Below are 55015 nucleotides of genomic sequence, written 5' to 3'. Positions count from 1 at the left end.
CCGCCATTCGATGACCGCTTCCTGCCCCAGCTCGTCCTCCCAGCTGATCTGCAGGCTGAGCGGCGGATTCAGCTGCAGGACTGTGCCGCTGGTGGTGCCACCGCCCAGATCCAACTCATAGGTATGGCCCAGCTGCCAGTCGGCATCGAGCGTGCCGAGCCATTTGGCGACGTTGACCTTTTCCGCCAGCAGGCTCCAGATGTAGCTGCGCGGGTAATCGAACTGTCGGTCGAAGGCCAGGACGTAATCCCCGTCAACCCGCTCGATCCGGCCCTCCGGCACCAGCTTTTCCTCGTCCTGGCTCAGCGTCGACATGCTCGCTCCCTCGGCTCAGTGGCTCTCGACCCGTCGCTTCACAAACTACCGCAGCACCATTTGCTACCGGCCGGTAACTTACCCGTTCCGGGGTGCGGCCGGCTCAGGGGCGGTCGCCGGAGACGTAGCCACGTGCGCCGTCCAGCGCTGCCTCAAGCGCCGCAATCTGGGCGGCCACGGCGGCCGGGGCGGTGCCGCCCTGCGAACTGCGGCTGGCCAGCGAACCTTCAACCGTGAGCACTTCACGCACCTGCGGAGTCAGCTGCGGGGAAATGGCCGCGAATTCCTCGTCCGTCAGGTCCCAGAGTTCAACTCCGCGGCTTTCGGCCTGTTTCACGGCGGCACCGGACAGCTCGTGCGCTTCCCGGAACGGAATGCCTTGCCGGACCAGCCATTCGGCGATGTCGGTGGCCAGCGCGAACCCTTGCGGGGCCAACGCTTCCAGCCGCTCGGTATTGAAGACAAGGGTTTCGATCATGCCGGCAACGGCGGGCAGCAGCAGCTCCAGGGTGTCTGCCGCGTCAAAGACCGGTTCCTTGTCTTCCTGCAGGTCGCGGTTGTAGGCCAGCGGCAGGCCCTTGAGCGTGGCCAAGAGCCCCGTCAGGTCGCCGATCAGCCGGCCGGCCTTGCCGCGGGCCAATTCCGCAACGTCCGGGTTCTTCTTCTGCGGCATGATCGAGGAGCCCGTGGAATAGGCATCGTCCAGCGTCACGAAGGAGAATTCCTTGGTGGCCCACAGGATGACTTCTTCCGATATCCGGGACAGGTCCACGCCGATCATGGCCGCGACCCAGCTGAATTCGGCAAAGACGTCCCGCGCCGCAGTTCCGTCGATCGAGTTCCAGACCGCGGAGTCGAAACCGAGGTCCGCCGCGACGGCGTTGGGGTCCAGGCCGAGCGAGGAACCGGCCAGGGCCCCGGAGCCGTAGGGAGAGACCGCGGCCCGCTTGTCCCAGTCCGCCAGCCGCTGGACGTCCCGCAGCAGCGCCCAGGCGTGGGCCAGCAGGTGATGGGACAGCAGCACCGGCTGCGCGTGCTGAAGGTGGGTGCGGCCCGGCATGGCAACCTCCGGATACCGGCGCGCCTGGGCGAGCAGCGCATCGATGGTTGCCAGCACTCCCCCCGCGATGATCCGTGCGTGGTCGCGCAGGTACATCCTGCCCAAGGTCGCGATCTGGTCGTTGCGGGACCGCCCGGCCCGGAGTTTTCCGCCCAGCTGGGCGCCGGCCCGTTCGATCAGCCCGCGCTCCAGGGAACCGTGCACGTCCTCGTCCGACTCGGCCGCCGCATACGCGCCCGACCGCACGTCGTCGTCGAGCCGGTCCAGGGCGGCGAGCATGCCTTGCAGTTCGGCGTCGTCGAGCAGTCCGGCCTTGTGCAGCACCTTGGCGTGGGCGCGGGAACCTGCGATGTCGTACTGTGCCAAGCGCCAGTCGAAATGCGTGGACTTGCTCAGCGCGGCCAGGGCATCGGCCGGCCCACCGGCGAAGCGGCCGCCCCAGAGGGCGCCTTCGTTGGTGTGCCCGGTGGGGCTCTTCGGTTCCTGCGTCACGTTGTATCTTCCCTTTCCGCCAGGTTGCCCTGGTGACGGTTCCGCATCCTGCCGTGCCGGCCGGCGGAGATGGCTCGTTGCGCCGGCTTCCGCGCCGGCGCCCGCAGCTGCTGTTGCTGCGACTAGGTTATGGGGTTCAGGCGTTGCGCGAGGATTCGTCGGCGAACTGCAGGAACCGTGCGGCGAGCGCAGCTCCGCCGGCCGGATCCCGAGTCACCAGCAGAACGGTGTCGTCGCCCGCAATCGTGCCTAAGACCGACGGCATGACCGAGTGGTCGATGGCCAGCGCCAGGAAGTTGGCCGCCCCCGGCGGTGTCCGCAGGACCACCAGGTTTGCGGAGGCCTCGGCGGTCACCAGCAGGTCGGCACAGAGCCTGGCCAGCCGGGCGTCCAGGATTTCCTGGGTGACACCGCTCTGCGGCGTGCGTTCCCCGCCCTCGCCGGGCACCGCATAGATCAGCCCGCCGTCCTGGCCGCGCACCCGTACCGCCCCCAGTTCCACCAGGTCCCGCGAGAGCGTGGCCTGGGTTACCTGGACTCCCTCGTCCGCCAGCCGGGCGGCCAGTTCCGCCTGGGAGCGCACCGACTCGCCGGTGAGGATCGCGGTGATCTTGGCCTGGCGGGCGGTCTTGGTGGCCGGCATCGTGTTCACCGCCGTCAGCTCCCGGCCAAGGGAGCCAGCGACGACCGGTCCATCAGCCATGCCATCAGCGCCTTCTGGGCGTGCAGCCGGTTCTCCGCCTCGTCCCACACCACCGACTGGGGGCCGTCGATGACCTCGGCGGCGATCTCGTAGCCGCGATAGGCGGGCAGGCAGTGCAGCACGACGGCGTCGTCGGCTGCCAGCTTCAGGGCCGCCTGGTCCACGGCGTAGTCCTTGAACAGTTCCAGCCGCTCCGCCTTCTCCTCTTCCTGCCCCATCGAGACCCACGTGTCCGTGGCGACGACGTCGGCCTCCGCCAGCGCCTTGGCGGGATCCGTGGTGACCAGAACCGATCCGCCGGTTTCGGCGGCGCGTGCTTCGGCTTCGGCCACGACCGAAGCCGCCGGCAGGTGCCCGGCCGGTCCGGCGATCCGCACGTGCATCCCCGCCGTCGCTCCCGCGAGCAGGTACGAGTTGGCCATGTTGTTGGCCGCATCGCCCAGGTAGGTCATGGTTAGGCCGGCCAGCCTGCCTTTGTGTTCCTGCACCGTCAGCAGGTCGGCCAGCAACTGGCAGGGGTGATAGTCGTCGGAGAGCGAGTTAATGACCGGCACCCGGGACAGCGCCGCCATCTCCTCCAGCCCGGCGTGGGCGTAGGTCCGCCAGACGACCGTGGTGACCATCCGTTCCAATACCTTGATGGTGTCGGAGACGGACTCTTTGTGTCCCAGCTGCGACTCGCCGGGATTGATGACCAGCGGCACCCCGCCCAGGTCCGCGATCCCGGCGGCGAAGGACACCCGGGTGCGGGTGGAGGTCTTGTCAAAGATCACGGCCACGGTCTTGCGTCCCGCCCCGTCTCCGGCGTACGGCTGGTAGCGGTAGGGAGACCGCTTCATGTCAGCGGCCAACTGCAGCACTTCCGCCTGTTCGGCCGGGCTGAGGTCGGTGTCCTTCAGGAAGTGGCGGGTCATGATGCGTCCTTGCTGGTAGCGGCGGCCACGGCAGCCGCGGTGGTCAGGATGTCCGGCAGCGCGGCGGTGAACCGGGCGGCCTCTTCGGCGGTCAGGATCAGCGGCGGGGCCAGCCGCAGCGTGCGCGGGCCCGGGTTGTTGATGATGAAGCCGGCTTCCAGGGCGGCAGCCACCGCGGCAGCGGCGATGTCGGCATCCAGGTCGATCCCGATCAGCAAGCCCTCGCCGCGGACCTCGGCGACGTGTTCCAGGTTAGCCAGGTCCGCGCGCATCCGCTCCCCCAGCCCGGACGCGTGGACCAGCAGCCCGCGCGACTCGATGGCCTGCAGCGTCGCCAGGCCCGCCGCCGTCGCCACCGGGTTGCCGCCGAACGTCGTTCCGTGCTGGCCCGCCGTCAGGAGTTCGGAAGCAGTTGCGCCGAAGGTGATCAACGCGCCGACCGGCAGCCCGCTGCCCAGGCCCTTGGCCAGGGTGATGGCGTCCGGGACGATCCGCTCGCCGCCGGCCACGCCGCCCTGGAACGCGAACCACTTGCCGGTGCGGCCGACGCCGGTCTGCACCTCGTCCAAAATCAGCAGCGCGCCCGCGGCCTCGGTGGCTTCGCGGGCCGCCTTAAGGTAGCCCGCGGGCAGCGGCCGGACGCCCACCTCCCCCTGGATTGGTTCCAGCACGACGGCGGCCACGGACTCGTCGACGGCGGCGCGGAGGGCCTCCTCGTCACCGAAGGGAAGGTGGATTACGCCGCCGGGCAGCGGTTCGAACGGTTCACGGTAGGACTCCTTGGCCGTCAGGGCCAAAGCCCCCATGGTCCGGCCGTGGAAAGCGCCCTCCAGGGCCAGGATCTTGGTCCGGGTGGGGCTCGAGTTTCGCCGGGCCAGCTTGAACGCCGCCTCGTTGGCTTCGGTGCCGGAGTTGGCGAAGAACACCTTGGAACCTGCCGGAGCGGCGGCGAGCTGCAGCAACCGCTCCGCCAGCGCGATCTGTGCCGGGCTGGTGAAGAAGTTCGAGACGTGCCCGAGGGTGGACAACTGGGTAGCCACGACCCCGGTCAGGAACTCGTCCGCGTGGCCGAGCGCGTTCACCGCGATCCCGCCGAGCAGGTCCAGGTATTCCCTGCCGTCCGCGTCCCACACGATGCAGCCCTTGCCGCGCACCAGGACGCGCTGCGGGGTTCCGAAGACCCCCATCAGCGACCCGCGATACTTCTCCAGCAACTGCCGGTTGCCCAGGCCTTCCAGTGCTTCCAGCCCGGCGAGGCCGGCGGCCGGGGAAACGGTATCCGGGGTGTTCATGCTGCTTCTCCGTCCGGGACGACCTGGGTGCCGATGCCGGCCGCGGTAAAGATTTCCAGCAGGATCGAGTGCGCCATCCTGCCATCGACGACGGCGGCGCGCTCGACTCCCCCGTCGACCGCCTTCAGGCAGGCTTCCATCTTGGGAATCATGCCGGACTGCAGCCGCGGCAGCAGCTCGCGCAGCTCCCCCGCCGTCAGCGACGAGATCAAGGAGGACTTGTCCGGCCAGTTGGCGTACAGCCCCTCCACGTCGGTGAGGATGACCAGCCGCGAGGCGTGCAGGGCGTCCGCGACCGCGGCGGCCGCGGTATCGGCGTTGACGTTGAGCACCTGGTTGGTGCCTTCGCCGTCGCCGCCGATTTCCGGCGCCACGGTGGAGATCACCGGGATGCGCCCGGCGTCGAGCAAATCCAGGATGGCGGACGGGTTGACGCCCACGACTTCGCCGACCAGGCCCAGGTCGATGTCTTCGCCGTCCACCACGGTGCCGGTGCGCACCGCCTGCAGCAGCCCGCCGTCTTCACCGGAGAGGCCCACGGCGTACGGCCCGTGCGAATTGATCAGGCCCACCAGTTCCCGGCCGACTTGCCCGGTGAGCACCATGCGCACCACGTCCATGGCTTCGGGGGTGGTGACCCGCAGCCCGCCCTTGAACTCGGACTCGATGCCCAGCCGGGAGAGCATGGCGTTGATCTGCGGTCCGCCGCCGTGGACGACCACCGGCTTGATGCCGGCGTGGTGGAGGAAGACGATGTCTTCGGCGAACGCCTGCCGCAGTTCGTCATTGACCATGGCGTTGCCGCCGTACTTGATCACCATGGTGGTGCCGGCGAACCGCTGGATCCAGGGCAGGGCCTCGATCAGCGTGGCGGCCTTGTCCTGGGCCATCAGCATCGTGTTCATCTCGGTCCTCAGCTGGAGTAGGCGGAGTTCTCATGCACGTATTCGTGCGTGAGGTCGTTGGTCCAGATGGTCGCGGTCTCGCCGCCGGCATTCAGGTCGATCACCACGGCCACGTCGCGGCCGTTCAGGTCCACCAGGTCGCGCGGTTCGCCCACGCCGCCGTTTCGGCAGACCTGCACGCCGTTCATGCTGACGTTGAGCTGGTCCGGCTCGAAGGCGGCGTCGGTCGTGCCCACCGCTGACAGCACCCGGCCCCAGTTCGGATCCTTGCCGAATATGGCGGTCTTGAACAAATTGGAGCGGGCCACTGCGCGGCTGACGGTTTCCGCATCCCGCTCGGAAGCGGCGTTGATCGTCGTGACCGCGATGTCGTGGCTGGCGCCCTCGGCATCGGTAATCAGTTGCCGGGCCAGGTCCGCGCAGACGCCGGTCAGGGCGGCGGTGAAGTCGTCCAGCGCGGGAATGACCCCGGAGGCGCCCGAAGCCAGCAGCACCACGGTGTCGTTGGTGGACATGCAGCCGTCGGAATCCGTCCGGTCGAAGGTCAACCGCGTGGCCTCGCGCAGCGCCACCTGCAGCGCCTGCGGTGCGAGTTCGGCATCCGTGGTGATGACCACCAGCATGGTAGCCAGGCCCGGGGCCAGCATGCCGGCGCCCTTGGCCATGCCGCCGATGCTGTACCCGCCGCCGGTGAACAGGGCCTGCTTGGAAACGGAATCGGTGGTCATGATGGCTTCGGCCGCGTCGGCGCCGCCCTCGTCGGACAACGCCGCTGCAGCAGCTTCGACGCCCGGCAGCAGCTTGTCCATCGGCAGCTGCTCGCCGATCAGCCCGGTGGAGCACACCACCACGTCGCCCGAGGAAATACCGAGCAGGGCTGCGGTTTTCTCGGCGGTGGCGTGGGTGTTCTGGAAGCCCTCGGCCCCGGTGCAGGCGTTGGCACCGCCGGAATTCAGCACCACCGCGTCCGCCCGGCCGTCGCCGATCACCTGCCGTGACCAGTGCACGGGAGCGGCAGCCACGCGGTTCGAGGTGAAGACTGCCGCCGCGGCCCGCTGTGGTCCGTCGTTGACCACCAGCGCGACGTCGGGCTTGCCAGAGGCTTTCAGGCCGGCGGTGGCGGCGGCGGCGCGAAATCCCTGTGGTGCGGTAACGCTCACGGTGCTATCCCCTGCTGGGTCAGGCCGGCGGTCTCGTCGAGGCCGAGGGCGATGTTCATGGACTGGATGGCGCCGCCGCCCGTTCCCTTGGTGAGGTTGTCGATGGCGCAGGTGACGACGGCGCGGCCCGCGTGCTCGTCGAAGGCCAGCTGCAGGACGGCGTGGTTGCTGCCCTGCACCGACTTGGTATTCGGCCACTGGCCCTCGGGCAGCAGGTGCACGAACGGTTCGTCCGCGTAGGCGGCCGCCCAGGCGCGGCGCAGCGACTCGGCGTCCGTACCGGGCTTGGTGCGCGCGGTGGCGGTGGTCAGGATGCCGCGGCTCATCGGCGCGAGGGTGGGGGTAAACGAGATCGTGACCGCCTCGCCGGCGGCCGCCGACAGCCCCTGCTCGATTTCCGGGGTGTGCCGGTGGCCGCCACCGACCCCGTAGGGGCTCATGCCGCCCATGACTTCCGAACCGATCAGGTGTACCTTGGCGGACTTGCCGGCCCCCGAGGTGCCGGACGCGGCGACAATGACCACGTCTTCGGGCTCCAGCAGCCCGGCCTCGAAGCCCGGGGCCAGCGCCAGCAGCGAACTGGTGGGATAGCAGCCCGGGACGGCGATCCTGCGGGCGCCGCGCAGCTTGTCCCGGTGCCCGGGAAGTTCGGGAAGGCCGTAGGGCCAGCTGCCGGCGTGGGCGGTGCCGTAGAACTTCTCCCAGGACAGCGGGTCCACCAGCCGGTGGTCCGCGCCCGCATCCACCACCAGCGTGTCTGCCGGCAGCGCGGCGGCGATCTCCGCGCTGGCGCCATGCGGCAGCGCCAGGAACACCACGTCGTGCCCGGCCAGGTTCTCGACGGTTGTGTCGACCAGGACTTTGTCCGCCAGCGCATGCAGGTGCGGCTGCAGTTCCCCCAACCGCGAACCGGCATTGCTGTGTGCGGTGACGGCTCCGACCGAGACCTCGGGGTGGTTCGCCAGCAGGCGGAGGACCTCGCCGCCCGCGTAACCGCTGGCGCCGGAGACTGCAACCTTAATTGTCATGGCATCCAGCATACAGCAAGACTATGCATCGGAGAGGATATTTATGCATCCTCCTGCGTGCCCTGCCGGCGGATGAGGCGGGCCGGGCGGACCGACGTTAGCGCCTACGATGGGTTCTGAGCCGGCAGGCCCTCAGCGGCCCGGATTCCGCCGCCGGCACCGATTGTCCCGAGTACCTTAAGGAGACCCTACATGGCCAAGGCGATCGTGGCCGCCGCACCCGGCGGTCCGGAAGTACTGCAACTGCGCGAGGTCGACACCCCCCAGCCCGGCCCGGGCCAGCTGCTGGTCAAAGTTGCCGCGGCAGGTGTGAACTTCGTCGAGACCTATGAGCGCAGCGGCGTCTACAACGTCCCGTTTCCGTACACGCCCGGCTCCGAGGCCGCCGGCACGGTCGAAGCCGTCGGCGCCGGCGTCGACGGCTTCGCCCCCGGCGACCGCGTCGCCTTCGCCGAGGGAGACCGCACGTACGCGGAGTACACCGTGGTCTCCGCCGAGGCGGCGCTCCCGGTGCCGGACGGCGTGGCCGACGATGTGGCGGCCGCCATCCCGCTGCAGGGCATGACGGCGCATTACCTCATCAACTCCAGCTTCAGGGTCCAGCCGGGCCAGACGGTACTCACCCATGCGGGTGCCGGCGGCGTAGGCCTGATCCTGACGCAGCTGCTCAAAGCCAAGGGCGCCCGCGTGATCACCACGGTGTCCACCGACGACAAGGAAGACCTGGCCCGCAGCGCCGGGGCGGATGAGGTCCTCCGCTACGACGATTTCGCCCGGCAGGTGCACCAACTGACCGCCGGGACGGGGGTGGACGTGGTCTACGACGGCGTCGGCAAGGACACCTTCGACGGTTCGCTGGCCAGCCTGCGTACCCGCGGCATGCTCGTGCTCTTCGGCGGCGCGTCGGGCCAGGTGCCGCCGTTCGACCTGCAGCGGCTCAACCACGCCGGATCGCTGTTCGTCACCCGCCCCAAGCTGGCCGACCATCTGCTGACGCCGCAGGAACGGCGCTGGCGTTCCAGCGAACTGTTCGACGCCGTCCTGTCCGGCCGCCTGGACATCCGGATCGGCCGAACATATTCCCTCGCCGAAGCAGCGCAGGCACACGAGGACCTGCAGGCCCGCCGCACCACCGGCAAGCTGCTGCTGGCCCCGTAGCCCGCCCGGGTTGCCGTCGACGCCCTCCCTGCCTGCCGGCGCCGGCGTCCCGGCGCCGGCGGAGGAGGAAATTTCGGCGGACGGGGAGGGCGGGCGGAGCGCCAACCCTCCCTCCCCGTTCAGCCCTGGACGGCCGCAGTTTCCCGGTAGGTGATCTTCGGGTCGGCCGACCCGCCAACCGCCAGCGCCGCGGCGAGGCCGGGCGGCACTTCCCCGCCGGCATCCGCCAGCGTGAGGTCCAGCAGTTGCAGCCCGGGACGGTCTCCTGCTTCCCCTGGCCAACCGGACAGCTGGGGTTCACCGTCCGCACCGGCGACGCCGATCGTATCCGGCGGCAGCCGCAGGCCATGACCGGTCGACTTCAGCACGGCCTCTTTCCTGGTCCACAGCCGGGCCCGCAGCAGGCGCGGGTCGGCTGCCTGTTCCACCAGGGTCCGCTCCGCTTCCGTGAGCATGACGGCGTCGATATTGTCCTCCGGCCGGAAAGCGTCCGCCCAGGCGTCTTCGATGTCGACTCCGAGCAGCACGGGCCGGAAGGACAGTGCGGCCAGCAGCCAGCGGCCCGAGCGGGCGTAGCTCAGGCGGGCGGGCGCCGGAGCGCCGTCCAGCAGCAGGTGCGGCTGGCCATGCCGGCCATCGTTGCCCCGCGTGCATTGGCGGCAGTCGAAGGCGAGCCGCATCCGGTCGGGGTCGACGTTCAGTTCCCGCGCCGCCAGCAGGCGGACTGCTTCGCGGGTGTGCGCGCGGACGCTGGGACGCCGGTCCGGCCCGCTGGCGGCCGGGAACCCGTTTTGCAGCTGCACCAACTGCAGTATCACCTGGGCCTTCATGCGTTCCTTTTCCCTTTCCCCCACGACGGCGGGGCCCACCTGCTTCGGTGGGCCCCGCCGTCGTCATTCATGGCAGTAACCGGTTACCGCTGAACGGCACCGCAGCGGGCTGCGGCCAGCTCCACGGCCTGTGCCCGTGCCGCGGAGGCCTCGTCGGCGGTCAGCGTGCGGTCATTCGCCCGGAACCTGAGCCCGAAGGCCAGCGATTTCTTCCCGTGCTCGATCCCGGGGCCCGAATAGACATCGAACAGGGCCACATCTTCCAGCAGTTCGCCCGCGCCTTCACGCAGCGCCTCGCGGACTGCTTCGGCCGGAACCGACGAATCGACGACCAGCGCCACGTCCTGGGTGGACACCGGGTAGGTGGACAGGTGCTTGGCCACGATCACATCAGCGGCGGCCTCAAAGAGTGCCTCGCCGTTCAGTTCCATGGCGGCAGTCCGCGCCGGCAGGTCCCCGTCCTGGAGCAGCTTCGGATGCAGCTCGCCGGCGTAGCCGACGACCTCGCCGGTGCGCAGCGACAACTGCGCGGTGCGGCCGGGGTGGAAGGCCTGGTGCTGCCCCTGGGCGACGACCAGTTCTATGCCGAGGACGTCGCCGACGGTCAGTGCGGCGTCCAGCGCGTCCGACCATTCCCAGGTGCGGGGTGTGAACCCCGCGCCCGGTGCCGCCTCGTGCCCGATCAGGACCGCGGCCACGTGCCAGGGCTGGTCCGGGATCCCGGCCTGCAGTTCCTCGAGCACCTCGTCGGAGGGCCTGGCGCCCAGCGGGGGCAGGACCGGAGACCCGGTCTTGTCGCCGGGCAGGAACACCAGGCCGCCTTCGTACAACGCCAGGTCGCGGAAGCCGCGGGAATGGTTGCGGCGTGCGGTCTCCAGCAGGCCCGGCAGCAGGCTGGTGCGCAGGTACCCGAATTCGGCGGAGATCGGGTTCGCCAGCTTAACGGCGGCAACCCCGGAGCCGGCCTCGGGAGTTCCGAACGTTTCGTTCTGCCCGGTGGAAACGAAGGGGTAGCTGAGCACCTCTGTCAGGCCGGCGTCGGCCAGGGACTGCAGCACGCGGCGCCGCTGCTGCTGGCCACGGGACAGGCCGCGCCCCGGTGGAGCCACCGGCAGGGTGGCCGGGATCCGGTCATAGCCCACCAGCCGGGCGATTTCCTCGACCAGGTCCTCCTTGATGGCCAGGTCGGGTCGCCAGCTGGGCGCCGTGACGCGCAGGCCGCCGTCGTACCGTTCGATGCAGGCGCCGATGCCGGTCAGGGCGGATTCGATCTGCCCTGCCGTGTACTCGAAGCCGATGAGTCGGGAGGCGAAACCGTCGGGCAGGTCGATCTCGACGGGTGCCGGACGTGCCCCGACATCCGTGGCGGCGGTGTCGGCCGTGCCGCCGGCGAGTTCGACCAGCAGGTCCACGGCGCGCTGCGCCGCCTCGTCCGCAATTTCCCAGTCCACTCCGCGCTCATTGCGCTTGGACGCCTCGGACGGCAGCTTGTGGCGGCGCCGGGTGCGGCCCATGGAGACGTCGTCGAAATGGGCGGACTCAATCAGCACATTGGCGGTTCCGTCCCCGACCTCGGTTTCGGCGCCGCCCATGACGCCGGCCAGGCCGATGGCGCCGCGGTCATCCGTGATCAGCAGGTCCTCGGTGGAGAGCCGGCGCTCCTTGCCGTCCAGGGTCACCAGGGTCTCGCCCGGATTGGCCCGGCGGACCACGATCGGGCCCTGAAGCTTGTCCGCGTCGTAGAAGTGCAGCGGCTGGCCCAGTTCCAGCATCACGTAGTTGGAGATGTCGACCACCAGCGAGATGGAGCGCATGCCGGCCAGGCGCAGCCGGGAGGCCATCCACTGCGGCGTGGGCCGCGACGGGTCGACGCCGCGGACCGTGCGCGCCACGAAGCGGTCGCAGCCGGGCTTGCCATAGACCGGGGACCGGTCTTCGAGCCGGACGGGGTGGCCCTCGCCGGTCGCCTCGGGAACATCGATGCGGCTGGCCGGGTCGACGAATTCGGTGCCGGTTGCCAGCGCGTATTCACGGGCCACGCCCCGAATGGAGAAGCAGTAACCGCGATCCGGCGTCACGTTGATCTCGGCCGCCTCGTCGGTCAGGCCGAGCAGTTCCATCGCGTCGGTGCCGATGTCCGGGTCGAGGCCGAGCCGGGACAGCACGATGATGCCGTCGTGGTCCTCGCCGATGCCGAGCTCTCGGGCGGAGGCGATCATGCCGGCGGAAGTGTGCCCGTAGGTTTTGCGCGGGGTGATCCGGAAATCCCCCGGCAGCACCGCGCCGGGCAACGTCACCACGACTTTGTCGCCCACCTCGAAGTTGTGGGCTCCGCAGACGATGCCCTGCACGCCGGACGGGTCGATGCCGTCGCCGGTGAGCGGCTGGCCGGCGCCTTCCGGCGCCACGCGGACCTGGCACCAGTTGATGGTCTTGCCGTTTGACTGCGGCTCGTTGACCACGTCGAGGACCTGTCCCACCACGATCGGCCCGGAGATCGAATCGGACGGACGGTGGACGTCCTCTTCTTCGAGCCCGACCTTGACGAGGTCGGCCATGACGTCCTCGGCGGTGGCGTCTGCGGGAACCTGCGCGTACTCGCGCAGCCAGGAAAGGGGAATACGCATAGTTCTAGATCTCCATCCCGAAGTGCTGGCTGAAGCGGATGTCGCCTTCAATCATGTCGTGCATGTCCGGGACGTCGTTGCGGAACATGAGGGTGCGTTCGATCCCCATGCCGAAGGCGAAACCGGAGTAGACCTCCGGATCGATGCCGGCAGCGCGCAGCACATTGGGGTTGACCATGCCGCAGCCGCCCCACTCGATCCAGCGGGGGCCGCCCTTGGCGCCCGGATGCCAGATGTCCATCTCGGCGGAGGGCTCGGTGAATGGGAAGTAGGCCGGGCGCAGGCGGATCTTGGCCTCGGCGCCGAACATCTGCCGCGAGAAGTGCTCCAACGTGCCGCGCAGGTCGGCCATCGTGAGCCCCTTGTCCACGGCCAGGCCTTCAAACTGGTGGAATACAGGCGTATGGGTCGCGTCCAGTTCATCGGTGCGGAATGTCCGGCCCGGGCACAGCACGTACACGGGCAGGTCCCGTTCCAGCATGGAGCGGACCTGCACCGGCGAGGTGTGGGTCCGCAGCACCAGATGGGCCTCGGGCGGTTCCACGAAGAAGGTGTCTTGCATCTCCCGTGCGGGGTGGTCCGGCTTGAAGTTCAAGGCGTCAAAGTTGAACCACTCGGATTCCACCTCCGGCCCCTCGGCGATCTCCCAGCCCATGCCGACGAAGATGTCGCTGACCCGTTCCTGCAGTGTGGAGAGCGGGTGCCGGGCACCGGCGCGGCGGCGGCGCGGAGCCGCTGTAACGTCCACGGCCTCCTCGACGAGGATCTGTGCCTCCCGCTCGGCCTCCAGTTCGGCGGTGCGGGCGGCCAGCGCCTGGTTGATGCGTCCGCGGGCCGGACCCACGATCTTGCCGGCGGCCGCCTTGTCCTCTTTGGCGAGCTTGCCGATTTCGCGGTTGGCCAGGCTGAGCGGGGATTTCTCGCCGGCGTGGGCGAGCCGGGCGGTCTTGAGCCCGTCCAGGTCGGAGGCAGCCTTAAAAGCCATCACCGCCTGCTCGACGGCGGCGGCCACCGCGGCTTCGTCGAGGGGGCTCGGCACGGGTGGCTCCTGGGCTGGGGGTGTCACGTCAGACATGTGCTGTGGGGACCTCGGAATAGGTTAAAGGGTTTCCGCCCGCATACGGGCAACCAGTCCAGTCTAGTTCACGGGCTGGCACCGCCCCGAAACGCTTACGATGGGCCCATGACGCCGTCCGAGAAGCTGCGTGCCGCCTGGAACCTGCTCAACGGCTCCACCCTGTTGGGGCTGACCCTCGCCGCCGCGGTCCGCTGCAGCCTGCATCCCGGACCCCATGGCCTGATCCTGGCCCACGGCTATCGGCCCGGGCTGCCGAAGGCCGCTGCCTTTACCGTGGGCAACGTGGTGCTGTTCCGCGACGCTGCGGTCGGACTGGCCGGCAATCCGGTGCTGCTGGGCCACGAATCCCGCCACAGCAGCCAATATGCCTGGTGCCTGGGCCTGCCGTTCCTGCCGCTGTACGGCTTCGCTGCCGCGTGGTCGTGGTGGCGGACCGGCGACCCGGCGTCCCGGAACGTCTTCGAGCGGCTGGCCGGGCTGCAGTCGGGCGGCTACGCGGAGCGGCCGGTGCGGCGGGGGCCTGGACGGCGCGGGCCTGGGCCGCGCGGCTCGCGTCCCGTGCGGGCGGCCGGCTAGCTTTCCCGCGGAACTCCCCTCCGGCCCTCGGCCCGTGCGGGCGGCCGGCTAGCTTTCCCGCGGAACTCCCCTCCGGCCCTGTCGCGCAGTTCGAAGATGTGTTCTACTTAAAGCATGAGGTGGTCCTCCCAGCAAGCGGAACCAGGCGCACTGCTCCCGTTGTCCGGACTCGTCCGGAGCGTCCAGACCCCCGGTTTCGCCGGCATCACATTCCATGAGGTCATGGCCAAGTCGGCGCTGAACCGCGTGGGCGCCGGCTCGCGGATGCCGTTCGAATGGACCATCAACCCCTACCGTGGCTGCAGCCATGCGTGCGTGTATTGCTTCGCCCGCAAGACGCACAGCTACCTCGATTTGGACACCGGGCTGGATTTTGACAGCCAGTTGGTGGTCAAGGTGAACGTGGGCGAGGTGCTCCGACGCGAGCTTGCCAAGCCGTCGTGGAAGCGCGAACACGTGGCCATGGGCACCAACACTGATCCTTACCAGCGGGCCGAGGGCCGCTACAAGCTGATGCCGGAGATCATCAAGGCCCTGGCCGGGTCAGGAACCCCGTTTTCGATCCTGACCAAGGGCACCTTGCTGGCCCGTGACGTGCCGCTGCTGCGTGCGGCGGCCGGGGACGTCGAGGTCGGCATGGGGATTTCGCTCGCCATGACCGACGCCGGACTGGCGCGCCGGGTGGAGCCGGGAACACCGACCCCGCGGGCCCGGCTCGAGCTGATCGCCAGGCTCAGCGACGCCGGCCTGCCGTGTTCGGTGATGGCCATGCCGATCCTGCCCTGGCTGACGGACTCGGAGGAGGCGCTCGACGGGCTCTGCGCGGCCGTTGCGGCAGCCGGTGCCACCAGCATGACGGCGGGCGCGCTGCACCTTCGTCCCGGCGCCAGGGAATGGTATCTGCAATGGCTGGCCACGGAATACCCGCAACTTTTGGGCAAGTACCGCCGCCTCTACGACGGCGGCACGTATGCCGCCAAGGACTATCGGGTTTGGCTGGCGGACCGGGTCCGGGCAGCCAAGCGCCGGCACGGATTGGAAAACGCTGCCCGGCTGCGCAACGTGCCCATGCGGCCACCGGCGGAAAGTCCGGCAGCACCGTCCGGCAAGCCGGCCGCAGCGGGACAGGCGACGTTGTTCTAACTTCCCGGCAAGGCCGCGGCCCCGACGACGGGGTCCGGCCGGAGCCGTTACGCGGGACGGCCGGCGGTGTGGCCCGCAGCGGCGAGCACGGCCTCGAGGATCGGAAAATCTGCGGGGATCCACGGCAGGGCCGCAGCTTCTGCCGCCTCCAGCCGGACCCAGCGCAATTCGTCGTGGTCTTGCAGCGGCTTCGGCTGCCCGTCGGTGATGTAGGCACACCATACGCGCATGGCCGCCGCCTCATTCAGCGGCCACCCCTGCGGGAACGGACCGGAGACTTCGACTCCCATCTCTATTCCGACCCCCAGTTCTTCGCGGATTTCGCGGCGCAAGGCGTCTTCGCAGCTCTCCCCCGGCTCCACTTTGCCGCCGGGGAACTCCCACAGGCCGGCCAGCGCCTCTGGCGCGGTGCGCCGGGCGGCCAGCAATCTGCTCGGCGCGTCGCGGGCGTCGAGGATGGCTGCCCCTACAATCTGTTTCAGGCTCGTTTGCACGCGGATCAGTCTACGGTGCATGTCTTGCCTGGCTCCCCGCACGGACTATGCCGCAGACCACAGGTCACACGGGTCCGGAATGGGATGCCGCGCCGTCGCGTTGCCGTACAGTGACAGCCGGTGCCCGCAGCTGCCGCCCGTGCCGTAGGCCATGGCATGCAGGCGTGCGCCGGCGCCCAGTTGTCCGTCCGACCGAAAGCCGATCATGAATTCCCCGACACTCGTCACCGCACGGAGGCAGACCGAAAACCGCCGGACAGCGTGGGCCATCGTCGCCTTGGCCATGGGCGGCTTCGGCATCGGCACCACGGAATTTGCCATCATGGGCCTGCTGCAGAATGTGGCGGCCGGCCTGGACGTCTCCATCCCGGAGAGCGGGCACTTGATTTCCGCCTATGCCCTGGGCGTGGTGGTCGGCGCGCCGCTGCTCGCAGCCCTCGGAGCCAAGCTTCCGCACAAGCACATGGTCCTGGGGCTGATGGTCCTGTTCACGCTCGGGAACCTCTCGTCCGTGTTCGCGCCCGACTACGCCACCATGCTGGCCACCCGGTTCATTTCCGGCCTTCCGCACGGCGCCTATTTCGGCGTGGCCGCCGTTCTGGCCGCCTCGCTGGTTTCGCCGACCCGCCGCGCGCAGGCGGTGGCCATGGTCATGCTCGGGCTCTCCGTGGCCAACGTCGTCGGCGTACCGTTGGTGACCTGGCTGGGCCAGCAGTACGGCTGGCGGCTGATGTTCGTGGCCGTGGGCATCGTCGGCGCGGTGACGATACTGATGCTCCAGCGGCTGGTCCCCTTCAGCCCGGCGCATGCGGAGGCCGGCATCCGCCGGGAACTCGGCGCCCTGAAGCGGATCCAGGTCTGGTTGGCGCTGTTGATCGGCGTGGTTGGCTTCGGCGGATTCTTCGCGGTGTATTCCTACATCAGCCCCACCATGACCGAGGTGACAGGCCTGGCCCCGGCCGCCCTGCCGCTGATTGTCGGCCTCTACGGCCTGGGCATGGTCGTCGGCACCTTCATCGGCGGCAGGTTGGCGGACCGCTCCGTGATGGGGACCATCTACCAGGTGATGACGGCGATCATCGTGATCCTGGTGTTCTTCTGGGCGGCCTCATCCATTGCCGCCCTGGCAATTCCCCTCGTGTTCCTCCTCGGGGCCGCAGGATCGAGCCTGATCCCGGCCCTGCAGACGCGCCTGATGGACGCCTCCCCCAACGCCCAGACCCTGGCCGCGTCGCTGAACCATTCGGCGTTGAACATGGCCAATGCCCTCGGTGCCTTCCTGGGCGGCCTCGTGATCTCCTGGGGCTGGGGATATGCCGCGCCGGCGCTGGTAGGTGCCGGGCTGGCATCCTTGGGGCTGGTCATCGCCGCTCTCAGCGGGGCGCTTGAGAAACGGCGCAGCCTCGCCTGAGGCGCAATATGCGGCTGCCGGGCCGGTCAGCAGCTACCCTGCAGGCCCGCGTCGACGCTGGGATCTGGCGGAGGCGTACAGGCAGACGGTGGCAGCCGTGCCGACGTTCAAGCTTTCGGCCTGGCCGTAGACCGGCACTGCCACCCGATGGTCCGCGGCAGCCAGCTCTTCCGACGACAACCCTTGGGCTTCGTTCCCAAAGAGCCAAGCGGTAGGCGCCGCCAGATCCGGAAGGCCGGCCGCACCCTCGTCCCCGGCTGCGGGACCTTCTCCCATCCGGGCCAGCGCACTGCGGTCCTGCAGGTCGTCCAGATCGACGGTGCCGTAGCCGTCAGCTGCCAGTATGGTCGCGCCGGCGGCGCGCACGGCGGCCGCCACGTCACCGAAATCGTGACCGTTCACCACAGGCAGGTGGAAGATCGATCCGGCCGTGGAACGCACGGCCTTGGGGTTGTAGATATCCACGCTGGAGTTGGTCAGGATCACGGCATCGGCGCCGGCTGAATCGGCCGCCCGCAGGATGGTGCCGGCGTTGCCCGGGTCCTGCACCCGGACCATGACCGCCAGCAGCAGGGGTTTGCTTTGCAGGACCTCGTTCAGCGGCCGGTCCAGGTAGTGGCAGACGGCCACGATCCCCTGCGGGTTTACGGTGTCTGCCATTGCGGCCAGAACCGCATCGGTGGCCAGCCGCAGCGGCACGCCGTCGGCAAGGTCGGCCAGTTCAGGCGAGCGGTCCAGGCAGGCTTCGGTGGCGAAGACCTCGGCCACGGTGCCGCTGTTGCCGGCGGCAAGATGCGCGCGGTGGGCCGACAGGGCCTCGCGGACAGCCTGCGGGCCTTCGGCCAAGAATTGGCGGCGCTTTAAACGCACCGAGCGCCCGGCAAGCTTTGCCACATCCCTGACCCGATCAGCTCGGGGGTTGGACATGACGGCTTGCGGGCGCCCGGTAGTGCTCATACAGCGACTATAACGTCGCCACATAAGCGTTGATGCATCCGGTGCTTATTCGGCAACCTTCTGGCGGGCCTCGCCGCCGGCGGGCTCGAAGCCGGCAGCCTTGGCGGCCTCCACGGACTCGAACCAGTACACGGGAGTGGTGTTCTCGTACCAGGTGGAGCCCGGGACGTGGTACTTCTTGGACTGGTTGCCCTTGATGGTGTAGCCGGCGGGAGCGTCCTCGCCGTCAACGGCCTTCACGGCGCCGGCAACTTCGCCGGCTTCAGCGGCAGGCGCGGCAGCCTTTGCGGCCGGGGCGGCCTTGGCTGCGGCGGCAGGCTTGGCGGCAGCGGTCTGACGCTCTGCGGGAGCCGAAGTGTCGGCCGGCAGGGCGTCCTTGGCTACCTGCACCAGCGCGGCGAAGGCGCCGGCGTCGGACACGGCCAGCTCGGCCAGCATGCGGCGGTCGACCTGGACCTCGGCGGCCTTCAGGCCCTGGATGAGGCGGTTGTAGGTCAGGCCGTTGGCGCGAGACGCAGCGTTGATGCGCTGGATCCACAGGCGGCGGAAATCACCCTTGCGCTTGCGGCGGTCGCCGTAGCTGTACACGAACGAGTGCAGCAGCTGTTCCTTGGCCTTGCGGTACAGGCGGGACCGCTGTCCGCGGTATCCGGCAGCCCGGTCCAGGATGACCCGGCGCTTCTTGTGGGCGTTGACCGCCCGCTTCACACGTGCCACGTGCGTACTCCTTTTGATGATTGGTGCCCGGTGTTCGGCCGCCGCAATCGGCGGCCGGGGGCAAAACTAGCTGGATGGCCCTTGCGGCGTCACCGCGCGGACCGGAGGGGAGAAAATCAGATGCCGAGCATCTTCTTGATGTTGCGCACGTCGGCCGGAGCAACGATCTTGTCACCGGCAAGGCGTCGGGTCAGCGTGGAAGGCTTGTGCTCCAGGTAGTGGCGGCGGTTGGCCTGCTGGCGCTTGAGCTTGCCGCTGCCGGTGAGCTTGAAGCGCTTCTTGGCGCCACTGTGGGTCTTCTGCTTCGGCATGGCTGCCGTTCTCCTTACGTCTCCTCGGGTCGCTGCCGACCGTCGGCTCGTGCGGTGCCGCAAAACGGGCACCGGCGGTTTACTTGTTTACCGGCGCCGGGCACAGAACCGTGCCCGGCGGTTGCCGGATGCTCTCTGTACGGTCTTAGTTCTTGGAACCGGACCGGCCAGCAGGTTTGGGTGCTGCAGGCCGCGCTGCAGGCTTGGGCCGGGCGGCGGGCTTGGGTGCTGCGGGCTTGGCCTCCGTGGCAGGTGCCGCGGGCTTCGCCGGAACCGCCGGCTTGGCCTCGGCCGCCGGCTTCGCAGCGGCCGGCTTTGCAACTGCCGGCTTTGCAGCGGCAGGCTTGGCCTGCGCGGCCGGCTTAACCTCGGCTTCCGGCTCGGCAGCAGGCTTGGCCTCGGCCTCAACCTCGGGCTCCGCCTCAACCTCGGGCTCCGCCTCGGCCGCAACCGCAGCCTCGGCTTCCGGCTGCTCCGCGGGCTCGGTCTCCACCTCGGGCTCAACCTCAGCCGCGGCATCGGCCTGGGCAGGTGCTTCGGCGGTTTCCTCCGGCTGGCTTGCCATAGCGGCCAGGCCTTCCGGCATCAAGTCGCCCAGGCTCTGAGTTAGCGGATCCTGGTCGGCCGAGGTATCCACCTTCTCCTTCTTGGCCTCGTTTGTTGCCTTGGCGTCAGCCTTCTGGGCGGCCCGCCGGGCCTCTGCCTTGGCTTCGGCCTTGTTCTTGGTCGGGCCGATCACCATGACCATGTTGCGGCCGTCAATGCGCGGAGTCGATTCGATCACGCCGACCTCGGCTACGTCCTCGGCAAACTTCTGCAGAAGGCGGATGCCCATTTCCGGGCGTTGCTGTTCACGGCCGCGGAACTGGATCATGGCCTTGACCTTGTCGCCGGCCGCGAGGAAGCGCAGCGCGTGGCCGCGCTTGGTCTCGTAGTCGTGCTTGTCGATCTTCAGGCGGAACCGGATTTCCTTGAGCACAGTGTTCGTCTGGTTCTTGCGCGCCTCGCGGGCCTTGACCGCAGCCTCATACTTGTACTTGCCAAAATCCATAAGCTTGCACACCGGAGGCTTAGCCTGCGGTGCGACCTCAACCAGGTCAAGATCCGATTCCGTGGCCAGGCGCAGGGCATCCTCAATACGGACGATCCCAACCTGTTCGCCGTTCGGTCCGACTAACCGCACCTCGGGAACGCGGATACGATCATTGATTCTTGGCTCGCTAATGTGTGGCTCCTGTCACTAAAATCGGCTGCCGCCTGCAATGAAAGAAGGCCTCCCATTGCAAACGCAATCGAAGGCCTCAAAGTGGCGGCAGGCGGAAACAGCAGAAGTTCCACCGGCTGGTCCGGGCGCCTCGCGTGAAGGTTTCCGGCTACAGCCTGCCGACCTGGACCCGGCAGCTCTGGCTAGCCATACCGACGGGTGGGAGAGGACTCCGCTTGCAGATCGGATCCTGCTCCGCACGTGCTGTGAGGCACATAAGTAACGGGATCCAATTGGTCTGTGACAAGCTTACCAGTATGAGCAGCTCAGATAACAATCCGCAGACCGACGGCCACCGCCACAGCTTCGCACCCGACGCCGGTTCTGCCTCCAGCCAGGAACAGGAAGTCCTGGGCCAGATGCGCGACATCGCCGAAGTACCGGCCGTGGAAGTCATCACTACCGCCGCCGTCCATCTGATGAGCGCCGCCGCCGTTAAATGCGGCCTGGCCGCCGGAGAAGACGCCGAAGAGCTCAAGGACCTGGACGAAGCCCGCAAGCTGATCACCGCCCTGGCCGGGTTCGTCACCGCTGCGGCGCCGGAAATCGGCAGCCAGCATGCCGGACCGTTGCGCGATGGCCTGCGCTCCCTGCAGCTGGCCTTCCGCGAAGCCTCGGTCATCCAGGACGATCCGGGCAAGGGCCCGGGCGAGAAGTTCACGGGTCCGGTCAACTGACCGGCCCGAACTTCCAGAACTGACAAAAGGACGACGCCGGTGCCACGCACCGGCGTCGTCCTTTTGTCTTTGCGCTTCTGGTTACGCCGTTCGCCGGCGGGACTCAGCGGGTGAACTTCAACTCCAGCGAATCCACCCGTTCGGCAAACTCCTGCCGGGACTGGAGCCGCTGTTGGATCCGTCCGGCCAGGGCACCCAACTCCTCGCGCCCCAGCCCGTCCTGCACCTGCAGGACCAGGCGCAGCTCCGGGCCGGGGCCGCCGCCGGCCACCACGGCTCCATCTGCCGCCCGGACGGCGATCCCGGTCCCGGGCTCCACGAACGAGGCCATGACCGCCTCCTCGCCGCCCGTGGCCTCGGCCACCCACTCCAACAGCGCCGGATCACGGTAGGAGGGCACCCACTCGTGCTGTTTGGCCAACGCCCACACTGCCGGCCGCCGGACCACGAACGTCAGGGCGGCGCCCGGATCCAAAACCATCAGTTCGGCGTCTTCGGACACGGCCGCCAGGGCCGCCCGCGGCGCCTCCACGGCGACCGGCCGGGCCTGGGGATGCCAGGCTTCCAGGGCGGCCGTGTTGCTGAACACCGGCAGCGCCCGGCGCCCATCCGGCGCCTGCAACGTCACCACGGCCATGTCGGCCTGTTTATCCGCTGTCAGGCCGTGGCTGCCCTCGGCCTCTTCTCCCAGCGTCGCCACGATGGGCACGAAGACGCGGGCGTTGGCCAGGGCAGCCACTACTTCCGCTTCGCCGCCGGTTCCGGCAGCCAGCCACTGCAGCGCCGCCTCGTAGCCGGGATCCGCGCTGCCGTCATCGTGGTCGAACTGGTGAAGCGGATTTCCTTCACCGCTCAGGTCCCGTCCGGCCCAGCTTTGCCCGGCCGAGTCCCCCGCCCCGCCGGCTCCCGCCAGCGCAGCGGCAATATGGGCGGGCAGCTGCTTCTTGCCCATGCTGGTCTCTCAGCGCCGTCCGGCGACATCGAGGGCTTCGGGCAGCGTGAACTTGCCCGCGTACAGTGCCTTGCCCACGATCGCTCCCTCGACGCCGGCCGGGACCAGGCCGCGCAGTGTCCGCAGGTCATCCAGGCTGGAGATGCCGCCGGAGGCAACCACCGGCTTGTCGGTCCGCTCGCACATCTGCCGGAGCAGGTCCACGTTGGGCCCGCGCAGCGTCCCGTCCTTGGTCACATCGGTGACCACGTACCTCGAGCAGCCGGCGTCTTCGAGGCGGGCCAGCACCTCCCAGAGGTCGCCGCCGTCCTGCGTCCAGCCGCGGGCCGCGAGCGTGGTGCCACGGACATCCAGGCCGACGGCGATGGCGTCACCGTGCCGGGCAATGGCGCGTGCTGTCCATTCCGGGTTTTCCAGGGCGGCGGTGCCCAGATTGACACGTGCAGCCCCGAACTCAAGCGCGCGCTCCAAGGACGCGTCGTCGCGGATGCCGCCGGACAGCTCCACCTTGATCTTCAGTTCGTCGGAGACGCGGCGCAGCACTTCCGTATTGTTGCCCCGGCCGAACGCCGCGTCGAGGTCCACCAGGTGCACCCATTCCGCCCCGTCGGTCTGCCACGCCAGCGCAGCCTCCAGCGGATCCCCATAGCCGGTCTCGCTGCCGGCTTCGCCTTGGACCAGCCGGACGGCCTGGCCGTCGGCAACGTCGACTGCGGGCAAAAGTTCAAGGATGGTGGTTTCGTTCGTCATGGTTCTTCCGCTTTCTGCGCGCCGTCAGCGGGCGCGGGATGGGTGTGGTTACTCGGCCGGGCCGAGGGTGAGCAAGTAGGCAGCCAGCAGCGACAGGCCGGCCAGGATCCAGAAGACGATCACCAACCACTTGGGCAGCCGCTGCTGCCGGAACGAGATGGCGCCGCCGGCCAGCAGCCCGGCCAGGCCCATCAGGAGGATGCTGCCCATGACTACCTCAGCGTCTTCAGCCAGTTGCGCAGCAGCTCCGCGCCGGCGTCTCCGGATTTTTCCGGATGGAACTGGGTAGCACTCAGCGGACCGTTTTCAACGGCCGCTATGAACGGGGCGCCGTGCGTGGACCAGGTCACCAGCGGGGGTGTCATCGCGGGTTGGGTGACATCGAAGTTCCAGTGCTGCACACCGTAGGAGTGTACAAAGTAGAAGCGCTCGTCTTCGATCCCGGCAAACAGCCGGCTGCCCTCCGCGGCGTCCACGGTGTTCCACCCCATGTGGGGCACGACCTCAGCGGGCAGCGCTTCCACGGTTCCCGGCCATTCCCCAATGCCCTGCGACCGCACGCCATGTTCCACGCCTTCTTCGAACATGACCTGCAGGCCGACGCAGATGCCCAGCACGGGCCGGCCGCCGGCCACCCGCCGCCCAATCCAGCGAAGCGCGTCCACGGACTTGAGCCCCTTCATGACCGTTGCGAAGGCCCCGACGCCGGGAACCAGCAGGCCGTCGGCGTCGAGGACGTCGTCGGAGGCATGGCTCAGCGTGACGTCGGCACCCACATGCTCCAGCGCCCGGACTGCCGAGCGGACGTTCCCGGAGCCGTAGTCCAGTACGGTGACCTTAGGCGCAGCCGTCACAGGGCTCCCTTCGTCGAGGGAATGCCCTCGACACGTGGATCGGCTTCGACGGCGGCGCGAAGCGCCCGGGCGAAGGCCTTGAACTGGGCCTCGACGATGTGGTGGGGGTCCCTGCCGCCCAGCACGCGCATGTGCAGGCAGATCTGGGCGTGCAGCGTGATCGATTCGAAGACGTGGCGGGTCAGCGATCCGGTGAAGTGTCCGCCGATCAGGTGGTACTCCTGGCCTGCCGGTTCCCCCGTGTGCACCAGGTAGGGCCTGCCGGAGATGTCCACGACGGCGTGGGCCAGCGCCTCGTCCAGGGGCACCGTGGCTTCGCCGAAACGGCGGATCCCGGCTTTGCTCCCCAGCGCTTCCTTCAGGGCGTCGCCGATGGTGATGGCGACATCTTCGACGGTGTGGTGCGCGTCGATGTGCGTGTCCCCGCTGGCCTTCACGGTCAGGTCGACGAGCGAGTGCTTCGCCAGGGCGGTGAGCATGTGGTCGTAGAACGGCACGGTGGTGCTGATCTCGGAACGGCCGGTGCCGTCGAGGTCCAGTTCAACCAGCACGGACGACTCGCTGGTGATGCGTTCGAGGCGTGCGGTACGTCCGGTGGTGGTTTCCACGGTCATGGGAGTCCTTTGACGAATTGGTCGACCGGCACGAGCCGGTTCGCTCTTACTAGTTTAGGAGACGGGGCTCGCCACGAGGGCCTTGATGCCGTCGAGGAAGGCTGTGGTCTCGGCCTCAGTGCCGGCGGTTACCCGCAGATGGCCCGGGATCCCGACGTCGCGGATCAGCACGCCGGCTTCCAGCAGCCCCTGCCACACCGAGCGGGGGTCCTCCAGCCCACCGAAAAACACGAAGTTTGAGTCGGACGGCGCCGGGTCAAGTCCCAGTGCGGCCAGCCCGTCGACAATGCGGTCCCGCTGCGCCTTGATGTCTTCGACGTTGGCCAGCAGCGCATCAGCATGTTCCAACGCGGCCAGGGCCGTTGCCTGAGTGACCGCGGAGAGGTGATAGGGCAAGCGGACCAGGCGCAGCGCATCGGTAATCTGCGGTGCGGCGGCGAGGTACCCGACCCTGGCGCCTGCCAGCGCGAAGGCCTTGCTCATGGTCCGGGAAACAATGAGTCGCTCCCGCCCCGGCAACAGCGTCAGCGCGCTCGGCGTTCCTTCGTGGGCGAACTCGGCGTAGGCCTCGTCCACGATCACGATGGCCTTGGAGGCCTCCCCCGCTGCATACGCCGCCTCCACGACTTCAAGGCCCAGGGCGGTGCCCGTCGGGTTGTTCGGGGAGCAAAGAACGACCACATTTGCCGCGGAGTCGGCCACGGCAGCGGCGGCGGCGTCCGGGGACAACGTGAAGTCCGCCCCCCGCGGAACAGCCACATAATCCGTGTCCGTTCCGCTGGCCAGCAGCGGGTACATGGAATAGGTGGGCGGGAAGCTCAACAGGGTGCGGCCGGGGCCGCCGAAGGCCTGGAGGATTTGCTGCAGGACTTCGTTCGATCCGTTGGCGGCCCAGATGTTCTCTGCGGTGAGGCCGTGCCCCAAGTAGCTGGCCAGCGCCGTCCTCAGCTTCGTGAACTCGCGGTCCGGATACCGGTTCAGGCCCGCGGCCGCCTCACTGACGGCCGAGACGATGGCCTGGCGGACAGCATCGGGGAGGCCATGGGTGTTTTCGTTGACGTTCAGGAGGACGGGAACCTCCAGCTGGGGCGCACCATAGGGCTCCAAGCCCCGGAGATTTTCCCGCAACGGCAGGCGGTTCAGGCGTTCTAACTGCTCACTCACCGGTCCAGTTTAAGCTTCGGCCCGCCCGGGGCAGGAATCGGGCGGGCCGAAGCAGCTCATATTACGGCTGGTCTCAGGGCGCCGACGGGACCAGCAGCTGCTGTCCGGAGTGGACGATGTCCCCCTGCAGGCCGTTCAATTGCGCGATCTCGAAAATGACATCGTGAGGGTTGCGGTCCGGGGCGGACTGCACTGCTATGTCCCACAGTGTCTGGCCGCTGCCGACCGTGACAGTTGCTGCCGGCCCCGGTCCCAGCCCCCCGGCGGCGGCCATTGCCGGAGCCGTGAAGAAACCGATCAGGGTCAGGGCTGCGGCCGCGGCGAGCATCAGCGGCAGGCCGATCAGCAACAAACGGCCCCGGCGGGTCAGCCGCAGGCCTGTGCTGGTGCGAACGCCGGCGGGCTGCGGTGCGAGCTGGGCGGACATGGTGCCACCTTTCCGATATTCGATCTATTTCGGCTGGTTTCGATCGTTGTGCGACCGTATTCGAACGTATCTTCGAATGCGTCTCTTACAGTTTTAGCACTGGTGATCGAACATTGTCGAGACTCAGTCGAACAAATGTTTGAAATTCGCTACCGCCTCGCCTAGCGTTGTAAGCGTCGAGCGGCAGTAAGAGCAGTGCATCAGCCGCCACCGACAAAACAGTTGAGACAACAGCCCATGTGCGGTTCCGCTACGGCGCCGGCGCAGGGACCACTACGGGGAGACCGGGGCCGGACATGTCGGAAGAGACCACCACCACTGCCGGAGCGAAGCGACGCGGCCGGCCCGTCAAAGTGGGACGCAGCCTGACGCCGCGGCAGAAGAAGATCCTGGAAACGATCCAGCGCTCCGTCATGTCCCACGGATACCCTCCGTCCATGCGCGAGATCGGTGACACCGTCGGTCTGGCAAGCCTGTCCAGCGTCACGCACCAGTTGGCCCAGCTCGAGAAGATGGGCTACATCAGGCGCGACCCCAAGCGTCCCCGTGCCATGGAAATCCTGACCCCGCTGAAACTCGAGCACGGGGGTGTGGAAATCGTCGGAGTCGATGAACCGCAACAGCTGCGCAGCTCCAGCGGCGTCGCAGTATCCGAGCTGACCACGTCATCCGACACGGCGATGGTGCCGCTGGTGGGACGGATCGCAGCGGGCGGGCCTATCCTGGCGGACCAGGCGGTCGAGGACGTCATGCCCCTGCCGCGGCAACTGGTGGGACACGGCGAGTTGTTCATGCTCAGGGTCTCGGGCGATTCCATGATCGATGCGGCCATCTGTGACGGCGACTGGGTCGTGGTGCGCCAGCAGCACACGGCCGAGAACGGCGACATCGTGGCGGCACTGCTCGACGACGAAGCAACGGTCAAGACCTTCCGGCAGCGCGACGGCCACACCTGGCTGCTGCCGCAGAATACCCAGTACGAACCCATTCTGGGCGACCACGCAACCATCATGGGCAAGGTTGTCTCGGTGATGCGGGCCCTCTGACGCGCCCTCGTCTCCCGGTCCCCCGCTGCCGCCACCCCGGGATCCCTGCGCGCACGGGCGGTTCCCGGCCGGGTGGGCCCCGCTCGCTCCGGGATGGGCCTGTCCCCACAGCACGTTCAGGCTGCGGCCGACGCCAGCCTTTCCAAGATCTGGCGGGCCGTGGCGCCGTCCTTGGTACTCCAGAAGGGCGGCAGGGCGCTGCGGAGGAAGTTCCCGTAGCGCGCTGTCGCCAGCCGGGAGTCCAAGACGGCCACCACCCCGCGGTCGTTGGAGGCGCGGATCAGCCTGCCGGCTCCCTGGGCCAGCCGCACGGCCGCGTGGGTCGCCGAGACGGTCATGAAACCGTTTCCGCCGGCCTGCGCCACGGACCGGGTCCGGGCAGTCGTGAGCGGGTCGTCCGGCCGGGGGAACGGGATCCGGTCGATGACCACGAGCCGGCACGCTGTGCCGGGTACGTCGACGCCCTGCCAGAGCGTCATCGTGCCGAACAGGCAGGTGTCGGGTTCTTCGGCGAATTGGCGGACCAGCGCGCCCATCGACGATTCGCCCTGGCACAGGATGGGCAGGTCGGTGCGCACGCGCATTTCGGCCGCGGCTTCTTCTGCCGCACGCCGCGAGGAGAACAGGCCCAGGGCGCCGCCGCGCGAGGCCAGCAGCAGCTCCTCGAGTTCATCGAGCTGTTCCGGGCTGGTGCCCCGGCCCGGCTTCGGTAGATGCGACGCCACGTAGAGCACGCCCTGCCTGGGGTAATCGAAGGGGCTGCCCACGTCCACGCTGGAATAGGCGGGCGCGCCGGCTCCGAGCAGTCCGAGCGACCCGGCGACGGCGTCGAAGGTTCCCCCGACCGACAACGTCGCCGATGTCAGCACAACGGTATGTTCGTCGAACAGGCCCTCACGCAGCCGGGACGCCACCGAGAGCGGTGCTATGTTCAGCGTTGCCGGCTGGTCGTCATTGGCGGCGTAGTCGCCGGTCTCGCCATAGGTGCTGGGACGGGTCGCCCAGATGACCTCCCGGGAGTCCGGTGCGGACAGCAGCCGTTCAGCCAGCTCCAGCACGGCCGAAAGCCGTGAGCGCGCCATCTGCCGTCCGCCGTCCGCTGCCCCCGCACCCTCGGGCTTGGAGTCGGAGAGCGCCGCGCGGGCCGCTTCCCGTACCTGCGCGAGCACCAGCTCATGCTCCTCGCGGAGGCCAACCGCCAACAAGCCGGTCGGCACCGACTGCAGGACGTCCTCTAGGGCGTCGGCGGCGGAGTTCAAAGGCTCCACGCTGATCCCCGTGTGTTTGCGCGCCGTCGAGGCGGCGGTACGCACCATGGCGGCGGAGAGTTGCCCCGCGACGGCGCTGGTGACCCGGTCCTGCAGCTCATGGGCCTCGTCGATGACCACCACGTCATAGTCCGGGAGTACCGCGACGCCCTCGAAGGCGTTGATGGCCAGCATGGCGTGGTTCGTGATCACGATGTCAGCCTCTGCCGCGCGGCCCCGGGCCAGTTCGCTGAAGCACTCGGCGGCCAGGGGACACTTCTGGGCGCCCAAGCATTCCATCGAGCCGACGGAGACCTGCCGCCAGGCCCGGTCGCTGACACCGGGCACCAGTTCATCCCGGTCCCCGGTTTCGGTCTCCTGTGCCCACTCGCGCAGGCGCACGACTTCCTTGCCCAGCGCGCCCGAGGCGCCGGAAGCGGACCCTGCGCCGGCCGGAGCAGGATGCGGAACCGCGTCCTCGCCGAGGCTGAACAGTGCCGCCGGCGCGTCCTCGTCCGGAAAGCCGCCCGCGAGCTTGTGCAGGCAGAGGTAATTGTTCCTGCCCTTGAGCAAAGCGACGTCCAGCGGCCTGGGAAGCTCGTCGGCGACGGCCTCCAACAGCCGGGGCAGATCCCGCTTGACGATCTGCGATTGCAGCGCCAACGTTGCGGTGGAGACGATGGCCGGCTTCTCCCCCTCCAGCGCCTGGACCATGAGCGGCACCAGGTAGGCCAGCGACTTGCCGGTGCCTGTGCCCGCCTGCACCAGCAGGTGTTGCCGGCGCTCGAAGGCCTCGGCTACTTTCGCCGCCATCTCGTGCTGGCCGGCACGGTGCTGCCCGCCCATCTCCTGAACGGCGACATCAAGCAGCCGCAACGCCTCACCGGCGGGAACCTGGAGGTCAGTCATGCCGGAGGAACTGTTCCAGCTCCGATGCCAGGCCCTCGCGCACCATCACGTCGAGCCGCGTGCCGTCCCCGCCATGCTCCATGGAGAGGATCTCGGCGTCTTCGTTGTGCAGGCGGCTAATCACTTCGCCACGGTCGTAGGGCACCAGCAGTTGCAGCTTCACACTGGGCCGCGGGATCGTCTCGCTGACGAGCCGAAGCATCTCATCGATGCCCTGCCCCGTCCGCGCCGAGACCACGACGTGCCGCGGTTCGCGCTGGCGCAGTCGCTCGACCACGAAGGGATCGGCGGCATCGGCCTTGTTCAAGACGACGATTTCCGGAATGTGCCGTGCTTCGATTTCGGTCAGCACCTCGCGCACTGCGGCGATCTGGCCCTCCGGGTCGGGATGCGAGACGTCGACGACGTGCAGGATGACGTCGGCGTCGGCAACTTCCTCCAGGGTGGAGCGGAAGGCTTCCACCAGCTGCGTCGGCAACGACCGGACGAACCCTACCGTGTCGGCGAGCGTATAACCGATGCCGTCCGGTGTTTCCGCCCGGCGGACGGTCGGATCCAGGGTGGCGAAGAGCGCGTTCTCGACCAGCACGCCCGCATCCGTCAGGCGGTTGAGCAGCGACGACTTGCCGGCATTGGTGTAGCCGGCGATTGCCACCGACGGCACGGCATTGCGGCGGCGGTTGGCGCGCTTGGTTTCCCGTGCGGGCTTCATGGCGGTGATCTCCCGGCGCAACTTCGCCATCCGGGTGCGGATGCGCCGGCGGTCCAGCTCGATCTTCGTCTCACCGGGCCCGCGGGAACCGATGCCGCCGCCGGCCGCCCCCACGCGGCCGCCGGCCTGCCGGGACATGGACTCGCCCCAGCCTCGGAGCCTGGGCAGCAGATACTCAAGCTGGGCCAGCTCTACCTGGGCCTTGCCTTCGCGGCTCTTGGCATGCTGCGCGAAAATGTCCAGGATGAGCGCGGTGCGGTCAATGACCTTGACCTTCACGATGTCTTCCAAACCGCGGCGCTGCGACGGCGACAACTCGCCGTCGACAATGACCGTGTCGGCGCCGGTGGACATCACAATGTCGCGCAGTTCCTGGGCCTTGCCGGAGCCCAGGAAAGTCCCCGGATCCGGCTTTAACCGGCGCTGGACAATACCGTCCAGCACCTCGGAACCGGCTGTCTCCGCCAGCGCTGCCAGTTCGCGCAAGGAATTGTCCGCGTCGTCGGCCGTGCCTTCGGTCCAGAGACCGGCGAGGACGACCCGCTCCAGGCGCAGCTGCCGGTACTCAACCTCGGTGACGTCTTCAAGCTCGGTGGACAGGCCGGCCACGCGCCGCAGGGCGCGGCGTTCCGCGAGATCCTGCTGGTCGCCGTCGAATTCGGAATGCTCGGCATCAAGTTCGGAGAGTGCCTGGGCTCTGCCGCCGACGCCCTGTTTGCCTCGCGCCGCGGTGTCGCGGGCCAGGATACGGTCGATGACCGCCTGGATCTCATCAGGCGTCATTTCCGGTTCCGGTGTCGGCTGGGGGTGGTTGGTGGTCATGCTCTCCTTCGAAATGTCCGTGGTCTTATCGTAGTCCTCCGGGATGCGACCGGCAGAGCCCGAAGATGCAGTTTGTGGATGATTCGCCAAAAGTCCTCCTGGCATGGGCCCGGGCGCTGCCGGGCGGGAAATGCGGGCTGCCGGCGCCGGCCGGGCGGCAGGGCAAACAGCAGGTGCCGGGGACCGCCGCAGCCCTTGCGGCGGCTGCGGCACCGGATCAGAAGGGACTCGAGAGAGCCTTCGGGAACGGTGATTGCCCGGCGGCCGGGGAGGTCAAGGCCTCAACCATCGGCACGCGCTGTCCGGGTGCTAACGGGGACAGCAGGTTACGGCGCAATCACAGGTTTTTCATGCCTCCCACGGTATCAGAGCCGACGTTGCTTAGGTGGGCCTAGATACCGATTCCGCGGTCGGCGCACTAATCTGGCCGATTATGGGAACAGAGCACTACTTCAGCGCGCAACCAGGCAATCCCGAGGTTCGCCGCACCCTCGCCGTCGAGCTGGATGGCCGCATGCGGCAGCTGCAAACAGCTGGAGGCATCTTCAGTCCGGACGGCCTCGACAAGGGCACGGCCGTGCTTCTGGATGAGGTCCCCCCGCCTGCTCCGGAAGGCAACCTGCTCGACGTCGGCTGCGGGTGGGGACCGCTCGCGCTCACCATGGGGCTGAAGTCCCCCGATGCCAAGGTGCTGGCCGTGGATGTGAATGAACGCAGCATCGCGCTGACCAACGACAACGCCGCGTCCCTGGGGCTGGCCAATGTCCGTGCCTGCCGCCCGGAAGACGTTGACCCGGCCCTGCAGTTCCACACCATCTGGTCCAATCCTCCGATTCGGATCGGCAAGAGCGAGCTTCACGAACTGTTGTTGATGTGGCTGCCCCGCCTCGCACCGGGGGGCACCGCCTGGCTGGTCGTCCAGAAGAACCTCGGGTCGGACTCGCTGCAGCGCTGGCTCGCGGCCGAACTGCCGTCGGACTACACCGTCAGCCGTGAAAGCACCGCTAAGACGTTCCGGGTGCTCTGCGTACGGCGGGCCGGCTGAGCGGCTTCGGTCAGGCCACCACGCCTCGGGACACGAGCACGGCGGGGCCGCTCAGCTCCACATGTTCCCGCCCGTCGGCTGCGGGGATGAACCGGACCCGGACAACGCCGCCCGGAACTCCGACCTGCCAGTCGTCGGGCGCGCCAGCACCCGCCCAGTAGCGGATGGCGGCGGCGGCAGCACAGGCGCCGGTCCCGCAGGACTGGGTCTCCCCCACCCCGCGCTCGTGCACGCGCATGCTGATGTGCCCGGCGCCGTCGGCGACGAGGGGTTCCGCCGGCACGACAAACTCAACGTTCGTTCCGTTCTCCGGAACCGGATCCACCGCCGGCGCGTGGAACAACTCGGTGGCGGCCAGTTCTTCGAGCCCGGCGAGGGCGACCACGGTGTGCGGGTTTCCCAGACTCACCGACAGTGCCGGCCGCGGCACCTGGAGACCGCCTGCGCTGACCGTCGAATCCATCGCCCTGGCGGCAGCCTCCGCCGGATAGATGAACTCCCACGGCCCCATGTCCACGGCGTAGCCGTTGGCTGACCGGCTGACGGTTTTGGTTCCCGCCCGGGTCCCGATGGTCAGCGATTCCCCCGCCCCCAGCTGGACGAGTCCTTCGGCCAGCAGGAAGTGCACGAAGACGCGGACCCCGTTGCCGCACATTTCCGAGGTCGAGCCGTCGGCATTGTAGTAGTCCATGAACCACTCGGCCTCCGGCGCGCTCTCCAGCAGCTCACGGCCCTCGGGCAGGTGCCGGGACCGGACCGCACGGATGAGCCCGTCGGCGCCGATGCCCAGGTGGCGGTCGCAGAGGCCGGCGACCGCCTCGGCCCCGAGGTGCTTGGCCCCGTCGGGATCGGCAATGAGCACAAAGTCGTTGCCGGTGCCGTGTCCCTTGGTAAAGGGCAGCCCGGCGAGGGCCGACAGATGATCAGGCATGGGGTTGTTCACGGCTCAAGCTTAGCGATGTGCGCTGCCGCCTTGTCCGCCGCCAGCGGATCCTCCCAGTCCAGCCAGTGGATCCTTGGATCGGCGCGGAACCACGTCAGCTGGCGCCGGGCGAACTTGCGGGTGGCGGCGATGGTGTCCTCGGCGGCCTCGTCCCGGGTCCATTCACCGTCCAGCACCTTCAGGAACTGGGCGTAGCCGAGCGCGCGCGAGGCAGTCCGGCCCTGACGCAGGCCCTGCCGGTCCAGTGCTGCGACTTCCTCCAGCAGCCCGCGTTCCATCATCGAATGGACGCGGTCGGCCAGGCGGTGTTTGAGCCGCTCGCGGTCCACCCGGAGGCCGATCTGCGCGGTCGGGCGGACATACTCCCGCTCGGGCATGTAGGAGCTGAACGGACGCCCGGTCAATTGCCGCACTTCCAGCGCCCGGATGACCCGGCGGGCGTCGGCTAGCCGCCCGGCGGACACCGGGTCGACCTGCCGCAGCCGCTCCCGCATCGCTGCGAGGCCGAGCCTTTCCAGCTCCTCTTCCAGGCCGCGGCGCAGGACCGGATCGGTACCCGGAAACTCGATCACATCGAGGGCGGCCCGTACGTACAGTCCGGAACCACCGACGAGGATGGCCCGGTGCCCCCGTCCGTGCACGCCGTCGATCGCTTCCCTGGCCTGTTGTTGGTAGGCGGAGACACTCGCCTCTTCCGTCACGTCGAGGATGTCCAGCAGGTGGTGCTCGATTCCCTGCCGCTCGGCCGGATCCATTTTGGCCGTGCCGATATCCATGCCGCGGTAAAACTGCATGGCGTCGGCGTTGATCACCTCCCCGCCCAGCCGCCGGGCCAGCGCGACGGCGAGATCCGATTTTCCGGAGCCGGTGGGACCGACGACGGCGATGACCGGCGGGCCGGCCGGCGCTGGTGGGTGGACCGGCATCGCCGTCAGGCGGTTCGGCCGGGCAGCGCGGGCATGCCCAGCGACACCTGGGAGGGCTTGCCCGGGGCGGCCGGTACCGCACAGGAATCCGCCTGGGAGCGGTCCCACGCATCACCGGCGCGCGAGCGGCGCAGCTGGTAGTCCGCTTCGGAGGCCGGGTCGGCGATCAGGTGGAACGGTGCCGCCTCGGTGACGGTCACCGTGACCAGATCGCCCGGCCGCGGCGCCGGCGCACCCGCGGGCACGGAAAAGTGCACCAGCCGCTGGTCCCGGGCCCGCCCGGAGAGCCGGTGGGTTGCCTCCGCCTTGCGTCCCTGCTGCGCGGTCACCATGACCTCGAGCCTGCTGCCCAGTTGTTTGGCGTTCTCTTCGGCAGCAATCCGGTCCTGCAGGGCAATCAGGCGCTCGTAGCGTTCCTGCACCACGGCCTTGGGCAGCTGGTCCGGCAGTTCCGCGGCCGGCGTGCCGGGCCGCTTGGAGTACTGGAAGGTGAAGGCACTGGCGAAGCGGGCCCGCTCCACCACGTCCAACGTGGCTTGGAAGTCCTCCTCCGTCTCCCCCGGAAATCCGACGATGATGTCGGTGGAGATGGCGGCGTGCGGAATCCGTTCCCGGACCTTTTCGAGGATGCCGAGGAACTTGGTGGACCGGTAGGACCGGCGCATGTCCTTCAGGACCTTGTCCGACCCGGACTGCAGCGGCATGTGCAGCTGCGGCATGACGTTGGGTGTTTCGGCCATGGCGTCGATGACGTCGTCGGTAAACGCCGCCGGGTGCGGGCTGGTGAACCGGACGCGCTCGAGGCCGCTGATGTTGCCGCAGGCGCGCAGCAGCTTCGCGAAGGCGCCGCGGTCGCCGAATTCCACGCCGTAGGAGTTCACGTTCTGCCCCAGCAGGGTGACCTCGATGGCGCCGTCGTCGACCAGGGCCTGGACCTCCGCCAGGATGTCCCCCGGGCGGCGGTCGCGTTCCTTGCCGCGCAGCGAGGGCACGATGCAGAACGTGCAGGTGTTGTTGCAACCGACCGAGATGGAAACCCACCCGGAGTACACCGCGTCGCGCTTGGTGGGCAGCGTCGAGGGGAAGACATCGAGCGACTCGAGGATTTCCAGCTGCGCTTCGTTGTTGTGCCGGGCACGCTCCAGCAGGGCGGGAAGCGAGCCCACGTTGTGGGTGCCGAACACGACGTCGACCCAGGGCGCCTTCTGGAGGATCGTTTCCCGGTCCTTCTGCGCCAGGCAGCCGCCGACGGCGATCTGCATGCCGGGGTTGCGTTCCTTCACGGGGGCGAGCTGGCCGAGGTTGCCGTACAGCTTGTTGTCGGCGTTCTCCCGCACCGCGCAGGTATTGAACACCACGACGTCGGCCTGCCCGCCCTGGGACTCGACCAGGCCGGCTGCTTCGAGGAGCCCGGCAAGCCGCTCGGAATCGTGTACGTTCATCTGGCAGCCGAACGTGCGCACTTGGTAGGTGCGGGCTTCGTGCTGCGTCTCGATGGGCGGGGCTGGGGCAGTCAAACTCACCTTACAAGGGTACGGCCTGCGGCGGGACCGGCCACAATTCGCGGGGCGGGTCAATCAGTACCAGTTATTGTCCAGCTGGAAGTCCAGGGCCAGGCACGGCGAACCGTACCGGGACTCGATGTAATCCAGGCCGCGGTCGAGCCGGATCCGGAAAACGTACCCGCCGCCGGTCGATTTCTCGACGCCGGCGTTTCCTTCCGATTCCTTGTTCCAGAGCTCTTCGAGGCAGGCCAACTCCCCGGCACCCCAGCCGGGGGCCGGGATTGCGGCTCCGGTGTCGTCGTCGGCCGGCCCCGGGTCGTTCGTCGGTGCTTCAGCAGGCGGCCGGGAGCCCCCCTCGTTTGCCGCGGCGCCGGCCGCCGGATCCTGTTCTTCGTCCGGGCCGGCTGCAGCCCGTTGATTGGCTGCGCCCGGTGCAGCTTGTTCTTCGGCCGCGCGCCCGGCAGCTGCTTTCCCGGCCGGGTCTGTCGACGCGCCGTCCCGTGCCGCACCCGGCTGCGCCCCGGCGGCGCCTTGTTGGCCTGGACTCGTTGGTCCGGAGGCTTCCGTCTCCGCAACCTCTGCTGCAGGGGTTTCGGCTGCCTGACCGGCGGCAGTTTCGTTTTCGTCCGCCTTGCGCGGCTCCGATGCCCGCGCATCCTTTTGCGCGGCCGCGTCGGTGGAAGCTCGTTCCGTTTGCTGGCTCTGGGACGCACGCGTTACCGGCCGCTGCCCCTCGTCCGGGTCGCTCCAACCCATCAGCTGCTTCACCGGGTCTGCGATGAACTCCGCCGCCGCGGACGGGCTCTGGCCGTCGTGAAGGGCACCCGCTGCCCCGGTGGCGCCGAGGGCAGCGACAGAGCCGAGAGTCAGCCCCGCCGCGATCCGAAGGCGGCGCCGCCTGCGGGTGCTCCGGCGTAGCTGGGTGGATTGGCGACGTTCATTCTGCGATGGGCTCACAGTCCCAGAATGATACGTTCAATTCCAGAAAGTCACAATTCCATAACGGAAGGCTCAGTACCCCTGGTCGGCGGCGTTGCCGAGTTCCTCGTCCGCGACCCGGTAGGCCAGGGAGGACGGATAGCCCTTCCGGGCCAGCATCGAAACCAACCGCCGCAGATGCTTGTCCCTGGCCGACCGGTCGTTCAGTTCCCAGTCGGGACGGATCTTGCGGCGAACGAGTTCCCGCGCGGCGTCCAGCTCGTCGTCGGGCGAAAGCTGGTCAAGTGCCTGCTCGGCGATGTCGCCGGTGATCCCCTTCTCCGCGAGTTCCCGCCTGAGGGCAGCGCGTGCCAAGGAACGGGTCTGGGAGCGGCTGCGCACCCACATTTCGGCGAACTCGGCGTCGTCGATGAGATTGACTTCTTCGAACCGGTCGAGCACCGCCTCGGCGACGTCGTCCGGGACGCCGCGCTCAGCCAGCTTTGCGGCCAGCTGCGCGCGGCTTTTCGGGGACCGCGTCAGCGCGCCCAGCACAATCGAACGTGCCACCGCGTGGGGATCCGCCTCGGGCGCCAGGTCGGCCGGGCTGCCCGGCGTTGGCCCGGCGGCCGGACCGTTCCTGCGGGCCACCTAGAATCCGTCGACTGCCTTGAGCTTCGGCCCGCCTTCTTCTCCGCTGTCCGGAACGGGGTCGATCCCGAGCTTCTGCCGGATTTTGCGTTCCAGCTCGTCGGCCAGGTCCGGGTTGTCGATCAGGAACTTACGGGCGTTTTCCTTGCCTTGGCCCAGCTGGTCGCCGTCGTAGGTGAACCAGGCGCCCGACTTCTTGACCAGCGAATGTTCCACGCCCATGTCGATCAGGCTGCCCTCGCGGGAAATGCCATGGCCGTACAGGATGTCGAACTCTGCCTGCTTGAAGGGCGGAGCCATCTTGTTCTTGACAATTTTGGCGCGGGTGCGGTTGCCCACCGGGTTGGCGCCGTCTTTCAGGGTCTCGATGCGGCGGACGTCGATGCGCACGGAGGCATAGAACTTCAGCGCCTTACCGCCGGTGGTGGTCTCCGGGCTGCCGAAGAACACGCCGATCTTTTCGCGCAGCTGGTTGATGAAGATGGCCGTGGTCTTGGACTGGTTGAGCCGCCCGGTAATCTTTCGCAGGGCCTGGCTCATGAGGCGCGCCTGGAGCCCCACGTGGCTGTCACCCATTTCGCCCTCGATTTCCGCGCGGGGCACGAGGGCCGCGACGGAGTCGATCACGATGATGTCCAGCGAGCCGGAGCCAATCAGCATGTCCATGATTTCCAAGGCCTGCTCACCGGTATCCGGCTGCGATACCAGCAAGGCGTCGGTGTCGACGCCAAGCTTCTTGGCATATTCGGGGTCCAGGGCGTGCTCGGCGTCGATGAAGGCTGCGATGCCGCCGTTCTTCTGCGCGCTGGCCACGGCATGAAGCGCCACGGTGGTCTTACCGGAAGATTCCGGACCGTAGATTTCCACCACGCGGCCCCGCGGCAAACCGCCGATGCCCAGCGCCGCGTCCAAGGTGATCGAACTGGTGGAGATCGTTTCGATGGGGGCGCGCGTGTCGTCGCCGAGCCGCATCACCGACCCCTTGCCGAACTGCTTGTCGATCTGCGCCAGCGCAGCTTCCAGTGCCTTCTCGCGGTCAGCTGGTGCGGCCATTGTTCACCTCAGTCTCTTGCGGCCCTCGGGCCTTTTTTGTCTTGACGTCTTCCGACCGTAACCGCCGGTTCGGACAAAATGGGATCGGCAGCGGAGCGTGTGGATGATCCGTCCACTCGGGGGTCTGTGTAGAAGCTTAGCGGGATCCGAACACACTTTCGAACATATCGGCATTTGGCGCGGCGTGTCCGTTCAGCCGCGCGGCTCGCGGTCCTTGCCCCAGCGCCGCTCGGGCGGAACGTCCTGAACATCGCAGAGGGCCAGCCACACGGTTTTGGGCGGGATGCCCGCGGACAGCGCTTCGGCCGCGGTGCGGCCCCCGAGCTGACCCAGCACCAGGTCGGCCGCCAGGACATGCGAGTATGCTGGACCGAATTCATCGTCCATCAACCGCCAGAAGTCACTGGTTCGCACGCGTCCATCTTCTCACGTGTCCGTCCGGCCTCAACCGGACCGGACGGAGATTCGGCGGCATCGAAATAGCGTACGGCGCGTCAGGCCGACGTTGCCCTGCGTGTGCATCCCGCTCATTACAATGAGCCCATGACAGACCACGCCACAGGCAGCGCAGATGCAGGGTTCGATGCGGCCATCGAAGCACTGGAACGGCAGCTGAGCCTGCTCTGGCGCCGGGCCAGGGCGAATTCGCACCGGGTGGCACGAAACGTCCACCCGGACATGGAGCCTGCCGCCTACGGACTGCTGTTGATCCTGCAGCGGGAGCGCTCCATGCGGCTGACCGAACTGGCGGCCGCCATCGGCGTCGGCAAACCCTCCGTGAGCCGCCAGATCGCCATGCTTGAGCAGTTGGGACTGGTTGGCAAGGAGGCGGATCCACTGGACGGACGGGCCCAATCCATCACCTTGACTCCGGCCGGGCTGGAAAAGCTGGCCGAGGCACAGGCCGCCCGCAAAGTCGCCTTCCACGAGCGCCTTGGCGACTGGTCGGTCGAGGACCTGTCCACGCTGGGACAGCTGCTGGACCGGCTGAACGCTTCGTACGCCAACGAGCCGCCCGTCCACTAGCGGCACAGCCTCTCCGGGAGGGGCAGGCGCGGCGGGGCAACGGCCGGCACAACAAAAACCGGCCGGTCCGCCACGGGGCGGAACCGGCCGGTTCGGGTGTTCGGGTCAGTAGCGGGCGGAAGCCAGTCCGCGCAGCTCGTCGGGCAGCTCGTCGGGAATGGCCCCGACAAACTCCCGGGACAGTTCCTGCGGAACGGTGTCGGGAATGACGACGCCCTCGGCGTCGGCGACCCGGTCGCTGACTTCCCGGAGCATGTGCGACAGGGGAACGTCCAAAGCCGAGCAGATCGAGGACAGGAGTTCCGACGATGCTTCCTTTTGGCCGCGTTCGACTTCGCTCAGGTATCCGAGGGAGACGCGGGCGCTGTGCGACACTTCTCGAAGGGTGCGTCCCTGACGCTGCCGGACATCGCGGAGGACGTCGCCAATCTCGTGTCGTAGCACCACCATCTTGCGCTCCTTCTGCTCCGTACGCGGTTCTTCGGCCAATCCCACATCACGCCAACGGACTACACCGTTTACGGACACGGGCTGCTTTACCATCTGTATCGCCTTGCTCCCTCATGAGGTGTGCGGCTCGCGCCGCTGTCTTCCAAGCCTAGGCCAACAACGTAACAGTTGCTGACACCCTTTGATAACTACTGAATCAAAGTTTTTGTTCCCGGGCCCGATTCTCCGGTGCCGGCGGGACCGGGGCCGCGTCGATCGCGAGGCCCAGTTGTTCGATGGCCGCTTCGCACGCCAGCCGCCGGATGCGGGCACGGTCGCCCTCGAAGCGGTATTCGACGGCGCGCGTGCCTTCCGGAGACGCTACCCCGATCCAGACGGTTCCCACATCCCGTCCACCGTGCGGTTCCGGTCCCGCCACCCCGGTCGTGGACACCGCGATGTCGGCCTGCAACACGCGCCTGGCGCCGTCGGCCATCTGGCAGGCAACCGCTTCCGTGACCGCGCCCTCGCGCTCGAGCAGGCCCGCGTCGACGCCGAGCACCGCCGTCTTGATCCGGCCCTGGTAGGACACCACGCCGCCGCGGAGCGTGCCCGAAGCTCCCGGAATGGTGGCCAGCTCCGCCGCCACCATTCCCGCCGTCAGCGATTCGGCCGTGGCCAAGGTCACCTTCCGCGCGATGGCGGCTCCTACGACCACGGATGCGGGCGTGGTCACGGCCGGCCCTGCGGCTTTGCGAGGGCGGCACGGCGCAGCGCCACTGCCTTGACCACGTAGTCGATGCCGGTTGCCACGGTCACGACGACGGCGACCGCCATGACGGCAAAGGCGACCCAGACGGCCCAGGATCCCAGCCACGCTTCCAGCGGCAGGAGGTACAGGAAGATCGCCAGGGTTTGCAGCACAGTCTTCAACTTGCCGCCGCGCGAGGCCGGCATGACGCCGTAGCGGATGACGACGAAACGCAGCACGGTGATGCCCAGCTCCCGGACCAGGATGACGACGGTGATCCACCACGGCAGGTCGCCCAGCACCGACAGGAGGATCAGGGCCGCACCAATCAGGAGTTTGTCGGCGATCGGGTCGGCTATCTTGCCGAAGTTGGTGATCAGGCCCCGGGACCGGGCCAGGTCTCCGTCAAGCTTGTCGGTGTAGATTGCGACCGCAAAAACCGCCACGGCCAGCCAGCGGTACACCTGCCCTGCCCCGGCGTCGGCCAGCAGGAACCAGATGAAAAACGGGACCAGCAGGATCCGCACGGTGGTGAGGACGTTGGCGATATTGAGCAGGGGCACGGGCCGGGACACTGAATCAGTCACGGTTTCAAGGCTACCCGCCCGCCGTGGCCCTTCGGCCGCCGCCGGCGGGTACGCGGCACGCACGTCAGCGCCCGGTCAGGCTCCAGGCGTCCTCGGACCCTGAATCGTCGCCGTCGTGGTAGTCCTCCGCCTGTGGCCGCGAGTCCAGGTCTTCGGCGACCAGGTCACGCGGGCCGTCGAAGCCGTGGTTCGCGTTGGCGTTCTCCGCCAGCGCCTCCGTCAGCGAATCGGCCTCGCCCGCCGCGCCCGGGGCGGCCGCCGGCTGCTCATCGCCACGGATGGCGGCAAGCGTCGCGGCCAGGTCGTCCGGCTTGACCAGCACGTCGCGTGCCTTCGAGCCCTCGGACGGGCCGACCACGCCCCTGGACTCCAGCAGGTCCATCAGGCGGCCGGCCTTGGCGAAGCCCACGCGCAGCTTCCGCTGCAGCATCGACGTCGAGCCGAACTGCGTCGTGACCACGAGTTCGGTCGCCTGCAGCAGCACGTCCAGGTCGTCGCCGATGTCGTCGTCGATCTGCTTCTTCGGCGCCTCGACGGCGACGTCGTCCCGGTAGACGGCCTGCAGCTGTCCCTTGACGTGTTCCACGACCTTGTGGATTTCCGATTCGGAGACCCAGGCGCCCTGGACCCGGATGGGCTTGTTGGCGCCCATCGGCAGGAACAAGGCGTCGCCCTGGCCGATGAGCTTCTCCGCGCCGGGCTGGTCGAGCACCACGCGGGAGTCGGTCACCGACGAGGTGGCGAACGCCATCCGCGACGGCACGTTGGCCTTGATCAGGCCGGTCACCACGTCCACCGACGGCCGCTGGGTGGCCAGCACCAGGTGGATGCCGGCGGCGCGGGCGAGCTGGGTGATGCGGACGATGGAGTCCTCGACGTCCCGCGGGGCGACCATCATCAGGTCGGCGAGCTCGTCCACGATCACCAGCAGGTACGGGTAGGGCTTGATCACTCGCTTGGACCCGGCCGGCGGCACGACCTTCCCGTTGCGCACGGCCTTGTTGAAATCGTCGATGTGCTTGTAGCCGAAGTTGGCTAGGTCGTCGTAGCGGGTGTCCATCTCCCGGACCACCCACTGCAGCGCCTCGGCCGCCTTCTTCGGATTGGTGATGATCGGCGTGATCAGGTGCGGCACGCCCTCATACGCGGTCAGTTCCACGCGCTTGGGGTCCACCATGACCATCCGCACCTCGTCCGGCGTCGAGCGCATCAGGATCGAGGTGATCATCGAGTTCACGAACGAAGACTTGCCCGCGCCGGTAGCGCCCGCGACGAGCAGGTGCGGCATCTTGGCCAGGTTGGCCAGCACGAACCCGCCCTCCACGTCCTTGCCGACGCCCATGACCATCGGGTGCTCGGTCTTGCGGGCGTTGTTGGACCTGAGCACGTCGCCCAGGGAGACCGTCTCCCGGTCGGTGTTCGGGATCTCGATGCCGATGGCCGATTTGCCGGGAATCGGCGAGAGGATGCGCACGTCCGAGCTGGCCACGGCGTAGGAGATGTTCTTGGACAGCGCGGTGACACGTTCGACCTTGGTGCCCGGCGCCAGCTCGATTTCGTACCGGGTCACCGTCGGGCCGCGGGAGAAGCCGGTGACCTTCGCGTCCACCTTGAACTGGTCCAGCGTCTCGGTCAGCGCCTTGACGACGGCGTCGTTGGCCTCCGAGCGTTCCTTCGAGGGCGGGCCCGGCGGCAGGAAATCCGAGGGCGGCAGGGTGTAGGCGACGTCGCCGGCCAGCTGCAACTGTTCGGTGCGCTGCGGGATCGGGGTGGTCGGCGGCTGCGGCTGGACCGGGGTGGACGGGACGATGGGGGCCGCGGCCGCCGGCGCGGCGGCAGGCAGCACCGGCAGCGCCTCGGTGGCGCCTTCGGGTACCAGCCCCTGGTTGCGCTTGATCTTTTCGACGGCGAGCTCGGCCTGGGTGGGCCTGCGAACTCCCGGCGGCACGGTCGGTGCCGCCTGCTCCGTTCCGGCTTCTTCCTCCGGCTCGCCGTCCTCGATCACCGGTGTTTCGAACGCCTCGTCGAAGAAGAAACCCCCGTCGTCGCCGCCGTCCGTCTCTTCGGCCTTGCGCTTTCCGAACAGCTTGCGCCGCGGCTTGGGCTCCTTGGCCGGGGCGTCGTCGGCGTAGAGGTAGCTCTGGTCATGCCCGTCGGCGGCCGGCCGGTACCCGGCTTCCGCCGACGGGTCCTGGCCCATCAGGTGCTCGTAGAGCATCCGCAGGCGCATCGGTATGTGGCGGAACGGCGTGGCGGTCACGATCAGGATGCTGGTGAAGGCCAGCAGCCCGTAGAAGGCCACCGCCAGCCAGGTGTTGACCGCTGCCAGCGGCGCGGCAAGCAGGAACCCGGCCATGCCGCCGGCCGCCCACAGGGCATCGAAGCCGTCGGCGAGGGCGGGCTGACCGCCGATCACGTGGGCCAGCCCGGAGCCGGACGCCAGCGCCAGGATGAGGCCGATGGAGATGCGGCTGTTGGCGGGAGAGTCCTCCGGGCAGCGCATCAGGCGCACGGCCATGATCAGCAGCAGCACGGGCAACACCAGCGCCATCCAGCCGAAGGTTCCGCCGGCCATGGCGTGCACGGCGTCTCCGAACCAGCCGTCGAGCGCCCACCACTCGACGGTGGCCACGCAGCCGGCCAGCAGCAGCAGGAAGAAGCCGGTGCCGTCGCGGCGCAGTGCGGGGTCGGGCCGCACATCGGGGCCCAGCTTCCGGACGCCCGCGGCCACCGGACGCGCCACGGCCATCCACAGCCCCTGGATCAGCCGGGCCAGCAGCGGCAGTTGCTCTTCCTGGGGCTGCACCTCGAGCACCTTGGTCTTGCTGGAACGCCCCGAGGAGGAGCGCGCAGTGGTGCCTGTAGCCTTACCGCGCGACTGCTGGGTGCCTTTTCGGGCAGGGGAAGTACGAGTCGCCATAGTGGCTAGGTTACCGGCTGCCCGGCGTGATCCGCGGGATTTGGCTCCGGCGGATCGGCTGCGCCGGGTGCGGGATCAGGCCTCCAGGACCACGGGAACGATCATCGGCCGGCGGCGGTGCCGTTTGTTCACCCACGTGCCGATCACCCGGCGCACCACCTGCTGCAGCTGGTAGGTCGTGTGGTCCATGTTGTTGACCACGGCTTCTTCGAGGGCCGCGATGATCCTGGGTTTGATGTCGTCGAACACCGAATCGTCCTCGGCGAACCCGCGCGCATGGATTTCGGGACCGGAGACGATCTGGCCGGTGCTGCGGTTCACCACGGTGATGACGGAGATGAAGCCCTCCTCGCCCAGGATCCGGCGGTCCTTGAGGTCGGCGTCGGTGATTTCACCGATGCTGGATCCGTCCACATACACGTAGCCGCATTCGACCTGGCCGACAATCCGGGCCGTGCCGTCCTTCAGGTCGACCACCGATCCGTCGTCCGCGAGCAGCACGTTCCCGGCGGGCACGCCGGTTTGCTCGGCCAGCCGCCCGTTCGCAATCAGGTGGCGGGTCTCGCCGTGCACCGGCAGGGCGTTTTTGGGCCGCAGGATGTTGTAGCAGTACAGCAGCTCCCCGGCCGCGGCGTGGCCGGACACGTGGACCTTGGCGTTGCCCTTGTGGATGACGTCGGCGCCAAGCTTCAGCAGGCCGTTGATCACCCGGAAGACGGCGTTCTCGTTGCCCGGGATCAACGACGACGCCAGGATCACGGTGTCCCCCGCACCGACCTGCACGCGGTGGTCGCCGTTGGCCATCCGCGACAGCGCCGCCATCGGCTCGCCTTGCGATCCGGTGGACATCAGCACGATCCGGTCGTCCGGGAAGTCCTCAACGTTCTTCAGGTCCACGAGGATGCCCTCGGGAACGTTCAGGTAGCCCAGTTTGGCGGCGATGCCCATGTTCCGCACCATCGAGCGGCCGACGAACGCCACATGCCGGCCGTGGGCCGCGGCGGCGTCGAGCACCTGCTGCACGCGGTGCACGTGGGACGCGAAGGAGGCGACGATGATGCGTTTTTGCACCTGGCCGAACAGGCGCTCCAGCACCGGGCCGATTTCCTTCTCGGCCGTCGTGAAGCCGGGGACGTCGGCGTTCGTGGAGTCGGCCATGAAGAGATCCACGCCCTCCTCCCCCAGCCGGGCGAACGCGCGCAGGTCCGTGATCCGGCCGTCCAGCGGCAACTGGTCCATCTTGAAGTCGCCGGTGTGCAGCACCGTGCCGGCCGCGGTGCGGATAAAGACCGCCAGGGCGTCCGGGATCGAATGGTTGACCGCCACGAATTCGCACTCGAAGGGACCGAACTGCTCGACCTGGCCCTCTGCGACGGTGAGGGTCTGCGGTTTGATCCGGTGCTCGGCCAGCTTCGCCTCGACCAGGGCCAGGGTCAGCTGGGAACCGATCAGCGGGATGTCCTGCCGCATCCGCAGCAGGTACGGGACGGCGCCGATGTGGTCTTCGTGCCCGTGGGTCAGGACCACCCCGACGACGTCGTCGAGCCGGTCCTCGATGTACGAGAAGTCCGGCAGGATCAGATCCACCCCCGGCTGGTGCTCTTCCGGGAACAGCACGCCGCAGTCAACCACCAGCAGCCTGGAGTCGATCTCGAAGACCGCCATGTTGCGGCCGATTTCCCCGAGTCCGCCGAGCGGAACGATCCGGAGCGTCCCCGGTTCAAGCAGCGGCGGCGTGCGCAACTGGGTGATGGTGGATTCGCTCATCGGGCGGTCAGACCCCCAGCGCCAGGCCGGCCTCGGCCAGGTCGGCGCGGACCGGCGCGAGCTCGGCCTCGGTCGGTTCCACCAGCGGGAGCCGGACCACCGAATTGGGCAGGACGCCCTGCCACTTCAAGATCTGCTTGGCGGCGACCGCACCCTGGATGTGTGTCATCACTGCCCGGATGATCGGGTCCAGTTCGAAGTGCAGCCGGCGTGCGGTGGCGAAGTCCCCCGCCAGTGCGGCATCGACGAGCTCCCGGAACTGGCGGGTGGCCACGTGCGCGGTCACGCTGACCACGCCGACCGCGCCGGCCGCCATCAGCGGCAGGGTCAGGCCGTCGTCGCCCGCGTAGACGTCGAGGTCCGTGGCGGCCAGGACGCGGGTGGTCGCGGCGTAGTCCGCCTTGGCGTCCTTGAGCGCGACGACGAGCGGATGCTCGGCCAGCCGGATCAGGGTTTCCGTCTCGATGTTGATGCCGGCGCGGCCGGGGATGTCATAGACCATGACGGGCAGGCCGATGGCCGAAGCGATGGTCTCGATGTGGGCCTGCACGCCGGCCTGGCTCGGCTTGTTGTAATAGGGGGCGGTGATGAGCAGTCCGTCCACGCCGGCGCTGGCGGCGCGCCGGGAGAGACTGACCGAGTGGCGGGTGTCGTTGGTGGTGGACCCGGCAATTACCTTGGCCCGTCCCCCCACTGCCTCAACGACGGCCCGGAACATGCCCTCGTTCTCGTCGTCGGTGAGCGTCGAGGTCTCGCCGGTGGTGCCGGTGACGACGAGCCCGTCGCATCCGTCCTGGACCAGCTTGTCCGCCAGTTCCGCTGCCTTCCCGTAGTCGACCTCGCCCTCCTCGGTAAAGGGGGTGACCATTGCGGTGACCATGGTGCCAAAGGGATACTCACGAACGTCAGACTCAACCATAGGGAAAACGTTACCGTGTCCGTCGGCCCTATCGGCAATGGCGTACAAGGCGCGACACAGAGTTTCACGTCACGTGCGGCGGCTCCCGCCCGCCGTTAGCGCCCGGGGCCGGCGGGCGTGTCAGCGGGGCGCAGGAAGGCGGCCCAGGAAACCGGTCAGCAAGGCGGTCACTTCGTCCTGGGCGGCGAGGCAGCCGGCGTGGTCCAGGCCCGGCAGCTCGGCAAAGTGTCCGTCCGCCAGCAAGGCGGCGGCCTGGCGTGACTCCGCGGCGCGCGGGTGGTCCTCGCTGCCGGCGATCAGCAGGACGGGTAAGCGGATCCGCTGGACCTGGCGGGGATCGAGGCCGGGCAGCTCTTCGCCGGCGCGGAAGTAGGCGGCAAGCGCCGCCGGGTCGTTGGCCAAAAAGGCCTGCCGGGTGGCCGCGTCCACGGGCACGGAGCGGCGCTCGTTCCAGCGGCGGAGGAACTCTTCCATCCCGCCCGTCTCCAGCGCGTCCAGGTAGTCGGGGAAGAAGAGCTTGCCGACCTGGCCGGCCATGCTCCGGTGGGTTCCGCCCAGCATGGTGAGCGAACGCAGGCGCTGCCGGCGGTAAACCGCCATCGCGAGTCCTACCCGCGCGCCGAAGGAATAGCCGAAGTAGTTCACGCTGTCCAGCCCGCAGGCGTCCAGCACCGCTTCGACGTCGCCCATGAAACGCTCCATCGTGTAGGCGCCCTCGTCGTGCGGTTTGTCGCTGCGGCCGTGCCCGCGCATGTCCAGCGAGATCACCCGGTGCCGCGGCTTGAGGGCACGCTGGTAGCCCAGCCCCCGCCAGGTGGCCTTGGACAGGGCGGTTCCATGGACCAGCAGCAGCGGCTCCCCGGTGCCGGTGTCCTCGAAGGCCAGCCGCACGCCGTCGTCCCCGTTGACGGCAAATCCCATCATGGCCGCTCCAGGGGTGCGGCAGCCGCGTTCTCCAACCTGTTCATGCCCTCACGGTATCGCGTGCCGGCCGCTGGTCTCACGGCCGCCGCCACGCCGGCTGTGAGATTATCGGTGCATGCGCCCAGGTTCCACCCGCCCGCGGATTGCCGGGATCGATGCCGCCCGCGGCATCGCCTTGCTGGGCATGATGGCGACCCACATCTTTGCGCCGTGGACCGCCGGCACGGACCCGCAGCCGAACTTCGTGGGCCTGGTCCTCTCGGGGCGCTCTTCGGCGCTGTTCGCGGTCCTGGCCGGGGTCGGGCTGGCGCTGCTCACCGGCGGCAGCCGCGGCCACCGGGGCGGGAGCCTGGCCGCGGACCGCGGGGGCATTGCCGTGCGGGCGCTGCTCATTGCCACGGTCGGCATGATGCTGGGCGCGTTGGAAGTAAACGTCGCGGTGATCCTGGTCCATTACGGCGTGCTGTTCCTGTGTGCGTTGCCGTTCCTGCAGTTGCGCCGCGGCGTGCTGGCGCTGTGGGCGGCCGGCTGGATCGTCGTCTCGCCGGTGCTGGCCCACCTGTTGCGGCCCTGGGCGGAAGCGGCGGTGCAGCCGGCCGAGCTGGGCCACAATCCCATGGTCTACGACCTGCTGACGCCGGCCACGCTGTTCAGCGATGTTTTCCTCACCGGCTACTATCCGGTGGTGCAGTGGCTGGGGTATCTGCTGGCGGGCCTGCTGATCGGGCGACTGGAACTGCAGCGCACCGGCGTGCAACTGGGGCTGCTGGCGGCGGGCGCCGTGCTGGCCGTGGCCGCCAAGGCCGGTTCCTGGTTCCTGATGGAGCGGCTCGGCGGATATGCGGAGGTCGCGGCGACAGAGGCGGCGCGGCGGCCGGACTTCGACCTCGTGTACCAGGTGAACATGAGCTGGATCGAGCAGCGCGGCTCGTGGTGGTGGCTGGGCGGCTCGTCGCCGCATGCCGGAACGACCTTTGACCTGCTGCACACGGTGGGCACCTCGGCCGTGGTCCTGGCGGTGTGCCTGCTGCTGACGTCCCGGCTGCCGTGGCTGCTGATGCCGCTCGCGGGCGCCGGGGCGATGACGTTGACCCTCTATTCCGCGCATGTCTGGGTGCTCAGCGCGTTGCCGCCGGCTGCACCGGAACTGCCAACCTACCTGTGGCAGGCAGCGGCAGCGGTGGCGGTGGGCATGGCCTTCCTGGCCCTGGGGTGGCGGGGACCGTTCGAGCTGGTGACCTCCACCGCGGCGCGGCTGACCCGGGAGGCGCTGCGGCCGGCGGGCAGCCGGGGCCGCTGAACCGTTCAGGAACGGCTGAGGCTGATGGCGTGGCGCATCGACTCGCGGGCGCGCTTGCGGTCCCCCGCGGCGTCATAGGCGCACGAGAGGCGGAACCAGCTGCGCCAGTCCTCCGGCGCGGCTTCGGCCTCGGCCTGGTATACCAGGAACTCCCGGTCGGCCGCCTCCCGCACGATCCGCCCGCCGGGCGTGCGCGGCAGGTCGTCCACGGGCAGCCCGCCTTCGGCCTCGAGGGTCCGGGCCAGCCTGGACATCCGCGCGCCGAACAGCAATTCGCGGCTGAGCGCCCAGGCCCCGATGATCGGCAGGACGACCAGCGCAATGCCCAGGCCCTTGGCCACGGGGTCGGGTTCGCTGAGCATCAGCCAGGCCCGCTGCAGCGTGGCGCCCAAGTAGCCCACCAGCAGGACGATGATCACGCCGACCCAGATCTTGGCTCCGTGCCGGGCATACCAGCCGATGCGGCCGTTGCCGCCGTCCGCTGCGGGACCCGTGTGTTCGGCGTTGCTCATGAAAGTTCCAGGTACCCGTCTAGTCCGTAGGTCAGTCCGGGCCGCCCGCCGACGGTCCGGACGCCCAGCAGGACGCCGGGCATGAAGGAGGCGCGGTCGAATGAATCGTGCCGGATGGTCAGTTGTTCGCCCGGCCCGCCGAGCAGCACCTCCTGGTGCGCCACCAGGCCGCGCAGCCTCACGCTGTGCACGCGCACTCCGTCCACGTCGGCGCCGCGGGCCCCGTCCAGCGCCGTGGTGGTGGCGTCGGGGCCGGCGGGAACGCCTGCGTCCGTCCGGGCGGCGGCCACCAGTTGCGCCGTGCGGACCGCGGTGCCGGAGGGCGCATCCACCTTGTCCGGGTGGTGCAGTTCGATGATCTCCACCGATTCGAAGTACTTGGCGGCGGTGGCGGCGAAGGCCGAGGCCAGCACGGAACCGAGCGCGAAATTGGGGGCAATCAGCACGCCCGTTCCGGGATGCTGTTCCAGCAGCTCGGCCAGCGAGTCGCGCCTGGCCTGGTCCCAGCCGGTGGTGCCGACCACCGCGTGCATGCCGTGCTCGACGGCGAAGCGGACGTTGGCCTCGGTGTTGTCCGGCGTGGTCAGGTCCACCACGACCTGCGTCCCCGCGGCCACCAGCTCTTCCAGCGCGTCGCCACGCTTCAGCGCGGCCACCAGCTCCAGGTCAGGGGCGCCCTGGATGGCCGCGACGGCCTCGCTGCCCATCCGTCCGCCGGCGCCCAGCACGGCCACCGCAAGTTGCTCAGTCATGCCCTCCAGCGTATCGCTACTGCCCGATGCCGACCCATTCGGTGCTGCCGTCGGCGAAGTGCTGTTCCTTCCACACGGGCACCTCTTCCTTGATCCGGTCCACCAGTTCCGAGCAGGCGGCGAAGGCTTCGGCGCGGTGTGCCGACGCGACGGCGGCGACCAGGGCCGGGTCGCCGATCGCCAGCGGGCCGGTGCGGTGCGCCACCCAGATGCGCACGCCGTCGTGATCCGCGGCGATGCGCCCCGCGACCTCGGCGATCACGCGCTGGGCGCTGGGGTGGGCGGAGTAGGACAGCGCGGCCACGGCCTGGCCGCCGTCGTGGTTGCGGACCACGCCGCTGAAGCTGACCACGGCACCGCATTCGGCGGAGCCTACCGCGGCGGTAGCTTCGCCCGCGTCGATCGCCTCGCCGGTCACCGCGGCGTACAGCACCGTGCTGGTCATGGTTGTCCTCTCATCGGCTGCATGCTTCCAGTATCCCTTGGCCGGCCCGGTGCGGCGTCAGCCGGCATGGCCGGCGTCGGTGTCGCCTTCCAGCTGCGCGCAGATGTGCCCGATCAGCGGATCCAGGGCGGCCAGGCCGTCGCGCACTCCCCCGGGAGAGCCGGGCAGGTTGACCACAAACGTGGACCCGGCGGTTCCGGCCACGCCCCGGCTCAGCGCGGCCAGCGGGGTCTTGGTGCGCCCGTAGTCACGGATTGCTTCCATCACGCCGGGCAATTCCCGTTCCAGCGCGACGGCGGTGATCTCCGGGGTGCGGTCGTCGGCGGCCAGTCCGGTGCCTCCGCTGGTGACGATCACCCGGGGCCCGGCAGCGAGCATCTTCCGCAGCGCCTGGCGGACGGGTTCGCCGTCGGCGACGATCTGGGGGACGCCGGCCGCCAGGCCGTGCCCGGCCAGCCACTCGGAGATCAAGGGCGCGCATTCGTCCTCGTAGGCGCCGGCCGCGGCGCGGGTGGAGGCAACGATGATGCCGGCGGTCCTGGCGCTCACAGCGCCCAGTCCCCGCTCTTGCCTCCGGATTTTGCCAGCACCTTGATGTCGGAGATGACCGCGTGCTTGTCCACGGCCTTGACCATGTCGTACAGGCTCAGTGCCGCCACCGAGGCGGCGGTCAGCGCCTCCATTTCCACGCCGGTGACCGAGCGCGTCTTCACCGTCGCCTCGATCCGCACGGACTCCGCGGCCGGGAAGAAGTCGACCGTGACCTTGCTGATCGGCAGCGGGTGGCACAGCGGGATCAGCTGCGGCGTCTGCTTGGCCGCCATGATCCCGGCGACCCGGCTGACGGCCAACGCGTCGCCCTTGGGCAGCGAACCGGCGGCCAGGAGTTCGACCACGTCGGGGCGGGTGGTGAGCACGGCCTGCGCCGTGGCTTCCCGGGTGGTTTCGTCCTTGCCGCTGACATCGACCATGTGCGCCGTGCCGTCCTCGCGGACGTGGGTCAGGCGTTCTGCTTCACTCATAGCAGCCATATTTCCACGTCCTGGCCGGCATCGGCGCGCTCCACCCCCACGGGCAGGTGGACCAGCGCGTTGGACTGCGCCAGCGCGTGCACCAGGTGGGACCCCGCTCCGCCCACCAGCTGCACCCGTCCGCCGTCGTAACGGCCGCGCCGCACCTGGTGTTTGCCGGCCGGCGACTCCGCGGCCTCCGCCAGCGGGGCGCGCAGCGCCGCCCGCGGAGCGGGGGCTCCCAGCACCGCCGTCAGCGCCGGCCGCAGGAACATCTCGAACGAGACCAGGCAGCTGACCGGGTTGCCCGGGAACGCCAGGAAGACCGCGTCGCCGATCCGGCCGGCGCCCTGCGGCCCGCCCGGCTGCATCGCCACCGAGGCGAAGGCCACCCCTTCGGGCTCGAGCGCCTGCCGGACCACTTCGAAGGCGCCCTTGGAGATTCCGCCGGAGGTCAGCACCAGGTCGGCGCCGTGGCGGCGCAGGTCCTCGTCAAGCCGGCGGCGGAACCCGGGCGCGGAGTCGGCCAGGATGCGGCTGGAGACCACCTCGCAGCCGGCCTCCCGCAGCGAGGCCGCCAGCAGGGTGTTGTTGGCATCGTAGATCTGTCCGGCCCGCAGCCGGGCGCCGGCGGCCACCACCTCGTCGCCCGTGCTCAGCAGCAGCACCCGCAGCCGCGGCCGCACTTCGGCCGAGGCCAGGCCGAGCGCCGCGAGCAGGCCCAACTGCGGCGCCTTCAGCAACGTTCCGGCCGCCAGCGCGAGGTCGCCGGCGGCGATGTCGCTGCCGGCGGCGCGGACGAACCGGCCGGCCGGAGTTTCCGGCAGGGTTACCGTGCCTCCCTCGCCCTCGGCCGGGAAAGAGTCCGGCACCGCTTCCTCGATCGGCACGACGGCGTCCGCCCCCGCGGGCAGCATCGCCCCCGTCATGATCGGCGCGGCCGAGTCCGGCGGCAGCGCCGGTGCGGCATAGCCGGCCGGAATCGCCGCGGCCACGGCGAACCCGGCTCCCCCGGCGGTCTCCGCGCTGCGGACCGCGTAGCCGTCCATCTGCGAGTTCGCGAAGGGCGGCAGGCTCATCGGCGCGGCCACGTCGGCGGCCAGCACCCGCCCGAGGGCCGCCGCCAGGTCCACCGTCTCGCTCCCGGCGAGGCAGTTCCGTGCGGCGTGACGGAGCAATTCCTCGACGACGGCGCAATGCCCGGCGACGCTCTGTGCCACTGGCCCTCCTTGTCGCAGGCGGAACCGACGGCCGGGTGCCGGAAAGGGTGCCGCGCGTGCATGTTCTGCTGCCATCCTAGGGGACGGCCCCGGGCGGCACCGCGGGGCTTCCCCGGACGGGACAGTCAGCGCGGGTAGATCGAAACCTCGGCCGCCTTGACCACAAAGTGCACACGTTCCCCCGGCGCCAGCGACAGGTCGGAAACCGCGGCGGGCGTGACCTCGGCGGCCAGCGCGCCGGCCCTGACCGTGACCAGGCCGCCGTGCGGCACCAGTTCGGTCACGGTGGCCGCCACGGCGTTGCGCGGGCTGCCGGCCGGCAGGTCGGGGAACAGCGCCACCGAGGCAGGACGGAACACCGCCGCCGCGGGGTCCCCGGGACGCAGCCCGGCTTCGGCTTCGCCGCTCCAGTGCGTCCCGTCGGCGCCGGCCAGTCCGGTCTCAGTGGCGGTGCCGGTGACGAAGTTCAGGCCGGTCATGTCGGCGGCGAAGGCACTGCGCGGCCGGGCAAACACCTCGCGCACCGGCCCCTGTTCGACGATCCGCCCGCCGTCCATGACCACCACCCGGTCGGCCAGCAGCAGGGCATCCAGCGGCTCGTGGGTGACGATGACGGCGCTCCGCCCGGCCAGCACCCGGCGGAGCAGCCTGCGCAGGGCCGGGGCCGCCGTGATATCGAGGGCGGACATCGGCTCGTCAAACAGCAGCAGCGAGGGGTCTGCCGCCAGCGCACGGGCTACCGCGACGCGCTGCGCCTGGCCCCCGGACAGCTCTCCCGGCCGGCGGTCGGCCAGCCCGGAGGCTTCCACTTCCGCCAGCCAATGCCGGGCTTCCCTGCGGGCATCGGCCCGGGAGGCTCCCCGGCTGCGCAACCCGTAGGCAACGTTAGCCTCGACGCCCAGATGCGGAAACAACAGCGCCTCCTGCGCCAGCAGGCCGACGCCGCGGGCATGCGCAGGCACCCAGCGGTCCGGCTGCGGCTGCCCGGCGCTGAACAGGACCTTGCCGTCCAGTTCCGCCCGGCCCCAGGCGGGACGCAGCAGCCCGGCAACCAAGCCCAACAGGGTCGACTTGCCGGCCCCGTTCGGGCCGAGCACTGCGACGGTTTCTCCGTCCGCGACGCTGAAGTCGGCCTCGAAGCCGCGGGACGGCAGCCGCGCGTTCAGTTCCAGGCTCATGGGAGACCCGCCCGGCCCGGGCCGTTCCTGCGGTGGACCAGCATCACCACGGCGACCGCGACCACCACCAGCACGAGCGACAGCGCCACCGCGGCATCGGCATCGGTTTCCCGCTGCAGGTAGATCTCCAGCGGGAGCGTGCGCGTGACTCCCTCCAGGCTTCCGGCAAAAGTCAGCGTGGCTCCGAACTCGCCCAGGCACCGGGCAAAGGACAGCACCGCCCCGGAGAGCAGCCCGGGCAGCACCAGCGGCAGGGTCACCGTGCGCAGGACTCGGGACGGCCGGGCGCCCAGCGTCGCCGCGACCGTTTCGTACCTGGTGCCCGCCGTGCGCAGTGCACCTTCCAGGCTCAACACGAGGAACGGCAGCGCCACGAAGGACTGCGCGAGCACCACCGCGGTGGTGGAGAACGCGATCTCGAGGCCGATCATTTCGAAGGTGCCGCCGAGCAGCCCGCGGCGCCCGAACGTATACAGCAGGGCCAGGCCGCCGACGACGGGCGGCAGCACCAGGGGCAACAGCACCAGCGACCGGACGACCTGCTGGCCGGGGAAACTGCTGCGCGCCAGCACCAGCGCCATCGGGACGCCCAGCACGATGCACAAGGCCGTGCTGGCGGCGGCAGTCCGCAGGCTCAGGCCCAGCGCGGCCAGCGCCGGCTCGGAGGTCACGAGCCGTGGAAACTCCAGCCAGTTCACGCGCGCGGCCATCCCGGCCAGCGGCAGCAGGACGAAGACGGCGCCGGCCGCAGCCAGCGGATATACCCAGTAGGGCACCGGGGCGCGCACCGCCGCCGTCGTCGTCATGTTCTCCCGTTCGTCCCGAAGGTTGTCCGCTATCCCGTCCGGCGCCCTGGCCGGGCCCGGCCGCCGCGCGGCGGTCACGGCGGGCCGAATCCCGCCGCCGCCAGGGCCCGCCGGCCGGCGTCCCCGGTGACGAGATCCACGAAGGCTTCGGCTGCCGCCGGGTTGTCCGTCCCCTTCAGGCCGACGATCGGGTAGGCGTTGACCGCCTGCCCGGCTTCCGGGATGGGGATGCCGCGGGCCTTGCCTCCGGCGCCCTGCACGTCCGTCGCATACACCAGGCCGGCGTCGGCCTGGCCGGAGAGCACCTTGCCCAGGACGTCGGTGACCGATTGCTCTTCGCTGACCGCCGGGATATCCACGCCGGCGGCGCGTTGGACGGCGGCGGCCGCGGCGCCGCAGGGAACCTGCGGTGCGCACAGAACGGTTTTGACCCCGGGCTCGGCCAGGTCGTCCAGCGACGAGACGCCGGCAGGGTTCGCGGCGGGCACCGCGATCTGCAGCACGTTGGTGGCGAAGACCACCGGCGGGCCGTCGTTCAGTCCGTGCCCGGCAACCAGGTCCATGGTTGCCTGGTCGGCCGTCGCGAAAACATCCGCCGGGGCCCCCGCCAGGATCTGGGCGGCGAGGTCGGAAGAACCCCCACTGTTCAGGCGCACCTCCACGCCGGGGTGGCCGGCCTCGAACTCGTCGGCCAGCCCGGAGAAGACGGAGTGCAGCGACGCCGCCGCGAAAACGGTCACCGTGCCCTCCGGCCCGGAACCGTCCGCCCCGCCGGCCGCGCCCGCCCCCGACGGCCCCGGCGCCGCGCCCGCGCTGCCC

Annotated in this window: 57 protein-coding genes (1 of these 57 cut by a window edge); 9 read left to right on the top strand and 48 right to left on the bottom strand. The window is 69.1% G+C overall.

Going from position 1 to position 55015, the window contains the following annotated elements:
- From AC5RUP_RS16160 to argC, 8 genes are all read right to left on the bottom strand, one after another.
- Window positions 1-315: the 5' end (the start) of an SRPBCC domain-containing protein gene (locus AC5RUP_RS16160; protein WP_494154098.1), read on the bottom strand. Its footprint begins 675 nt before the window's first position; only the first 315 of its 990 coding nucleotides appear in the window; its start codon is at window positions 313-315; its stop codon lies off the left edge, out of view.
- A gap of 103 nt (window positions 316-418) precedes the next feature.
- The gene (argH, locus tag AC5RUP_RS16155) at window positions 419-1867 is read right to left on the bottom strand and encodes an argininosuccinate lyase (RefSeq protein WP_494154097.1); all 1449 of its coding nucleotides are present in this window, start codon (window positions 1865-1867) and stop codon (window positions 419-421) included.
- 136 nt (window positions 1868-2003) lie between these two features.
- Window positions 2004-2570 (bottom strand): arginine repressor, encoded by a 567-nt coding sequence (locus AC5RUP_RS16150; protein WP_494067942.1) that lies wholly within the window; start codon window positions 2568-2570, stop codon window positions 2004-2006.
- The gene (gene argF, locus AC5RUP_RS16145; RefSeq protein ID WP_494154096.1) at window positions 2525-3484 is read right to left on the bottom strand and encodes an ornithine carbamoyltransferase; all 960 of its coding nucleotides are present in this window, start codon (window positions 3482-3484) and stop codon (window positions 2525-2527) included. The genes AC5RUP_RS16150 and argF overlap by 46 nt, the downstream gene beginning before the upstream one ends.
- A complete protein-coding gene (locus tag AC5RUP_RS16140; RefSeq protein WP_494158754.1) occupies window positions 3481-4776 on the bottom strand; it encodes an acetylornithine transaminase in 1296 nt (431 codons plus the stop codon). The genes argF and AC5RUP_RS16140 overlap by 4 nt, the downstream gene beginning before the upstream one ends.
- Window positions 4773-5681 carry an acetylglutamate kinase gene (argB, locus tag AC5RUP_RS16135; protein ID WP_494154598.1) on the bottom strand — a complete coding sequence of 303 codons (909 nt, stop codon included), beginning with the start codon at window positions 5679-5681 and terminating at the stop codon, window positions 4773-4775. The genes AC5RUP_RS16140 and argB overlap by 4 nt, the downstream gene beginning before the upstream one ends.
- 8 nt (window positions 5682-5689) lie before the next feature.
- Entirely contained in the window at window positions 5690-6841 is a 1152-nt protein-coding gene (gene argJ / locus AC5RUP_RS16130; protein WP_494154597.1) for a bifunctional glutamate N-acetyltransferase/amino-acid acetyltransferase ArgJ, read from the bottom strand.
- Window positions 6838-7869 (bottom strand): N-acetyl-gamma-glutamyl-phosphate reductase, encoded by a 1032-nt coding sequence (argC, locus tag AC5RUP_RS16125; protein ID WP_494067947.1) that lies wholly within the window; start codon window positions 7867-7869, stop codon window positions 6838-6840. Before argC ends, argJ begins: the two co-directional genes overlap by 4 nt.
- 192 nt (window positions 7870-8061) lie before the next feature.
- Between argC and AC5RUP_RS16120 the strand changes: the two genes are divergently transcribed.
- On the top strand, window positions 8062-9027 hold the full coding sequence (locus tag AC5RUP_RS16120; protein WP_494154596.1) for a quinone oxidoreductase family protein: 966 nt from the start codon (window positions 8062-8064) through the stop codon (window positions 9025-9027).
- A 119-nt stretch (window positions 9028-9146) separates the two neighbouring features.
- Here AC5RUP_RS16120 and AC5RUP_RS16115 read toward each other — a convergent pair whose 3' ends face one another.
- The 3 genes from AC5RUP_RS16115 to pheS form a co-directional block, all read right to left on the bottom strand.
- Window positions 9147-9857: a 4'-phosphopantetheinyl transferase family protein gene (locus AC5RUP_RS16115; RefSeq protein WP_494154613.1), complete on the bottom strand. Its 711-nt coding sequence runs from the start codon at window positions 9855-9857 to the stop codon at window positions 9147-9149.
- Window positions 9858-9940: 83 nt separating this feature from the next.
- Window positions 9941-12484 (bottom strand): phenylalanine--tRNA ligase subunit beta, encoded by a 2544-nt coding sequence (gene pheT / locus AC5RUP_RS16110; protein WP_494154614.1) that lies wholly within the window; start codon window positions 12482-12484, stop codon window positions 9941-9943.
- 4 nt (window positions 12485-12488) lie between these two features.
- Window positions 12489-13559: a phenylalanine--tRNA ligase subunit alpha gene (gene pheS, locus AC5RUP_RS16105; protein WP_494023835.1), complete on the bottom strand. Its 1071-nt coding sequence runs from the start codon at window positions 13557-13559 to the stop codon at window positions 12489-12491.
- A gap of 108 nt (window positions 13560-13667) precedes the next feature.
- Here pheS and AC5RUP_RS16100 point away from each other — a divergent pair, with 108 nt between their 5' ends.
- Both AC5RUP_RS16100 and AC5RUP_RS16095 read left to right on the top strand, forming a co-directional pair.
- Window positions 13668-14138, top strand: coding sequence for a hypothetical protein (locus AC5RUP_RS16100; protein ID WP_494158753.1), 471 nt, complete (start codon window positions 13668-13670; stop codon window positions 14136-14138).
- 114 nt (window positions 14139-14252) lie between these two features.
- Complete coding sequence (locus AC5RUP_RS16095) at window positions 14253-15281, top strand: Rv2578c family radical SAM protein (protein ID WP_494154577.1); 1029 nt, start codon at window positions 14253-14255, stop codon at window positions 15279-15281.
- A 47-nt stretch (window positions 15282-15328) separates the two neighbouring features.
- Here the strand turns inward: AC5RUP_RS16095 and AC5RUP_RS16090 are convergent, their stop codons facing one another.
- Entirely contained in the window at window positions 15329-15775 is a 447-nt protein-coding gene (locus AC5RUP_RS16090) for a (deoxy)nucleoside triphosphate pyrophosphohydrolase (RefSeq protein ID WP_494154576.1), read from the bottom strand.
- A gap of 205 nt (window positions 15776-15980) precedes the next feature.
- Between AC5RUP_RS16090 and AC5RUP_RS16085 the strand changes: the two genes are divergently transcribed.
- A complete protein-coding gene (locus AC5RUP_RS16085; RefSeq protein ID WP_494154575.1) occupies window positions 15981-17186 on the top strand; it encodes an MFS transporter in 1206 nt (401 codons plus the stop codon).
- Between the two features lie 33 nt (window positions 17187-17219).
- Here AC5RUP_RS16085 and AC5RUP_RS16080 read toward each other — a convergent pair whose 3' ends face one another.
- The 4 genes from AC5RUP_RS16080 to infC all read right to left on the bottom strand — a co-directional run bounded on the left by AC5RUP_RS16080 (window position 17220) and on the right by infC (window position 20354).
- Entirely contained in the window at window positions 17220-18143 is a 924-nt protein-coding gene (locus AC5RUP_RS16080; protein ID WP_494154574.1) for a TrmH family RNA methyltransferase, read from the bottom strand.
- Window positions 18144-18188: 45 nt separating this feature from the next.
- A complete protein-coding gene (gene rplT, locus AC5RUP_RS16075) occupies window positions 18189-18860 on the bottom strand; it encodes a 50S ribosomal protein L20, sunset domain variant (RefSeq protein ID WP_493977773.1) in 672 nt (223 codons plus the stop codon).
- Window positions 18861-18976: 116 nt separating this feature from the next.
- Window positions 18977-19171, bottom strand: a complete 195-nt coding sequence (gene rpmI, locus AC5RUP_RS16070) for a 50S ribosomal protein L35 (protein WP_127511693.1) — start codon at window positions 19169-19171, stop codon at window positions 18977-18979.
- A gap of 145 nt (window positions 19172-19316) precedes the next feature.
- Window positions 19317-20354: a translation initiation factor IF-3 gene (infC, locus tag AC5RUP_RS16065; RefSeq protein ID WP_494158752.1), complete on the bottom strand. Its 1038-nt coding sequence runs from the start codon at window positions 20352-20354 to the stop codon at window positions 19317-19319.
- Window positions 20355-20692: 338 nt separating this feature from the next.
- On the opposite strand from infC, the gene AC5RUP_RS16060 reads away from it, so the two are divergent.
- Window positions 20693-21112, top strand: a complete 420-nt coding sequence (locus AC5RUP_RS16060; protein WP_494067959.1) for a DUF1844 domain-containing protein — start codon at window positions 20693-20695, stop codon at window positions 21110-21112.
- Between the two features lie 103 nt (window positions 21113-21215).
- Here the strand turns inward: AC5RUP_RS16060 and AC5RUP_RS16055 are convergent, their stop codons facing one another.
- From AC5RUP_RS16055 to AC5RUP_RS16025, 7 genes are all read right to left on the bottom strand, one after another.
- A complete protein-coding gene (locus tag AC5RUP_RS16055; RefSeq protein WP_494153446.1) occupies window positions 21216-22064 on the bottom strand; it encodes an SseB family protein in 849 nt (282 codons plus the stop codon).
- A gap of 9 nt (window positions 22065-22073) precedes the next feature.
- Window positions 22074-22814, bottom strand: a complete 741-nt coding sequence (gene priA / locus AC5RUP_RS16050) for a bifunctional 1-(5-phosphoribosyl)-5-((5-phosphoribosylamino)methylideneamino)imidazole-4-carboxamide isomerase/phosphoribosylanthranilate isomerase PriA (protein ID WP_494153447.1) — start codon at window positions 22812-22814, stop codon at window positions 22074-22076.
- A gap of 48 nt (window positions 22815-22862) precedes the next feature.
- Entirely contained in the window at window positions 22863-23024 is a 162-nt protein-coding gene (locus tag AC5RUP_RS16045) for a hypothetical protein (protein ID WP_494002387.1), read from the bottom strand.
- Between the two features lie 2 nt (window positions 23025-23026).
- Window positions 23027-23668, bottom strand: coding sequence for an imidazole glycerol phosphate synthase subunit HisH (hisH, locus tag AC5RUP_RS16040; protein ID WP_494067962.1), 642 nt, complete (start codon window positions 23666-23668; stop codon window positions 23027-23029).
- Window positions 23665-24282 carry an imidazoleglycerol-phosphate dehydratase HisB gene (gene hisB, locus AC5RUP_RS16035; RefSeq protein ID WP_493977765.1) on the bottom strand — a complete coding sequence of 206 codons (618 nt, stop codon included), beginning with the start codon at window positions 24280-24282 and terminating at the stop codon, window positions 23665-23667. The genes hisH and hisB overlap by 4 nt, the downstream gene beginning before the upstream one ends.
- Before the next feature lie 54 nt (window positions 24283-24336).
- On the bottom strand, window positions 24337-25446 hold the full coding sequence (locus tag AC5RUP_RS16030; RefSeq protein ID WP_494153448.1) for a histidinol-phosphate transaminase: 1110 nt from the start codon (window positions 25444-25446) through the stop codon (window positions 24337-24339).
- A 73-nt stretch (window positions 25447-25519) separates the two neighbouring features.
- Window positions 25520-25873, bottom strand: a complete 354-nt coding sequence (locus AC5RUP_RS16025; protein ID WP_494153449.1) for a LysM peptidoglycan-binding domain-containing protein — start codon at window positions 25871-25873, stop codon at window positions 25520-25522.
- Between the two features lie 296 nt (window positions 25874-26169).
- Here AC5RUP_RS16025 and lexA point away from each other — a divergent pair, with 296 nt between their 5' ends.
- Window positions 26170-26919, top strand: a complete 750-nt coding sequence (gene lexA, locus AC5RUP_RS16020) for a transcriptional repressor LexA (RefSeq protein ID WP_494067965.1) — start codon at window positions 26170-26172, stop codon at window positions 26917-26919.
- Window positions 26920-27035: 116 nt separating this feature from the next.
- Here the strand turns inward: lexA and AC5RUP_RS16015 are convergent, their stop codons facing one another.
- On the bottom strand, window positions 27036-29075 hold the full coding sequence (locus AC5RUP_RS16015; protein ID WP_494153450.1) for an ATP-dependent DNA helicase: 2040 nt from the start codon (window positions 29073-29075) through the stop codon (window positions 27036-27038).
- On the bottom strand, window positions 29068-30609 hold the full coding sequence (hflX, locus tag AC5RUP_RS16010) for a GTPase HflX (RefSeq protein ID WP_494153451.1): 1542 nt from the start codon (window positions 30607-30609) through the stop codon (window positions 29068-29070). The genes AC5RUP_RS16015 and hflX overlap by 8 nt, the downstream gene beginning before the upstream one ends.
- A 433-nt stretch (window positions 30610-31042) precedes the next feature.
- Between hflX and AC5RUP_RS16005 the strand changes: the two genes are divergently transcribed.
- Complete coding sequence (locus AC5RUP_RS16005) at window positions 31043-31654, top strand: class I SAM-dependent methyltransferase (protein ID WP_494153452.1); 612 nt, start codon at window positions 31043-31045, stop codon at window positions 31652-31654.
- 10 nt (window positions 31655-31664) lie between these two features.
- Here the strand turns inward: AC5RUP_RS16005 and dapF are convergent, their stop codons facing one another.
- From dapF to AC5RUP_RS15970, 7 genes are all read right to left on the bottom strand, one after another.
- On the bottom strand, window positions 31665-32585 hold the full coding sequence (gene dapF, locus AC5RUP_RS16000; protein ID WP_494153453.1) for a diaminopimelate epimerase: 921 nt from the start codon (window positions 32583-32585) through the stop codon (window positions 31665-31667).
- 8 nt (window positions 32586-32593) lie between these two features.
- Window positions 32594-33523, bottom strand: a complete 930-nt coding sequence (gene miaA / locus AC5RUP_RS15995; RefSeq protein WP_494153454.1) for a tRNA (adenosine(37)-N6)-dimethylallyltransferase MiaA — start codon at window positions 33521-33523, stop codon at window positions 32594-32596.
- 5 nt (window positions 33524-33528) lie between these two features.
- Entirely contained in the window at window positions 33529-35046 is a 1518-nt protein-coding gene (gene miaB, locus AC5RUP_RS15990; protein WP_494153455.1) for a tRNA (N6-isopentenyl adenosine(37)-C2)-methylthiotransferase MiaB, read from the bottom strand.
- Window positions 35047-35100: 54 nt separating this feature from the next.
- Entirely contained in the window at window positions 35101-35985 is an 885-nt protein-coding gene (locus tag AC5RUP_RS15985; RefSeq protein ID WP_494153456.1) for a hypothetical protein, read from the bottom strand.
- Window positions 35986-36039: 54 nt separating this feature from the next.
- Complete coding sequence (locus tag AC5RUP_RS15980) at window positions 36040-36597, bottom strand: regulatory protein RecX (protein ID WP_494153457.1); 558 nt, start codon at window positions 36595-36597, stop codon at window positions 36040-36042.
- Window positions 36598-37650, bottom strand: a complete 1053-nt coding sequence (gene recA / locus AC5RUP_RS15975; RefSeq protein WP_494067973.1) for a recombinase RecA — start codon at window positions 37648-37650, stop codon at window positions 36598-36600.
- A gap of 192 nt (window positions 37651-37842) precedes the next feature.
- Window positions 37843-38064, bottom strand: coding sequence for a DUF3046 domain-containing protein (locus tag AC5RUP_RS15970; protein WP_494067974.1), 222 nt, complete (start codon window positions 38062-38064; stop codon window positions 37843-37845).
- A 129-nt stretch (window positions 38065-38193) separates the two neighbouring features.
- Here AC5RUP_RS15970 and AC5RUP_RS15965 point away from each other — a divergent pair, with 129 nt between their 5' ends.
- A complete protein-coding gene (locus tag AC5RUP_RS15965; protein WP_493977755.1) occupies window positions 38194-38676 on the top strand; it encodes a MarR family winged helix-turn-helix transcriptional regulator in 483 nt (160 codons plus the stop codon).
- A gap of 105 nt (window positions 38677-38781) precedes the next feature.
- Here the strand turns inward: AC5RUP_RS15965 and AC5RUP_RS15960 are convergent, their stop codons facing one another.
- The 7 genes from AC5RUP_RS15960 to AC5RUP_RS15930 form a co-directional block, all read right to left on the bottom strand.
- Window positions 38782-39219, bottom strand: coding sequence for a helix-turn-helix domain-containing protein (locus AC5RUP_RS15960; protein ID WP_493977754.1), 438 nt, complete (start codon window positions 39217-39219; stop codon window positions 38782-38784).
- A 103-nt stretch (window positions 39220-39322) separates the two neighbouring features.
- The gene (locus AC5RUP_RS15955; RefSeq protein ID WP_494133228.1) at window positions 39323-39841 is read right to left on the bottom strand and encodes a CinA family protein; all 519 of its coding nucleotides are present in this window, start codon (window positions 39839-39841) and stop codon (window positions 39323-39325) included.
- Window positions 39838-40443, bottom strand: a complete 606-nt coding sequence (gene pgsA / locus AC5RUP_RS15950; protein ID WP_494153458.1) for a CDP-diacylglycerol--glycerol-3-phosphate 3-phosphatidyltransferase — start codon at window positions 40441-40443, stop codon at window positions 39838-39840. The genes AC5RUP_RS15955 and pgsA overlap by 4 nt, the downstream gene beginning before the upstream one ends.
- Before the next feature lie 64 nt (window positions 40444-40507).
- Window positions 40508-43363, bottom strand: coding sequence for an FtsK/SpoIIIE family DNA translocase (locus tag AC5RUP_RS15945; protein WP_494158751.1), 2856 nt, complete (start codon window positions 43361-43363; stop codon window positions 40508-40510).
- Between the two features lie 75 nt (window positions 43364-43438).
- Entirely contained in the window at window positions 43439-45130 is a 1692-nt protein-coding gene (locus AC5RUP_RS15940) for a ribonuclease J (RefSeq protein ID WP_494093049.1), read from the bottom strand.
- 7 nt (window positions 45131-45137) lie between these two features.
- Complete coding sequence (dapA, locus tag AC5RUP_RS15935) at window positions 45138-46049, bottom strand: 4-hydroxy-tetrahydrodipicolinate synthase (RefSeq protein ID WP_494014173.1); 912 nt, start codon at window positions 46047-46049, stop codon at window positions 45138-45140.
- Between the two features lie 120 nt (window positions 46050-46169).
- Complete coding sequence (locus tag AC5RUP_RS15930) at window positions 46170-46973, bottom strand: alpha/beta fold hydrolase (RefSeq protein ID WP_494155120.1); 804 nt, start codon at window positions 46971-46973, stop codon at window positions 46170-46172.
- Window positions 46974-47088: 115 nt separating this feature from the next.
- On the opposite strand from AC5RUP_RS15930, the gene AC5RUP_RS15925 reads away from it, so the two are divergent.
- On the top strand, window positions 47089-48273 hold the full coding sequence (locus AC5RUP_RS15925; protein ID WP_494158750.1) for a heparan-alpha-glucosaminide N-acetyltransferase domain-containing protein: 1185 nt from the start codon (window positions 47089-47091) through the stop codon (window positions 48271-48273).
- A gap of 5 nt (window positions 48274-48278) precedes the next feature.
- Here the strand turns inward: AC5RUP_RS15925 and AC5RUP_RS15920 are convergent, their stop codons facing one another.
- The 9 genes from AC5RUP_RS15920 to modA form a co-directional block, all read right to left on the bottom strand.
- Window positions 48279-48785, bottom strand: coding sequence for a tetratricopeptide repeat protein (locus AC5RUP_RS15920; RefSeq protein ID WP_494023815.1), 507 nt, complete (start codon window positions 48783-48785; stop codon window positions 48279-48281).
- A complete protein-coding gene (gene dapB, locus AC5RUP_RS15915; RefSeq protein ID WP_494067982.1) occupies window positions 48782-49537 on the bottom strand; it encodes a 4-hydroxy-tetrahydrodipicolinate reductase in 756 nt (251 codons plus the stop codon). Before dapB ends, AC5RUP_RS15920 begins: the two co-directional genes overlap by 4 nt.
- Window positions 49538-49553: 16 nt before the next feature.
- Window positions 49554-49982 carry a molybdenum cofactor biosynthesis protein MoaE gene (locus AC5RUP_RS15910; protein ID WP_494002410.1) on the bottom strand — a complete coding sequence of 143 codons (429 nt, stop codon included), beginning with the start codon at window positions 49980-49982 and terminating at the stop codon, window positions 49554-49556.
- A 57-nt stretch (window positions 49983-50039) separates the two neighbouring features.
- Window positions 50040-50531 carry a MogA/MoaB family molybdenum cofactor biosynthesis protein gene (locus tag AC5RUP_RS15905; protein ID WP_494067984.1) on the bottom strand — a complete coding sequence of 164 codons (492 nt, stop codon included), beginning with the start codon at window positions 50529-50531 and terminating at the stop codon, window positions 50040-50042.
- Window positions 50528-51004 (bottom strand): cyclic pyranopterin monophosphate synthase MoaC, encoded by a 477-nt coding sequence (moaC, locus tag AC5RUP_RS15900; protein ID WP_494093097.1) that lies wholly within the window; start codon window positions 51002-51004, stop codon window positions 50528-50530. The genes AC5RUP_RS15905 and moaC overlap by 4 nt, the downstream gene beginning before the upstream one ends.
- Entirely contained in the window at window positions 51001-52212 is a 1212-nt protein-coding gene (locus tag AC5RUP_RS15895; RefSeq protein WP_494158749.1) for a molybdopterin molybdotransferase MoeA, read from the bottom strand. Before AC5RUP_RS15895 ends, moaC begins: the two co-directional genes overlap by 4 nt.
- A 125-nt stretch (window positions 52213-52337) precedes the next feature.
- Window positions 52338-53390 carry a sulfate/molybdate ABC transporter ATP-binding protein gene (locus tag AC5RUP_RS15890; protein ID WP_494158748.1) on the bottom strand — a complete coding sequence of 351 codons (1053 nt, stop codon included), beginning with the start codon at window positions 53388-53390 and terminating at the stop codon, window positions 52338-52340.
- Entirely contained in the window at window positions 53387-54196 is an 810-nt protein-coding gene (locus AC5RUP_RS15885) for an ABC transporter permease (protein ID WP_494155153.1), read from the bottom strand. The genes AC5RUP_RS15890 and AC5RUP_RS15885 overlap by 4 nt, the downstream gene beginning before the upstream one ends.
- Window positions 54197-54270: 74 nt before the next feature.
- Window positions 54271-55015, bottom strand: a 745-nt coding sequence (modA, locus tag AC5RUP_RS15880) for a molybdate ABC transporter substrate-binding protein (protein WP_494158747.1), incomplete at its 5' end; no start/stop codon positions are given.

This window comes from Arthrobacter sp. Y3223151 (assembly GCF_059091125.1).
The sequence above is the reverse complement of the archived record's forward strand: the minus strand, read 5'-3'. Positions and strand labels throughout refer to the sequence as shown.

Excerpts from the sequence above, each read along its gene's own strand:
- AC5RUP_RS16150 (WP_494067942.1), bottom strand. The coding sequence starts at position 2,570 with ATGGCTGATGGACCGGTCGTCGCTGGCTCCCTTGGCCGGGAGCTGACG.
- argF (WP_494154096.1), bottom strand. The coding sequence starts at position 3,484 with ATGACCCGCCACTTCCTGAAGGACACCGACCTCAGCCCGGCCGAACAG.
- AC5RUP_RS16140 (WP_494158754.1), bottom strand. The coding sequence starts at position 4,776 with ATGAACACCCCGGATACCGTTTCCCCGGCCGCCGGCCTCGCCGGGCTG.
- argB (WP_494154598.1), bottom strand. The coding sequence starts at position 5,681 with ATGAACACGATGCTGATGGCCCAGGACAAGGCCGCCACGCTGATCGAG.
- argC (WP_494067947.1), bottom strand. The coding sequence starts at position 7,869 with ATGACAATTAAGGTTGCAGTCTCCGGCGCCAGCGGTTACGCGGGCGGC.
- AC5RUP_RS16120 (WP_494154596.1), top strand. The coding sequence starts at position 8,062 with ATGGCCAAGGCGATCGTGGCCGCCGCACCCGGCGGTCCGGAAGTACTG.
- AC5RUP_RS16115 (WP_494154613.1), bottom strand. The coding sequence starts at position 9,857 with ATGAAGGCCCAGGTGATACTGCAGTTGGTGCAGCTGCAAAACGGGTTC.
- pheT (WP_494154614.1), bottom strand. The coding sequence starts at position 12,484 with ATGCGTATTCCCCTTTCCTGGCTGCGCGAGTACGCGCAGGTTCCCGCA.
- pheS (WP_494023835.1), bottom strand. The coding sequence starts at position 13,559 with ATGTCTGACGTGACACCCCCAGCCCAGGAGCCACCCGTGCCGAGCCCC.
- AC5RUP_RS16100 (WP_494158753.1), top strand. The coding sequence starts at position 13,668 with ATGACGCCGTCCGAGAAGCTGCGTGCCGCCTGGAACCTGCTCAACGGC.
- AC5RUP_RS16095 (WP_494154577.1), top strand. The coding sequence starts at position 14,253 with ATGAGGTGGTCCTCCCAGCAAGCGGAACCAGGCGCACTGCTCCCGTTG.
- AC5RUP_RS16085 (WP_494154575.1), top strand. The coding sequence starts at position 15,981 with ATGAATTCCCCGACACTCGTCACCGCACGGAGGCAGACCGAAAACCGC.
- AC5RUP_RS16080 (WP_494154574.1), bottom strand. The coding sequence starts at position 18,143 with ATGAGCACTACCGGGCGCCCGCAAGCCGTCATGTCCAACCCCCGAGCT.
- rpmI (WP_127511693.1), bottom strand. The coding sequence starts at position 19,171 with ATGCCGAAGCAGAAGACCCACAGTGGCGCCAAGAAGCGCTTCAAGCTC.
- AC5RUP_RS16060 (WP_494067959.1), top strand. The coding sequence starts at position 20,693 with ATGAGCAGCTCAGATAACAATCCGCAGACCGACGGCCACCGCCACAGC.
- AC5RUP_RS16055 (WP_494153446.1), bottom strand. The coding sequence starts at position 22,064 with ATGGGCAAGAAGCAGCTGCCCGCCCATATTGCCGCTGCGCTGGCGGGA.
- priA (WP_494153447.1), bottom strand. The coding sequence starts at position 22,814 with ATGACGAACGAAACCACCATCCTTGAACTTTTGCCCGCAGTCGACGTT.
- AC5RUP_RS16045 (WP_494002387.1), bottom strand. The coding sequence starts at position 23,024 with ATGGGCAGCATCCTCCTGATGGGCCTGGCCGGGCTGCTGGCCGGCGGC.
- hisB (WP_493977765.1), bottom strand. The coding sequence starts at position 24,282 with ATGACCGTGGAAACCACCACCGGACGTACCGCACGCCTCGAACGCATC.
- AC5RUP_RS16025 (WP_494153449.1), bottom strand. The coding sequence starts at position 25,873 with ATGTCCGCCCAGCTCGCACCGCAGCCCGCCGGCGTTCGCACCAGCACA.
- lexA (WP_494067965.1), top strand. The coding sequence starts at position 26,170 with ATGTCGGAAGAGACCACCACCACTGCCGGAGCGAAGCGACGCGGCCGG.
- AC5RUP_RS16015 (WP_494153450.1), bottom strand. The coding sequence starts at position 29,075 with ATGACTGACCTCCAGGTTCCCGCCGGTGAGGCGTTGCGGCTGCTTGAT.
- hflX (WP_494153451.1), bottom strand. The coding sequence starts at position 30,609 with ATGACCACCAACCACCCCCAGCCGACACCGGAACCGGAAATGACGCCT.
- AC5RUP_RS16005 (WP_494153452.1), top strand. The coding sequence starts at position 31,043 with ATGGGAACAGAGCACTACTTCAGCGCGCAACCAGGCAATCCCGAGGTT.
- dapF (WP_494153453.1), bottom strand. The coding sequence starts at position 32,585 with ATGCCTGATCATCTGTCGGCCCTCGCCGGGCTGCCCTTTACCAAGGGA.
- miaA (WP_494153454.1), bottom strand. The coding sequence starts at position 33,523 with ATGCCGGTCCACCCACCAGCGCCGGCCGGCCCGCCGGTCATCGCCGTC.
- recA (WP_494067973.1), bottom strand. The coding sequence starts at position 37,650 with ATGGCCGCACCAGCTGACCGCGAGAAGGCACTGGAAGCTGCGCTGGCG.
- AC5RUP_RS15965 (WP_493977755.1), top strand. The coding sequence starts at position 38,194 with ATGACAGACCACGCCACAGGCAGCGCAGATGCAGGGTTCGATGCGGCC.
- AC5RUP_RS15960 (WP_493977754.1), bottom strand. The coding sequence starts at position 39,219 with ATGGTAAAGCAGCCCGTGTCCGTAAACGGTGTAGTCCGTTGGCGTGAT.
- AC5RUP_RS15945 (WP_494158751.1), bottom strand. The coding sequence starts at position 43,363 with ATGGCGACTCGTACTTCCCCTGCCCGAAAAGGCACCCAGCAGTCGCGC.
- AC5RUP_RS15940 (WP_494093049.1), bottom strand. The coding sequence starts at position 45,130 with ATGAGCGAATCCACCATCACCCAGTTGCGCACGCCGCCGCTGCTTGAA.
- dapA (WP_494014173.1), bottom strand. The coding sequence starts at position 46,049 with ATGGTTGAGTCTGACGTTCGTGAGTATCCCTTTGGCACCATGGTCACC.
- AC5RUP_RS15930 (WP_494155120.1), bottom strand. The coding sequence starts at position 46,973 with ATGATGGGATTTGCCGTCAACGGGGACGACGGCGTGCGGCTGGCCTTC.
- AC5RUP_RS15925 (WP_494158750.1), top strand. The coding sequence starts at position 47,089 with ATGCGCCCAGGTTCCACCCGCCCGCGGATTGCCGGGATCGATGCCGCC.
- AC5RUP_RS15920 (WP_494023815.1), bottom strand. The coding sequence starts at position 48,785 with ATGAGCAACGCCGAACACACGGGTCCCGCAGCGGACGGCGGCAACGGC.
- dapB (WP_494067982.1), bottom strand. The coding sequence starts at position 49,537 with ATGACTGAGCAACTTGCGGTGGCCGTGCTGGGCGCCGGCGGACGGATG.
- AC5RUP_RS15910 (WP_494002410.1), bottom strand. The coding sequence starts at position 49,982 with ATGACCAGCACGGTGCTGTACGCCGCGGTGACCGGCGAGGCGATCGAC.
- moaC (WP_494093097.1), bottom strand. The coding sequence starts at position 51,004 with ATGAGTGAAGCAGAACGCCTGACCCACGTCCGCGAGGACGGCACGGCG.
- AC5RUP_RS15890 (WP_494158748.1), bottom strand. The coding sequence starts at position 53,390 with ATGAGCCTGGAACTGAACGCGCGGCTGCCGTCCCGCGGCTTCGAGGCC.
- AC5RUP_RS15885 (WP_494155153.1), bottom strand. The coding sequence starts at position 54,196 with ATGACGACGACGGCGGCGGTGCGCGCCCCGGTGCCCTACTGGGTATAT.